The sequence below is a fragment of the Streptomyces sp. NPDC092369 genome (assembly GCF_044755245.1).
Taxonomy (GTDB): Bacteria; Actinomycetota; Actinomycetes; order Streptomycetales; family Streptomycetaceae; genus Streptomyces.
Genome location: NZ_JBIVQP010000001.1, coordinates 1393946 through 1451616, shown reverse-complemented (window position 1 = coordinate 1451616; position 57671 = coordinate 1393946). Strand labels below are relative to the sequence as shown.

Genomic DNA, 57671 nt, shown 5'->3' with positions numbered 1-57671 from the left:
GCACGAAGTGCGGCTCGTAGGAGCGGATGAGCCGGGCGGCGCCCTCCAGGCTCACGTACAGGCTGAACCAGTCCGGCAGCACGTCGTGGAAGCGTTGCCACCAGCCCGGCCGGTTCGCCTCCTCGGCCAGCGTGACGAACGCCGTCGCCTCTTCCTCCGCGACCCCGTACGTCTCCAGCAGCACCTGGACATACGGGATCTTCAACGCGACGTCGGCCATTTCCATCCGCCGTACGGTCGCCGGAGCCACCCGCAGTACCCGGGCGGCCTCCTCACGCTTGAGGCCGGCCGCCTCCCGGAGTTCCTGCAGGCGCTTGCCGAGCACCACCTGGCCCACGGTGGGCGCGGGACGCCGCTCACTCACGTCACGCCTCCCCTACGCGCCGAAGTATGCGCGAAGCAGTGTTTCATGTTCCGCCGACAGTCTCATGGGATCCGGGTGAGGCATATGCCTCACCGGTAATCTCCCTCCTCATTACCCCAGACGTAATCGACTCGCCGCGCGACGCGCGGGACCGTGAGGACATCGGGTTCCGGGCCGGCGCACTCCGGTCCGGAACCCGGCCTGGCGCCGGGTCGTCAGGACAGCAGCGACCGAAGGTACTTCGCGGTCGCCGGGTCGGCCGGGAGCAGCGTCTCGATGGCCAGCTCGGCGACCGTCACGTCCATCGGGGTGTTGAACGTGGAGATCGACGAGATGAACGACAGCGTCCGGCCCTCGTGCTCAAGCCGCATCGGCAGCGCGAAGTACGGTACGGGCTCGGCCGGTTCGGCCGCCGGATCGGCCTCCGGCACCGGGTAGGCGGCGACCTCCTCGTACAGGTCCCGCAGTTGCTCCGAGCGGTGCAGGGCGATCTGGCGCCGCATCTGCTCCAGGAGGTGCCCGCGCCATTCGCGCAGGTTGCGGATGCGCGGTGCCAGGCCCTGTGGGTGCAGGGTCAACCGCATGGCGTTGAGGGGCGGTTGGAGGAGGTGGGCCGGGATGCCGTCGAGCAGGATCGCGACGCCCCGGTTCGCGGCCAGCACTTGATAGGTCGCGTCCACCACCAGCGCCGGATACGGCTCGTAGCACTGGATCAGCCGCTCCACGCCCTCGCGCAGGGCGTCCAGCGCCGGGGAGTCCAGCGGGGTCTCCGGGTAGTGCGGGGCGTAACCGGCCGCCAGCAGAAGGGCGTTGCGCTCGCGTACGGGCACGTCCAGGTGCTCGGCGAGCCGCAGCACCATCTCCTCGCTGGGCCGGGAGCGGCCCGTCTCGATGAAACTGATGTGCCGCGCGGAGGAGTCGGCACGCAGCGCCAGTTCCAGCTGACTCACCCGCCGCTGCTCCCGCCAGGCCCGCAGCAGGGGGCCGACGCCCTTGTCGACGGTGGATGCGGTGGTGGCGGTGGTGGAGTTCCCGTGCGCGGCGGCGGTCATACGACGACCGTAGTCGACGGCCGGTCGCGGGAGCCGGGCGCGGAAACCCCGCACGCTCGGGGCGACCCCCTCTGACCAGCGCGGCGACGCCCCGGACTGTGGCACGCTGAAGAGGTGTCCGGCGTTCACGAAGGAGCGATGCCATGCCCGTGGAACCGCTGTCGCAGCAGCAGATCGAGGAGGGGCTGGCCGAGCTGCCGGGGTGGTCGCTCGACGGCGACCTGCTCACCCGCTCCTACCGGCTCGGCACGCACTTCGGGGCGACGGCGATGGTCGTCCACATCGCCCAGGTCCAGGAGGAGCTCGACCACCACTCCGACCTCACCCTCGGCTACAACACCGTGTCGCTGTCGGTGAACACGCACAGCGTCGGCGGCAGGGTCACCGAGCTGGACTTCGCGCTCGCGCGCCGGGTCGAGGAGTTGGCACGGAGCCACGGGGCACACTGACGTCCGTGCTCGACTACGACAAGGAAGCCGACGCCTACGACGCGAGTCGCGGCGGTGAGCCCCGGGCCGCCGCCGCGGCGGACGCCGTACTGGGCCTGGTACCCGCCTCGGTCGACCGACTGCTCGACATCGCCTGCGGTACCGGCATCGTCACCAGGCGGCTCGCGGCGGCGCGGCCCGCCACCCGGGTGACGGGCGCGGATCTGACGTACGCCATGGCCAGGATGGCCGCGAGGCGGCTGCCCGGCGCGATCGTCCTCGCCGACAGCCGCACCCTGCCCTTCCCCGATGCCACCTTCGACGCGGTCACCAGCGTGTGGCTGCTGCACCTGCTCGACGAACCCGAGCAGGTCAGGGCCGTCGTCGCCGAGTGCGCGCGGGTGCTGAAGCCGGGCGGGGTGTATGTCACCACGGTCGACAAGGCCGCCGCGCACGACGTGGGCAGCGACATCGACGCGGTGCTCGCCCCGCGCCCGCGCCGCCCGGCCCCCGACGCCGCCCTGCTGGTGGAGGCGTACGCCGCCGCGCTCGGCCTGCGTCCGGCGGGGCAGGCCCGCTTCAGGGGCCGAGGCCAGGGGCGCAGTCCCCGCCGTACCGCCGCCGACCTGCGCCGCGGCTGGTTCACGCAGTTGCCGCCCGGCGACCCGCTCACCGAACGGTTCGCCGAGCGTCTTGAGGCGCTGCCCGACCAGGAACGGCCGCGCGCCGACCCGGAGTTCACGCTGCGGGCCTTCAGGAAGCCGACGGCCGACTGAAGTCCATGGTCCAGTTGGTCAGCCAGGTCTGTCCGTCGTCGAGGGAGAAGGCCTGCTCCCAGCGAGGGCGCTCCGGTGCCGCGACCGTCCAGACGTACCGCACCCGTACGTCCTTGCCTTGGTGTGTGTCGTCGCCGTGGAACTCACCCCGGTCTCCGTCGAATTGACCGGTCACCGGCGGGAAGAGAGTGCCGCTGCGGCTCGATGCCCAGTACAGCGTCCACCGCTCGGTCCCCCGGTCGAAGAGCCGCAGGGTCGCGCCCTTGGCCCCGAGGTGGGGCAGGTCGATCTCGTCGACGTTCGCGGCCCCGTCGAACAGCGGCCGGCAGCGGCTCGTGGCCGGGAACTCCTCCCACCCGCTCTCCGGGTCGAGGAAGTCGGTGCGGCGACGGTTGACCACCTGCCACTCGCCGTGGAAGAAGTCGAAGTCGTGCGGGCTGCTGCTCATGAACGGTCTCCCGTCGTTCCCTCGGGCAGGGAGTCGGCCAAGTAGGCGTCGAGATCCGGGACGTCGGGCGCGAGCAGGTGCCGTACCCAGGCGTCCCGTTCGTGCAGGATCGGCGGCAGTTCCCAGACGCACCCGATCCACGGCAGGTCGGGCCGGATGAAGTGGGTGGGGTCGTCGTCCGGGCAGCCGAGCACCGGCTGGCCCGCCGAGGCGCCCCGGAAGTGCAGCACGTTGTCCCACACCCAGCTGTAGGCGTTGAGATAGGCGCCGGTGTCGCCGCCCTTGTGCAGCACCACGAAGGTGGCCGGCGGAGTGCCGTCCGGCTCCGGCAGCAGCTCCGGCAGGATCGCGTACGCCGCCTTCTCGATGTCGGGAGCGATGCCCGCCGGGTCGGAGGTGACGTGGTAGCGCTTGATGTGCCGGCCGGCCAGTTCGATCGGGGGTGGCACGGTGAGCAGTTTCTCGGTGAAGGCCATGGCGGCACGCTAGGACGCCTTCACTGACACCATGTGTCAGTGAAGTCTGGGATTCTGGCACCGTGAAGTCCAGCCGACTCGTCTCGATCCTCCTGCTGCTCCAGACCCGGGGCCGGATGACCGCCGCCCAGCTCGCCGAGGAGCTGGAGGTCTCGGTGCGCACGGTCTACCGGGACGTCGAGGCGCTCGGCGCGGCGGGCGTCCCGCTGTACGGCGACGCGGGCCACGCCGGCGGCTACCGCCTGCTCGACGGCTACCGCACCCGCCTGACCGGCCTCACCGCAGGCGAAGCCGAGGCCCTCTTCCTGGCCGGCGCCCCCGGCCCGGCCGCCGAGCTGGGCCTCGGTTCGGTCCTCGCCGCCGCTCAGCTCAAGGTGCGCGCGGCCCTGCCGCCCGAGCTGCGCGCCCACGCCGACCGGATCAGCGGCCGCTTCCACCTGGACGCGCCCGGCTGGTACGCGGACGCCGACGACGCGCCGTACCTCCCCGCGGTGGCCGAGGCGGTCTGGAACAGCCGTGTGCTGCGTGTCCGTTACCGCCGCTGGGCCGAACCGACCGATGTGGAGCGATGGTTGGAGCCGTACGGGCTGGTGCTGAAGGCGGGGCGTTGGTATGTCATTGCGGGAGTCGCCGGAGTTGGGGGAGCGGCGAGAGCCGCGGGATCCGGGCCGCGCACCTTCCGGGTCGATCAGATCCTCGAACTGGTCACGTCCGACGAGGAGTTCACGCGTCCCGAAGCCTTCGATCTGGCGGCCTACTGGACGGCGTACCAGCGCGACTTCCACGACCGGCTGTACCGGGCGGAGGCGGTGGTGCGGATCGCTCCCGGCGTGACGCTGCCCAGGGCGGTGAACGTCCGCACGGATGCGGCCGGTTGGACCCTCGTCCGAGTCCCCGTCGAGTCCGTCGAGCGGGCGCATGGCGAGTTCCTGCGCCTGGGCACGGACATCGAGGTCCTCGAACCGCCCGAGCTGCGTGAACGCATCGCCCGAACGATCGCGGAACTGGCCGGAAGGTACGGCAACGCGGCGATCGAAAGGGACGCGTGAGAACCGGGCGGCCCCCACTGCGAGGGAGGGCCGCCCGGTCGGTCGGCCCCGTCGTCCGGTGACGAGGCCTCGTACACGGAGCCTTGACAAGCGCTTCCTGGAAGGACGGTGCGTCTCCCATGCCCTTTCAAGGGGCGCGGGGAACTGCGCGACCAGCCACAAGGGACCGCGGTCGACCACCGCCCTTCGCGCGGAGCGCCTGGCGGGGCGGTTATTCAAGAAGCTCCGCATACGAACCCATGGCCATGGCGATGTCCGCCTGGGCCCAGAACCGGTGATACGTGAACGACGGAGCCGCGCCACCCGCGAGATACGCCTCGATCTTCGACCACGCAGGGTCGTTCTTGTAGAAGGACCGCAGCGAGGCGAACGTCGACGAGGAGTTGATGACATCCCCGTTCGGCATCTTCCCGCTCCACCCGCTCGGCACGTACACCGAGTCGTCGAACCGGTTGTAGTCCGCCCGCGTCTCCGGCACGGCCACACCGAGCCCGTCCTGGTAGTTGGCCCACATGCCGTCCAGCAGCGCCTTCGCCACCGACTTGGCCTCCGTGTCACCGGACTTCGCGCCGTAGTACGTCAACGTCTTGGCATAGGCCGCGGCCACCCCGACGTCATCCGTGTAATCGGCGACGGTGACATGAAGTCCACTGTTGGCACCGGGACTTGACGCGTTCCACGTGTCCGGTTGCCCCGACCACTGCAGCGTGGACGGAATCCGATACGTCCCGTCCGGATTGATCGTGGTCTTGGACAGCGCCCAGTCGACCCACTTGTCGAGAACCGCTTTCGCGCTCGCGTTCCCCGTCTGCTGGTAGTACTCGGCGACCCGCTCCATCGACCACGCCTGGAAACCGAACCACTGGTTGGACGGCGGATCGTGATAGACGGGCTGCTGGTCGTAGTACATGCCGTAGAAGGTCGACGTCCCGGCCGGCGGAGTCGCGTACCGCCCCGCCCAACTGTTGGTCGCCCCACCCGCGATGGCCCCTTCGTTCGACTGCAGCCAGCGGTAGAACTCCAGTTGCCGGGTGAGTGAGGTACTCCAATCGGCGGCACCCGTCGACGACTTGGGCTTCAGATCCGCGTACGAGCTGAGCGCGTATGCCGCGAGTGGGTTCTGATAGCCACCGTGCACATGGCTCGACCCGATCCGCCAGGCCCACCCCGCACTCGTGTCCGTCGCGCCGCCCCACGCGTAGTACCAGGACAGCAGGTACGACGAGGAGTTCTTGCCGGTTCCGGCCGGGCAGGTGGACGGTCCGACGCAGTTGCCGATTTTCTTGAAGTACTTGTCGTACATGGCATAGCGCAGGTAGTCGCCCATCTTCGCGGCCTTGCCGACGGTCGCGGAGACGTCACCGCCCTTGCCCTGCGCCTTGGCCCACACGTCCGCCCAGTACGCGGCCTGCACGGCACGCGCGTCGGCGTCCGGGGCGTCGGTGTACTTCCACTGCCTGGAGTACGACGAGTCGCCCGTGAACAGGTCCAAGTACCCGTTCGTTCCGCCGTACTTGAACGCGTCGCAGGTCGGCTGCGGCACCGTCTCCCACACCGACTCCTGCGCGCCGCGCTGGAAGGTGTTGATGTACGACGGGCCGTCGGCCGTCGGTCCGGCCTCGCAACCGCCGCCCGGTGTGTCCCCGTACCCGTAGACGTTGTCGACGTCCTGCAGCCAGTGCATGCCGTACACGTCGTCCGTGCCGTACGCGCTCTTCAACTCGCCCGCGATCGGGTCCGAGCCGACCGGGACGCCGGTGTCGAGCTTGGCCGGGTACTCGTTCGGAGTGTCCAGCTCGGGCGCGTAGGTCGCCGGTTTCGACGCGTTGTAGAAGGAGTTGGTGGGCTGGTCGGCGTGGGTGGGGATCATGTACTTCTCCATGAGCGCCCACGCGCCGTTGAACTTGGACCAGTCACCGGTGACCTTGCCGTACATGGCCTGCAACCACAGCAGGTAGCTGTACGCCTCCGACGTGGTCTCATGGCCCTGGTCCGGCGCCTCGACGATCAGCGTCTCCACCGAGTGGTACGGGACGCCCTCGGGCGAGAAGTAGCCGTTCGCCGGGTTGGTGATCTTCCCGTAGAGATCCAGGAAGCGGGCGTCGTACGCCTTGGAGGCCGCCAGCTCCGTCACCGTGACCGTCGCCTTGGTGTGGCCGGTCGCCGACGACTCGAAGGACGCCGAACCCGTGCCGGAGGCGTCCGCGGTGATCGTCACCGTCTGCGCCGTGCTCCAGTTGGCGGGCGTGAAGGTGAGCGTCGCGCCGCCGGTGACGGACAGACCGGTGTTGCCGCTCGCGCGGGCCGTCGTGACGGTGACGTTGGCGGTCGGCTGCGTCGACAGCTTCACCGCGAACGTGCCCGACTTGCCCTGCTGGACGCCCAGTTGGGTGGGTGAGGCGACCACGGCGGGGCCCGAGGCGACCGTGATGCCGACCGGTGTCGACGACGCGGACGCGCCCAGACTGTCGTACGCCTTCGCCACCAGGGAATGGCTGCCGACGGCAAGTCCGGTGGCCGAGAACGTGAACGGCGCGCTGGTGTCCGTGCCGAGCAGCGTCGTGTCGTCGTAGAACTCGACCTTGCTGATCGTCGCGCTGTCCGCGGCGGCGGCCGTCGCCGCGAGCGGGACCGCGGTGCCCTGCGTGTAGACCGCGCCGGCCGTGGGGCTGGTCAGCACGGTGACCGGCAGCTGGTGCGCGCCGACACAACTCGTGCCGTTGATCGCGAAGTTGCTCGGCGCGGTGTTGGTGCCGGAGTACGAGAACTGCGCACCTGTCGAGACGGCCGCGCCCGCCGCGATCGTCCCGTTGTAGGAGGCGTTCTGCACGGTGATCGACTGGCCGGACTGCGACCAGGTGCCGTTCCAGCCGTTCGAGAGCTTCTGGTTGCCGGCGTAGGCGTACGTCAGCGTCCAGCCGCTGATGGCGTCCGTGCCGCGGTTGGTGAGCGTGAGGTCCGCGGTGAAGCCGGAGCCCCAGTCGTTCGCCTTGTAGTCGACGCTGCACTGAAGTGCCGCTGCCTGAGCGGGTGTTGTGCCGGTACCGGGCATCGTGAGGGGAAGTGCGAGGGCGGCCACGACGGCGGTCCACAGGCGCCGCGCGCGGCGGCGTCTCCTGCTGGGGTGCATGTGCTGGTCCTCCTTGCGGCTCTGAGGGGGGAGCTCTGAGAGGCGGCTCTGAAGGGGGTGGGGGGTCGAGCAGCAACAAGCCTTGAACCAGTGGGAGCGCTCCCATAGTGGGGACGGGGGTGAGGGCGGTCAAGGTGCTTGAAGAGTCGAAAAAATTCGACAGGGGTGAACTGATGGAAAGTCAGGGAAAGTGTGAGGCCCCCCTGTCCTTTGCCGTCACTTGGCGCTAGCTTCGTTGACACCAGTGGGAGCGACTCCATCAGTCGACGCGTCCGTCACGACGCGCCCGAGCTGCAAGGACTCGCTCATGCGACACCCTCCGCGTTCAGTACTTTTACGTAAGTCCGCCGCGCGACCTCGGCGCCGGTTGCCCCTGCTGACCTGCTTTTCTGCTGGGGGTCCGGGGGTTATCCCCCGGAATGTTGCAGCAGCCGCCGCCGGAGCGGTCGCCCTTGTCGGGGCCATGACCATTCCGGTCGTCACGGCGCACGGAGCAACACCCGCCTGCACGGTGCAGTACACCGTCACCAGCCAGTGGGACACCGGCTTCCAGGGCTCGGTGACGATCACCAACAACACGGCGGCCGTGAGCAGTTGGAGCCTCGCCTTCGACTTCGCGAGCGGCCAGAAGGTCACCCAGGGCTGGAACGCCAAGTGGTCCCAGTCCGGCACGACGGTGACCGCCGCCAACGAGAGCTGGAACGGCGCGCTCGGCACCGGCGCGAGCGTGAGCGCCGGGTTCCTCGGCTCCCGGTCGGGGACCAACGCCGTACCGACGTCGTTCAAGCTCAACGGGACCGTGTGCAACGTCGATTCACAGCCGCCGACCGATCCGACGGATCCCACCGATCCACCGGATCCGGGTGACGGCACCGCACCCGCCCTGCACGTCTCCGGGAACAAGCTCGTGGACGCAGGCGGGGCCACTCGACGCCTCCTCGGCGTCAACCGGTCCGGCGGCGAGTTCATGTGCGTCCAGGGCTACGGGATCTGGGATGGTCCCGTGGACGACGCGGCGGTCAAGGCGATCGCCGACTGGAAGGCCAACACCGTCCGCATTCCGCTCAACGAGGAGTGCTGGCTGGGCCTTTCCAACATCAAGCCCGAGTACGGCGGCGCCAACTACATCGCCGCCGTCAAGGACCTGGTGGCCCGCGTCGAGGCGCACGGCATGACGCCGGTCGTCGAACTGCACTGGACCTACGGGCAGTACACCGGCAACTCGGCCGGCTGCTCCGACGTGCACGCCACCTGCCAGAAGCCGATGCCGGACATGCAGTACACGCCGTCCTTCTGGTCCTCGGTCGCGAGCACCTTCAAGAACGACCAGGCGGTCGCCTTCGACCTGTTCAACGAGCCCTACCCGGACCGTGCCACCTCCACGACCACCCAGGCGTGGCAGTGCTGGCGCGACGGCGGCACCTGCCCCGGCATCTCCTACGAGGTGGCCGGTATGCAGGACCTGGTCGACGCGATCCGCGGCACGGGCGCCGCGAACGTCATCATGGCCGGTGGGCTGGCCTATTCGAACGACCTCAGCCAGTGGCTGACGTACAGGCCCACCGATCCCAAGGGCAATCTCGTCGCCGCCTACCACGTCTACAACTTCAACACCTGCGCGAGCGAGAGCTGCTGGAACTCCACGCTCGCCCCGGTGGCGGCCCAAGTGCCGCTGATGGCAGGGGAGATCGGCGAGAACACCTGCTCCCACGCCTTCGTCGACCGGGTCATGAAGTGGTTCGACGACCGGAATCTCTCCTATCTGGGCTGGACCTGGAACACCTGGGACTGCTCCTCGGGTCCGTCCCTGATCTCCAACTACGACGGCACACCCACGTCGTACGGCATCGGACTGCGCGATCACCTGCGCGCCCTCAACGGATAGGAAACCCGCACTCATGAGCCGTACCAGAACAGCGATACTCGCCGCCCTGGCGCTGGTCGCCGGGGCCACCGGGACGGCGGCCGCCGTCGTGCCCGGCGACGCCGGGATCGCCGCGATCCCGTGCAGCGTCGACTACAAGGTGCAGAGCCAGTGGGACGCCGGCTTCACCGCCGCCGTGACGGTGACCAACAACGGCGCCGCCAAGAGCAGTTGGGCGGTGAAGTGGTCGTACGCCGGAAACCAGAAGGTCACCCAGGGCTGGAACGCGAAGATCAGCCAGAGCGGAGCGGGCGTCACCGCCGCCAACGAGACGTACAACGGGAGCCTGCCGAGCGGCGGTTCGGTCAGCTTCGGGTTCAACGCCTCCTACAGCGGGACGAACGCGCTGCCGACCACGTTCACGCTCGACGGGGTGACCTGCAACGTCGACGACGGGGGCGGGGGACCCACGGATCCGGGCGACCCCGGTGATCCGTCCACCAAGGTCGACAACCCGTACGCCGGCGCCAAGGTGTACGTGAACCCGGAGTGGTCGGCGAAAGCAGCGGCCGAGACCGGTGGCAGCCGGATCTCCAACCAGCCCACCGGCGTCTGGCTCGACCGTATCGCCGCGATCAACGGCGTGAACGGCGGCATGGGTCTGCGCGCCCACCTCGACGCGGCCCTCGCCCAGAAGGGCAGCGGCGAGGAAGTCGTCCAACTCGTCGTCTACGACCTGCCCGGACGGGACTGCGCGGCCCTCGCCTCCAACGGCGAACTCGGCCCGACGGAGATCGACAAGTACAAGACGCAGTTCATCGACCCGATCGCGGCGATCCTCGCCGACAGCAAGTACGCGGGCCTGCGGATCGTCACCACCATCGAGATCGACTCGCTGCCCAACCTGGTGACCAACACCGGCAGTCGGGCCACCGCCACGCCGGCCTGCGACACCATGCTGGCCAACGGCAACTACGTGAAGGGCGTCGGCTACGCGCTGGCCAAGCTCGGCGCGATCCCCAACGTCTACAACTACATCGACGCGGGACACCACGGCTGGCTCGGCTGGGACGACAACTTCGCCCCCTCCGCCACCCTGTTCAAGCAGGCGGCGACCAGTGAGGGCGCGACCGTCGACGACGTGCACGGCTTCATCACCAACACGGCCAACTACAGCGCCCTGAAGGAGAACAACTTCACCGTCAACGACACCGTGAACGGCACGTCCGTGCGTCAGTCCAAGTGGGTCGACTGGAACCGGTACGTGGACGAGCTGTCGTACGCCCAGGCCTTCCGTACGCAGTTGGTGTCGGTGGGCTTCAACTCCGGTATCGGCATGCTGATCGACACCTCCAGGAACGGCTGGGGCGGCACGGCGCGGCCCACCGGGCCGGGCGCGACGACCAGCGTGGACACGTATGTCGACGGCGGGCGCTATGACCGCCGGATCCATGTCGGGAACTGGTGCAACCAGTCCGGGGCGGGTCTCGGTGAGCGGCCGAAGGCGGCTCCGGCGGCCGGGATCGACGCGTATGTGTGGATGAAGCCGCCGGGGGAGTCGGACGGGTCCAGCACCGCGATCCCGAACGACGAGGGCAAGGGCTTCGACCGGATGTGCGACCCGACGTACACCGGTAACGCGCGGAACGGGAACAGCATGTCTGGGGCACTGGCGAACGCGCCGTTGTCCGGGCACTGGTTCTCGGCGCAGTTCCAGCAGCTGATGCAGAATGCGTACCCGCCGCTCTAGGCTTTGGCGGGTGGGTTGAGTTTTGGCTGCGGGCCGGTTGTGGCTGGTCGCGCAGTTCCCCGCGCCCCTTCGGGGGCGTGGGGGTCAGCCCTCTTTTGGCATAGGACCCGGCGACTTTGTTGCCGACACGGCAATCGTCGTTGCCGTTTCTTGGTGAGCCGGAGCAGTCTGGAGCCGTATCCGGACGAGAGGCTTCCTTCCATGGCGCACGACCACGGTCACGATCATCACCACCACACCGACCTCGACTGGGCCGCGATGGCGCCGCGGCTCGAAGCGCAGGCCGAGCTGTTCACGTCGTTGTACGAACGGGCCCTGGCCTGGCTCGCCGACAAGCAGACGGAACCCGGGCTGATCGTGGACGCGGGCAGTGGCCCGGGTGTCGTCGCCTGTCTGCTGGCCGAGGCCTTTCCGGGCGCCCGGGTCGTCGCGGTCGACGGTGCCGAGCCGCTCCTCGACCGGGCCCGGTCCCGCGCCGACCGGCTCGGCGTCGGCGACCGCTTCGGCACGCTCGCCGGTGAACTGCCCGGTGTTCTGGACGAGTTGGACTACCCGGCCGATCTGTTGTGGGCCAGCCGCAGCCTGCACCACCTCGGTGACCAGCGGGCCGCGCTCGCCGCCTTCGCCGCCCGGCTCGCGCCCGGCGGCACGCTGGCCCTGATGGAAGGCGGCCTGCCCGCGCGTTTCCTGCCGCGTGACCTCGGCTTCGGACGCCCCGGGCTGCAGGCGCGGCTCGACGCGCTGGAGGAGGAGTGGTTCGCCGAGATGAGGGCGAACCTGCCCGGTGCCGTCGCGGAGGCGGAGGACTGGCCGGCGCTCATGGCCTCGGCGGGCCTGCGCCCGACCGGCACCCGTACCTTCCTCCTCGACCTGCCCGCCCCGGCCAAGGACCGCGCCCGCGCCTACATCGCCGACACCCTCACCCGCCTCCGCGACGGCTTCGGCGACCACCTCGCCCCGGACGACCGCACGACCCTCGACCGCCTTCTGGACCCGGACGACAAGGCGAGCGTCCACCACCGCCCGGATGTGTTCGTGCTGGCCGCGCACACCGTGCACACGGCGGCACGGGCCGCGTGAGGCCTACGGTCCTCAGCAACCGCCCGGCCGTGCGTACACCGTGATCCGCGCGCCCCGCAGCCGTCGGGTACCGCACTCCACGAAGTCCTCGGCCAGCACCTCCCGCTTGGTGGCCTCCTGCGCCGTTCGGTCGACAGGCCGGCCCGCCGGATCACGCAGCGCGACGATCCGGGTCGCGGCGCGCATGCGGGCGCGGATGTCCGATGCCGGCAGCTCCGTGCCGTACAGGGTGTGGGAGGCGGCCGGGGGGCCGGACAGGGCCAGGTCGGGCAGCGGGCGGAAGGGGCCGGGGTCGGGCAGTGACCAGACCCGGCGCCGGGACGGCAGATAGACGATGCCGTCTGCGCCTCGGCCCGCGTCGCGGACCGCCTCGGCGATCGCGGTGACATCGTCGGTACGGCTGTGCGGGGTGCGCAGGTCCAGGGTCACCGGCAGCAGGACGAGGACCGCGGTGCCGGCCGCGAGGAACGCGCCGGCGCGGATGCGGCCCCGCGCGCGGATCAGCCGGTCGAGGGCCGCGCCGACCAGCAGGGCCGTCCCGGCGTGCGCGTAGAGGACGTAACGGTCCACGTACAGCGGCTTGACCAGCGAGAACAGGAGAAGCAGCAGGGGCGGGAGCACGAGGAGGGACAGCGCCGGCGCGATCGGGTCCCGGCGGCCCGCGCGGCGCAGCACCCCTGCGCAGGCCAGCCCGAGCGCCGCCACCCCGGCGAAGCCCAGGATCGCGCCCGCCCCGATCCCGCCGATCCACGCCACCTGCTCGGTCTGGCGGGTGCTCAGTACCACCAGTGGGGCGAGGCAGACACAGACGCCGGCCATCACGCGTGCTCCGGTCGCGCGGGCGCCTCTCGGCAGCGCCGACAGGTGCGCGGGCAGGGCGAGTACGGCGAACTCGTGCACCGCGCACGCGGCGAGCGCGACGGCGCCGTAGGCGAGCCAGGCGCGGCCGGTGCCCGTTCGCACGGCTCGTAGCAGCAGATACGTCGCCCAGACGACCAACGCGCAGACCAGCGCGTACGAACGGCCCTCCTGCGCGTAGCGCTGCACCGGCGGCAGGAGGACGAAGACGACTCCGGACAGCAGGCCCGCGCGCGGACCGGCGAGGCGGTGTCCCAGCAGCGCCACCGTCCCGGCCGCCGCCGTGAGCGCCAGCAGCGAGGGCAGCCGGAGCACGAGCAGCGGATCCGCTCCGCCGGACAGCGCGAACAGGCCGTGCATCAGCAGGTAGTACAGCCCGTGCACGGCGTCCGCGTGACCCAGCGTCGCCCCCAGGTCGGGCAGCGAGCGCCGTGCCATGTCGTACGTCACCGCCTCGTCCCGCCACATGCTGCCGCCGCGCCGCAGGCCCCACAGCCCGAGGGCGAGGGAGAGGGCGACGGGGGCCAGGACCACGGTCGCGGGAGTGCGGGCGGGGCGGGCGACGCGGGTGGTGTGGGTGTCCCGCGGCCGGACGGGTGGGGCGAGTTGCTCGGGTGCGTGGGTCGTGGCGATGGTCGGCTCCGGTGCGTGGCAGTGGTCGCGAACAGGCATGCGGGATCGCGAGAAGGCATGCGAGGGTTCGCGAAGCGGCGCGTGTCACCGACGAGTTCAGAGGTCGGGGGATTGTTGGGCAGCCCCCGTCCGGCGCGCCGAACAATTCGACAAGCGGGTTGTTAGCGTGTGGAGCGACCGTGGCGAAGGGGGAACGCACATGGGACGCAAGGAGAAACCGCTTGATCCGGGGGACGGCGTCGTCCAGCGGTTCGCCTACGAACTGCGCAAGCTGCGCGACGAGGCGAACAGTCCGACGTACCGCGAGATGGCGCGCCGCGCGGGCTACTCGGCCCCGACCCTGTCCGCGGCGGCGGGCGGTGAACGGCTGCCCAGCCTGCCGGTACTGCTCGCCTACGTCAGCGCGTGCGACGGGGATCCGGCGGAGTGGGAGCGGCGCCTGCGCGAGGCCGTCGCCGAGGCCGCCGACGCCCGCGCGAGCGACGACACGGAGTCGGCGGACAGCCCCTATCCCGGACTCGCCCGCTTCGAGACCGGTGACGGCGAGCACTTCCATGGTCGTGACGACCTGACCGCCGAGCTGCTGCGGCTCACCGGCCGTTCGCGGTTCGCGGCCGTTGTCGGCGCGTCGGGCAGCGGCAAGTCGTCGTTGCTGCGGGCGGGGTTGATACCGCGGCTGCGGGAGCCGGGGGCAGCCCACTCCCGGCAGTCGGAGGGAGTCGGCTTCCGGCCTGCCGCCATCCGGCTTCTCACGCCGGGCCCGCATCCGGCCCGCACCCACGAAGCCCTCTTCGCGCCCCATGACTCGCCCGGCGACACCCTGTTGGTCGTCGACCAGTTCGAGGAGGTCTTCACCCTCTGCGCCGACCCGGCCGAACGCACGCGATTCCTCGGCCAGTTGCTGCGCGCGTGCGACCCGACGTCACGCCTGCGCGTCCTGCTCGCCGTGCGTGCCGACTTCTACGGCCGCTGTGCCGAACACGGGCCACTGGCCGAGGCGTTGCGGGACGCCACGCTGCTGGCCGGGCCGATGACGGCGAGCGGGCTGCGGGAGGCGGTGGTACGGCCGGCCGCGGCCCGTCGGCTCGTCGTCGAGCGGGCGCTCACCGCCCGGATCGTCGCGGACGTCGCCGACGAGCCCGGCGGACTGCCCCTCATGGCCCACGCCCTGCGCGAGGTCTGGCGCCGGCGCACCGGCAAGACGCTCACCCTCGCCGCTTACGAGGCCGTCGGTGGCATCCACGGCGCCGTCGCGCACACCGCGGAAGAGACCTACGCACGGTGTACGCCCGCCGAGGCCGCCGCCGTCCGTGCCCTGCTGCTGCGTCTGGTGAACCCCGGCGAGGGCACCGAGGACACCCGACGACCGGCGAAGCGGGCGGAGCTCGACGCCGACGGCACCACCGCTCATGTCCTCGAACGTCTTGTCCGCGCGCGACTGTTGACGGTCGACGGCGACACGGTCGACCTCGCCCACGAGGCGTTGATCGGTGCCTGGCCAAGACTGCGCGCCTGGATCGACGAGGACCGCGAGCGGCTGCGCCTGCACCGCCGGCTCACCGAAGCGGCCGGTGCCTGGGCCGAGTTGGGCCGGGACGCGGGGGCGCTGTACCGGGGGATACGGCTGTCCGAGGCCCGGGAGGCGTTCGGGGACGGAGCTGAGGAACAAGACGGCGGCCGGGCGCGGGAGTTGAACCCCCTCGAACGCGACTTCCTCGCCGCCGGCGTCGCCGCGTACGAGCAGGGCGTACGGTCCGCCGTCCGCGCCGCCCGCCGGCTGCGCACCCTCACCGGCGCCCTCGCGGTACTGCTCTGTCTGGCCGTCGTCGCGGGCGTGTCCGCGTGGCGGCAGGGCGGGGTCAGCGCCCGGCAGCGCGACGAGGCCGAGGCCCGGCGGGTCGCCGCGCAGGCGGACACCCTGCGCGCCACCGAGCCGCGCACCGCGATGCGCCTCGCGCTCGCCGCGTGGCGCACCGCCGATCTGCCCGAGACCCGCCAGGCGCTCAGGACGGCCGCCGCGCAGAGCGAACAGGACGAGTTCACCCAGCCCGAGGAGGGCGGCCGGGCCCTCAACGCCCCCTCCTGGCTCAGCCGGGACGGACGGATCCTCTCAACGGTGGTGCACGACAAGGTCCTTCAGTGGGAGGTGCCGAGCCACCGGCAACTGCGCTCGGTGCCGCGCCACGCGCTGTCCGCGAACGTGATCGACGTCAGCCCGGACGGTCGCCTGGTCGCGTACCGGGACCCGCGCGGCCACGGCGTGCTCATCGGCGGACTCACCGACGGCAGCACACGTCGGCTCGGCACCACCGCGTGGGACAGCTCCGACGGTGGATTCGGGCCGAGCGGGCACACATTCTTCCAGCGCAGTCCCGGGCGCGGTTCGGCACAAGGGCGCGCGACGCTGGAGATGTGGGACGTGCGCACCGGGCGGGTGCTGCTGCGGTACGAACGGGGCGACGACGACGGCGGGTTGCCGGCGCTGAGCCCCGACGAGCGCTACATCGCGTGGTGCACGGACGTCGACGGGGAGCTGCAGGTCCTGGACGCCGTGCGCCGCCGTCCGGTGACGACTCCGGTGCCGGCGTCGACCGAACGGGCCCTGTGCCGGGGCGACGAACTCGTCTTCACCCCGGACAGCCGGGGCCTGGCGACTGCCGCCTCCGACGGGATCGTGACCTGGGACCTCCGCACGGGCCGGGAACGAGCCCGACTGCCGCTGGGCGGCGGCGGAACCGCCGTGGAGTTCGCCGGTCCCTACGCCCTGACATGGAGTTCGGGCGGCCTCGCCCTGTGGCGCACCGACCTGCCGGAGCCGACGGACGACAGCCTGCGCGAACCGCTGCTCACCTTCCCCGTCGCCTCCTCGTCCGTCGGCAACATCCGGCTCGACATCGCGGCCGGGGTGCTGCGCTACGAGGAACGCGGCCGGACCAGCGTCGTACGGACCTTCTCGGTGCAGGGGCTGATCGATGGGGCCTGGCGCGGGAAGGCGGCGACCGTCGCCGCGTTCGACCGGCGGGGACGGCCGGTACCGCATGTGGCCGTCAAGGACTCCGGACCCGTCGCCGTCGACCCGACCGGGCGCACCGCGCTGACCGACGAGGGCACGCTCGTCGACGCCGCAACCGGCAAGCGGCGCACGGGAGACGGGGGAGTCAAGGGCGAGGACCTGCTGACCGCCGCCGCCTTCAGCCCGGACGGGCGGTACGTCGCCGTGGCCGACTTCCAGGACCGCGTCACCCTGTGGGACGCGCACGACTGGCGCAGGATCGCCGTGCTGAAGGCGCTCGGCACCGCGCGGCACAGGGCGGCGCTGGCGTTCTCCGCCGACGGTTCGCTCGTGGTGGCCGGGGCGCCGGACGGCTCCGTCACGGTGTGGGAGACGGCGACGCCCACCCTGCCCGCGGCGACGCTGCCGGCGGGGGACGGGCCGATCCTCGCCGTGGGCCTCGCGTCGGACGGCTCCCAGGTACGTGTCGCCACGCCTCATCTGGCCGACCGGGCCCGCCCGTTGGCGCCGGAGCGAGCAGCGGCCACGGTGTGCGAGCGGGCGGAGGGAGGACTGAGCAGGGTGGAGTGGGACCGGTTCTTCCCGTCCGCGGGATACAAGGACACGTGCGGGGCCTGACGCGGGACGTCTGTGGCGCCCGGGGCCGGAGCGGTGCGCGGTCCGATGCAGGGACGGCTGCCGTCCTTGACATCGAGCGCGCTCCAACTGATCTACTCCCACCGTCACTGGGACACAGGGGGTACTCACATGACCGACTCTCCGGTCGCACTCATCACCGGCGGCGGCAGCGGCATCGGTGCCGCCGTCGCGCGCCGACTGCTCGACCTGGGGCACCGGGTGGCCGTCACCGGTCGCGGCGAGGCACGGCTGCGCGGTTTCGCCGCCGAACTCGGCGACCCGGACGGCCTGTTGACGCTCGTCGGCAACGCGGCCGACTACGACGACGTCCAGGCGGCCGTCGCGACCACGATCAAGGAGTTCGGGCGGCTGGACACGGTCGTCGCCAACGCCGGTTTCGCCTCCCACGACACGGTGGCGGAGGGCGACCCGGCCGGCTGGACCGACATGGTGCTGACCAACGTGCTCGGCCCCGCGCTCCTCGTCCGGGCGTCCATCGACGCCCTCAAGGAGACCCGGGGCCGGATCGTGCTGGTGGGCAGTGTCGCCGGGTTCGTGAACGGCCCTGGCAACATCTACGGGGCGACGAAGTGGGCGGTGACCGGTCTCGCCGAGAACACCCGGCGGCAGGTCACCGACTGGGGCGTGGGCGTGACCCTGGTCGCCCCGGGCCGCGTGGAGACGCCGTTCTGGGACGGCAACGGACTCCCGCCCGGGCACCTGCTCACCGCCGACCAGATCGCGGAGACGGTCGTGTGGGCCGTCCGGCAGCCCGAGGGTGTCGACATCAACACCGTCGTCGTACGGCCGCTCGGACAGCCCAACTGACCGCCGGTCCTCTCTCGTTCCCGGCTAGTTGTTCGCCAGGAACTGTTTCGCCAGGCTGTCCCCCAGCGTCACCGCCGCGCCGTGGTTCTCGATGGGGGACACCTTGGAGTTCTTGAACAGGATGTAGGTGACGCCGGAGTCGGTGCCGCCGGTCTCGGGGTTGGGGTCGATGCCGAGCGCCGAGGCGGTGGCGTAGGAGGCCTCGCCGATGATGTTCGTGGGGCCGGTGTCACCCACGACGGCGTACTCGACCTTGTTGTTGTAGATCACGGCGACCACGCCGCCGCCCTTGATGCCCGCGCTGGAGTAGTTCCAGATGCTGCTGGTGCTGGGCACGACGACGTAGGGCAGCGAATCGGCCCGCAGGGGCTGGCCGTTGGACTGGTGGAACGCCGTGTCGTCCTGGTACCACGGGTCGGTGGACTCGCTGCACTTCGCGGTGCGCTGGCCGTCGCAGTCGATGTCCATGTCGGCCTTCCAGAACACGGCGCCGTTCTTGCCGCACACCGGAATGGTGGCCGAAGTCTCGTCGTCGGTGCGGTACTTGCCGTTGGAGATCTGCTGACACGACGTCACCTTGGCCAGCAGGGAGGCCGCGCTGACCGAGCCCTCCTGGGTGGACGCCGGGCCTGCGGAACCGTTCGCCTGGGCCGGGAGCACACCGGCCGCGAGAAGTGCGGCACCGGAGGCCGCGGCGAGGGTCAGTGTTCGTATGCGCACTGGTGGGGGACCCTTCTGTTAGGAAAGTTTCCTTACCGGGTGCGGTACAAGGTGGCCCCATCGACGTGTCCGCGTCAACCCCTGTGGCGTTCTTTTGGTACGGACCTGGTCTGCCGTACGGGTGAGGGTGCTGCCGGTGAGCGGACGCGGGTACACCAAAGGGCCGCCCGTCCTGGGTGGACGGGCGGCCCTGAAGGGGTCGGGTGCGGTCAGCCGGCGTTGAACGTCGACGGGTCCGGGCCGAGGCGACGGTCCTCGTTCAGTGCGCTGATCGCCGCCAGGTCCTCGGTGTCCAGGCTGAAGTCGAAAACCTCGATGTTCTCCTTGATCCGGGACGGCGTCACGGACTTCGGGATCACGACGTTGCCGAGCTGGAGGTGCCAGCGCAGCACGACCTGGGCCGGGGTGCGGTTGTGCTTCTGGGCGATGGCGATGATCGCCGGGACCTCCAGGAGGCCCCTGCCCGAGCCGAGCGGCGACCAGGCCTCGGTCGCGATGCCCTGCTCCGCGTGGTACTCGCGCGCCGCGTGCTGCTGGAGCTGCGGGTGCAGCTCGATCTGGTCGACCGCCGGGATGACCGACGTCTCCTCGATGAGCCGCCTGAGGTGCTCCGGCTCGAAGTTGGAGACACCGATCGCCCGGACCCGGCCGTCGGCGAGGAGCTTCTCGAACGCCTTGTACGTGTCGACGTAGTTGTCCTTGGCCGGGGTCGGCCAGTGGATCAGGTACAGGTCGAGGTGGTCCAGGCCGAGCTTCTCCAGCGAGGTGTCGAAGGCGCGCAGCGTGGCGTCGTACCCGTGGTCGGCGTTCCAGAGCTTGGTGGTGACGAACACGTCCTCGCGAGGGACGCCGGAGGCGGCGATGGCCCTGCCGGTGCCCTCTTCGTTGCCGTAGATCGCCGCTGTGTCGATGCTGCGGTACCCGGCCTCGAGCGCGGTGGCGACCGCCCGCTCCGCCTCGTCGTCCGGCACCTGCCAGACGCCGAAGCCCAGCTGGGGCATCTCGACGCCGTTGTTGAGGATGATCGGGGGGACCTTGCTGCTCACGAGCTCTCGATCCTTACGGTTGTGGTCAGGTGGCACTCCCATGGTCAACGATTACGGGCCGTGATGCATTCCTGACCCCGAAATCCGCGCAGAATCCGCTCGAACTGACCGGCGGTTCAGTTCGGGGCGTCGAGATTGGCCGGAAACCATCCGACCTCCTGGGCTCGAACCATTGACCGTGCCCCGTCATGCCGGGACTCTGGATCGCGCTGTCGGACGTATCGATGAACCCGGTGCATGCATGTGAACAGCGCCTGTACTTGGGTTTTGCACGCTCCCAGACCCCCCACTCCCCTGAAGAGCAGGTATGCGCACATGAACGAGTACGTGCTCGCGGTCTCCCGAACGGAGCCGTCGGCCCGCAGAACATCGGATGAAAGCGCCCGTCGACGTTTGCGTCTGCGGGCGGGGCTCACGGCACTCGCGCTCACCACTGCCACCCTGATCGCCCTGCCGGCCGCCGTACCGGCGTCGGCCGTGGCCGCTTCCGCGCCCTCCGTGATGCCCGCCGCCGCCCCCGACTGGTCCACGGCCGTCGTCGACTCCACGACCGCCCGCTACACGCCGAGCACCATCGGCGGCTGGTCCTACCCGGTCGGCCTCTACCTCTACGGCCAGTACCTCACCTACAAGCGCACCCACGAGCCGCGCTATCTGACCTACATCAAGAGCTACGTCGACCGCTTCGTGAAGAGCGACGGCTCCATCGGCCAGTCGTTCAACAGCCTGGACAGCATGCAGGCCGGACGGCTGCTGGTGATCCTGCACCACGAGACCGGCCAGGACCGCTACCGCAAGGCGGCCAAGAAGATCCGCGACCGCCTCACCACCTATCCGCGCACGAGCGACGGTGGTTTCTGGCACGCCGACACCAGCAGTCGGGCGCACCAACTGTGGGCGGACGGCGTCTACATGGTGAACCCGTTCCTCGTCGAGTACGGCAAGGAGTTCGGCGACCGCGCGTACACCGACGACGAGGCCGCCAGGCAACTCGCCGTCTACGGCGCCCACCTCCAGGTGGCGAACGGCCTGCTCAAGCACGCCTACGACGAGTCGAGGACCGCGGGCTGGGCGGATCCGCAGACCGGTCTCGCTCCCGAACACTGGTGCCGGGCGGTCGGCTGGTACTCCATGGCGATCGTCAACGTCCTCGACGCGATCCCCTCGAACCAGTCGCGCAGGCCTCAACTCCTCGGCATCCTCCAACGGTTGGCGGCCGGACTGGAGAGGTACCAGGACCCGGCGAGCGGACGCTGGTTCCAGGTCATGGACAAGGGCGACCGGGCCGACAACTGGACCGAGACGTCCTGCTCCAGCATGTTCACCTACGCCCTCTCGCGCGGCGCCCAACAGGGCTATCTGGAACCGCACTTCGCCGCCGTCGCCCGGCGCGGCTACGAGGGCGTGCTGGCGAGGCTGTCGGTGGGCGCGGACGGCCGCACGAACCTGGCCGACATCACCATCGGCACGAACGTCGGCGACTACGCGTACTACATCGCCCGCACCCGGGCCACCAACGACTTCCACGGCCTCGGTGCCTTCCTGATCATGAACGAGCAACTGCGGGGTGATTAGTGTCATGAGCACGTCCAGAAGGACTCTTCTCGGGGCCGCCGTCGGCGGTGCGGCCGGCGCCGCCGTCGGACTGCCCGCACCGTCGGCCTCGGCCGCCTCCTGGCAGCAGAAATGGGCCCCCTCGGCGAGCGCCGACGGCCTCGGCGCCTTCGAGACGATCGAGGACGACCGCGCCGACTCGCACCCGGCCGGACAGCCGCACATCTACGCGACGGGCGCCAACTGGCGCTTCACCATGCACACCGTCGACCGCGACACGTCGACCGACCGGCAGCGTCAGGAGGTCACCGGCCTGCGCAACGGGGGCGGCTCGAACTACCTCAAATGGACCGCGGGCCAGACCTGGCGGCTCACGTACTCGATGTACATCCCGAGCTCACTGAAGGCGACCACCACCTTCACCCACATCATGCAGATGAAGCAGCCCGGCAGCGGCACCTCGCCGATCGTCGTGCAGTCGCTGCGCCGGGTGAACGGGGTGCAGACCATTGAACTGAAGCTGGCCATCGACGACATCCTCGTCGGCCGCACCGACCTTGCCCCGCTGCACGACAAGTGGACCGACGTCGACTTCCAGATCAAGGTCGGCAACGGCACGGCGGGCTCGGTCCGCTGGATCCTCACGTCCGGCTCCACGACCGTCATCGACAGGTCCAGGACCGGAGTCGACACCTTCCTCGCCGACCGGGTCCGCCCCAAGTGGGGCATCTACCGCTCCCTCGGCGACACCTCCGGCTCGTTGCAGGACACCTACCTGCTGCTCACCAACCTCCGCGGCTACCAACTCGTCTGAGGAGCCGTCATATGCGACCCCCCACCCCCCGCACCCGTGGCGCGGCGACGATCGTCCTCCTGGTCCTCGCCGTCGTCCTCGGTCTCACCCACCCCACGACCGCTCTCGCGGCCCCCCGACAGCCCGCCGCCACCTACGACGTACGCGACTACGGCGCCAAGGGCGACGGCTCGGCCAACGACACCCCGGCCATCAACAAGGCCATCGACGCGGCGAGTTCGGCGACGGGCGGCGGCACGGTCCGCTTCCCGGCCGGCGCCTACAAGTCCAAGAACACCATCCACATGAAGAGCCATGTGACGCTCCAGGTCGACCGGGGCGCCACGATCCAGGGCTCCAGCGCCGACACCTACGACAAGGCCGAGGCCAACCCGTACGACGACTACCAGGACTACGGGCACAGCCACTTCCACGACGCCATGATCTACGGTGACCGGCTGACCGACATCGGCTTCGTCGGCGAAGGCGTCATCGACGGCATGGGCAACCTGATCACCGGCAACCCCAAGTCCGGCGAGGCCGACAAGATCATCTCACTGACCCGGTGCGACGGGCTGAGGATCGGCGACGGACTCACCCTGCGCCGGGGCGGCCACTTCGCCGCCCTCATCAACGGCTGCAAGGACGTCACCTCGGACCGGCTGACCATCGACACCGCGAGCGACCGCGACGGCTGGAACATCATCTCCACGACGAACGTCACGGTGACGAACGCCGACATCAGGGCCAACGACGACGCCCTGGTCTTCAAGAGCGACTACGCCCTCGGCGCCAAGCTCCCCAACGGCCATGTCCGGGTGAGCGATGCGTATCTCTCGGCCAGGTGCTGCAACGCCCTGATGTTCGGCTCCGAGACCTGCGGCGACTTCTCGGACTACCAGTTCGAGAAGATCCGCATCGAGGGCGCCGACAAGTCGGGCCTCGGCATGGTCTCGATGGACGGCGCGAAGATCTCCGACGTGCACTACCGCGACATCACCATGACCGGCGTCCACTCACCGATCATGCAGAAGATCGGCACCCGGAAGCGATGCGGGAACAGCCCCGGCATCGGCTCCATCAGCGACATCACGTACGACAACATCACGGCCACCGGCAACTCCCCGTCCTTCAGCCCGACTCTGTGGGGCGAGACCGGCCACCGCATCCACGGCGTCACGTTCGACCACGTCGACATCACCGTCCCCGGCGGCAGCGGCACCATGTCGACCGGCGTGCCGAGCAACGACCCCAAGGACTACAACCCCAAGGCCATCGGTACCCGGCCGGCCTACGGCTGGTACCTGCACAACGCCGACGACATCCGATTCACCGACAGCTCGGTGAAGTTCGCGGCGAACGACGGCCGTCCCGCCGTCATCGCCAACGCGGCGAGCGGCCTCCGCTTCACCGGCTTCACCGCGCAGCGCGGCACCGGCTCGCCCTACGACCTGGGCTTCCAGGACGTGGACGGCTACTGCGTGAGCGGCGCCGGTGCGCCGCGTGTGTCCAGCACCGGCTCGACCGAGAACTGCGCGCCCCCGAACGCCCGCCCGCTCGACCTCGAGAACCCCCGCCAGGACTTCCTGCGCTCCTCCGTCGGCGGCCTCTTCCTGCACTGGGGCCTGCGCACCGCCCCCGCCCACACCAGCTGCACCGGGTGGGAGAGCGATGTCACAGGCGGCGGCTGGACGCCCGACTACTGGGTGAACGAGGCGCGGAAGCTGCACACCCAGTACCTCGTCCTCGCCACCTTCCACAGCCGCCTCGGCTACGCCCGCCCCTGGCCCTCGAAGATCCCGGGTTCCTGCGCCACCAAGCGCGACTTCCTCGGTGAACTCATCACCGCCGCCAAGGCCAAGGGGATGAAGGTCGTCCTCTACATGACCGACGACCCCCAGTGGCACGACGAGGGCGGCCACGACTGGCTCGACTCGGCCGCCTACTCCGCCTACAAGGGCGAGAACGTCGACCTGACCACCCGTGACGGCTTCGGGCGGTTCAGCTACGACAACTTCTTCGAGGTCATGAACCGTTACCCCGACCTCGGCGGATTCTGGATCGACAACGACAACGCGTACTGGGAGAGCCACGACCTCTACCAGCAGATTTACGACAAGCGCCCGAACTACACGATCAGCAACAACAACGAAGACACGCCGATCATGGACATGATCAGCAACGAGCAGAAGACGGGGATGACCCCGGCCTACGACTACCCGCAGGCCGTCTACACCGCCCAACCCCGCCTGACCGAGGCCGACTTCAAGCTGCCCTCGTCCGGCGCGTGGTGGTACGACGGCTCCGATCCGGCCGTCGACAAGAAGCTCACCCTCGGCCGTCTGATCACCAACGCGGGCTCGTCCGTGAAGGCGCTGATGGCCGAGACCGCCCAGGTCAACGGCAAGTTCCCGGCCAACCAGGCCGCCTTCAACACCTTCGCCGACTCCTATCTCGACCCGGTCTGGGAGTCGCTGCACGGCACTGAGGGCGGCGGGTACATGTACGGCGGCCTCAAGCCCGGCTTCTGGAACGACGGCGCGCACGGCGTGACGACCATCAGCAGGACGGATCCGGACCTGGAGTACGTCCACGTCCTGACCCCGCCGTCCACCGGCACCCTGCGCATCCGCGACAACGGGTACCGCATCGCCTCCGTCACCAACCTCCGTACGGGAGTGCCGGTTTCGTGGTCGCAGTCCGGCGGCGTGCTCTCCCTCACCGGCCTCGGCTCCTGGGACCCGTACGACACCGTCTTCAAGGTCACGACCGCCGGGCGGCAGGGCATCCTCGGCGGGGTCAAGGTGAGCGCGAGCGCCTCGGCGAGCGGGCATGCGGCGACGGCCGCCGGGGACGGCAGCTACCTCACGTACTGGGACAACAACAAGACCCTGCCCGTCAACCTCACCTTCGACCTCGGCGCGGCCAGGAAGGTGCAGTACATCGGGCTCAACCAGCGCGAGGACTCCGTCGCCTACGCCCGCTCCGCGACCGAGCAGTCCGCCCGTATCAAGGACTACAAGGTGTTCCTGAGCAATGACGGGACCACCTGGGGGAGCGCGGTCAAGACGGGCCAACTCCCCAGCCGGCGGGGCATCCAGGGCATCGACCTCACGGCCGCGAACGCCCGTTACGTACGGCTGGAGGTCGACACCACCTGGGCCGAGTCCACCGACACCACCCGCTACAAGCGGCTGCGGATCGACGAGGCCTGGATCGGCACGTCGTACGCCGCCCCGGCGGCCTTCGGGCCGATGTCGGACAACGGTCAGTCCCTGCGGCCCGCGATGGGCTGGAGCAGCTGGAGCTTCGTGCGGCGCACGCCCACCGAGGCGAAGATCAAGGCGCAGGCGGACGCGATCGTGGCGAGCGGCCTCAAGGACCACGGCTTCGTGTACGTCAACCTCGACGACTTCTGGCAGAAGTGCGACTCAGGCGGCTTCACCGTCGACTCCTACGGCCGCTGGACCGTCGACACCGCCAAATTCCCGTCCGGCATCAAGGCGTTGGCCGACTACATCCACGGCAAGGGGCTGAAGTTCGGCTTCTACGTCACCCCGGGCATCGCCAAGAACGCGGTCACCGCCAACACACCGATCGAGGGGACCTCGTACCACGCGAAGGACATCGCGGACACGTCGAAGACGGAGAAGAACTACAACTGCAAGAACATGTACTACATCGACTACGGGAAGCCGGGCGCGCAGGAGTTCGTGAACTCGTGGGCGAAGCAGTTCGCCTCATGGGGCGTCGACTACCTGAAGATCGACGGCGTGGGCAGCGCCGACATCCCGGACGTCCAGGCCTGGGACAAGGCGCTGCGGGCGAGCGGACGGCCCATCAACTTCGCGCTGTCCAACAACCTTCCGATCGCCGAGGGCGCCACCTGGCGGCAGCTCGCGAACAGTTGGCGCACCCAGGGCGACGTCGAGTGCTACTGCGGGCCGGGTTCCAACGGCAGCGGCTATCCGCTGACCGACTGGTCCCATGTGTCCGCCCGCTTCAACTCGGCCGCCTCCTGGCAGCCGTACGCCGGTCCCGGCGGCTGGAACGACCTCGACTCGCTGGAGCTCGGCAACGGCGATCAGGTGGGCCTCACCGCCGACCAGCGCCGCGCGCACTTCACGCTCTGGGCGATGGCGGCCTCGCCGCTGCTGCTCGGCACCGACCTCACCCACCTGGACTCGGTCGACAAGGCGATGCTGACCAACGATCGGCTGATCGGGGTCGACCAGGACGGGGTGGCCGCGAAACGGGTGGTGAACAGTGGTGTCAAGCAGGTCTTCAGCAAACGGGAGAACAGCGGTGCCTACGTGGTCGCGCTGTTCAACACCGGGACGTCCGGCAACTCGACGGTTTCCGTGAACTGGTCGCAGGTGGGATTCACCGGCTCCGGTGATGTCACCGACCTCTGGTCGGGCTCCCACAAGGGCGTGATCGCCGATTCGTACAGCGCGACGCTACGGCCGGGCGAAACACGGCTGATCCGTGTGAACCCGGTCAACAGCGAGCTGAGGGAACTGAGGGGACAATCATGAAACGCGACAGAGTTCTCGCCCGGGCCGTCCCGCTGGCCCTCTCCTTCGCCCTCGCCGTGCCCCTCGTCGGCCTGAGCCAGGGCACCGCGAGCGCGGCCACCGACTACCAGGCCGAGGACGCGGCCATCTCGCAGGGTACGGTCGCCACCAACCACACCGGCTACACGGGCACCGGCTTCGTCGACTACACCAACATCAAGGGCTCCTATGTGGAGTTCACGGTGAGCGCGACCGCCGCCGGCAGCTCCGCGCTCACCCTCCGTTTCGCCAACGGCACCGCCGTCGACCGGCCGATGGACATCTCCGTCAATGGAACGGTCGTCCAGTCCGCCGTCTCCTTCCCGGCCACCGCCGACTGGAACACCTGGACCACCAAGACCCTCAACGTCCCGCTGACCGCGGGCGCCAACAAGATCCGCGCCACCGCCACCACGGACAACGGCGGCCCCAACCTCGACCGCGTCAGCCTCGCCGCCGCGGCCGACACCCAGGCCCCGACCCGTCCCGGGCAGCCCAGTTGCTCGGACGTCGGCGAGGACGGGCTCACCCTGGCGTGGGGCGCGGCCACCGACAACGTGGCGGTCACGGCGTACGACCTCTACGAGCACGGCAACAAGATCGGGGAGGCACCCGGGAGTTCGACGTCGAAGGCGCTGACCGGACTCACGCCGAACACCCCCTACAACCTGACGGTCATCGCCCGCGACGCGGCCGGGAACACGTCCCCGGCCAGTCCGGTCGTCGACTGCACCACCGCGCCCAGCTCCGACACCACCCCGCCGACCAAGCCGGGCACGCTGTCCGCGACCGATGTGACGGCGAACAGCGCCGCGCTCGGCTGGGGCGCCTCGACGGACGAGCGCGCGGTCATCGCGTACGACGTTCGCAGTGACACCACGGTCTACAAGACCGTCACCGGCGGTACGACGACCACGCTGACCGGGCTCGCCTGCAACAGCCCGTACAGCCTGAACGTCGTCGCCCGGGACGCGGCCGGCAATGTCTCCGCGGCGAGCAACACCGTCACCTTCACCACGAAGGCCTGCGCGACGGACGGCGGGGTGCCGTCCTCGGTCGCGTCCCTCTCCACCGGCTGGACCATCCCGTGGGGCACCTACTGGATGCCCGACGGGAAGACCGCGCTGGTCACCGAGCGGGACGACTTCCGGGTCTGGAAGGTCACCAAGGACGGCGCGCGGACCCAGGTCGGGACCGTGCCCGAGGCGGTGACCACGAACGGCGAGGGCGGACTGCTCGGCGTCGCCGTCGACCCCAAGTGGGAGACGAACCACTACGTCTACTTCATGCACACCGCGTCCGAGGGCAACCGGGTCGTCCGCATGACCTACGACGGCACGAACCTGACCGGCTACAAGATCCTGCTCCAGGGCATCAAGAAGAACCGCTACCACAACGGCGGACGCCTCGCCTTCGGCCCCGACGGCTATCTCTACGTCTCCACCGGCGAGGCCCAGACACCCGATCTCGCGCAGGACAAGAACTCCCTCAACGGCAAGATCCTGCGCATGGCGACGGACGGCAAGGCGGCCCCGGGCAACCCGTTCGGCAACTACGTCTACAGCCTGGGCCACCGCAACCCGCAGGGCCTCGCCTTCGACCGCAACGGCCGGCTGTGGGAAGCGGAGTTCGGCAACAGCTCCAAGGACGAGCTGAACCTGATCAAGCCCGGCGCCAACTACGGCTGGCCCACCTGCGAAGGGACGTGCAGTGTCTCGGGCATGACCAACCCCAAGGCCACCTGGAACGTCAACGAGGCGTCCCCGAGCGGCATCGCCATCGTCCGCAACGTCGTCTACATGGCGTCCCTGCGCGGCGAGCGGCTGTGGCGCATCCCGATCAACGGCGACAACGAGAGCGTCGGCACGCCGACCGCGTACTACGTGGGGACCTACGGGCGGCTGCGCACGGTCACCAAGGTGCCGGGCGCGGACCAGTTGTGGCTGTCGACCACCAACTGCGACAACAACGGAGGTGCGGCGGACGGCGCGGACAAGATCTTCCGCGTGAACATCAGCTGAGTGCGCACCGGCTGACGGAGTGTCAGGCCTGGTAGAGCGCGTCGACCTCGTTGGCGTAGGCGTTCTCGATGGCCTTGCGTTTCAGCTTCAACGACGGTGTCAGCAGGCCGTGTTCCTCGGTGAACGGCTGCGCCAGTATGCGGAAGGTACGGATCGACTCGGCCTGCGAGACGAGGGTGTTGGCGGCCACCACCGCGCGCCGCACCTCCGTCTCCAGGTCGTTGTCGCGCACCAGCTCGCCCGGGGACATCCGTGGTTTGCCGCGCATCGTCAGCCAGTGCTCGACGGCCTCCTGGTCGAGGGTGACCAGGGCCGCGATGTACGGGCGGTCGTTGCCGACGACGATGCACTGGTTGACGAGGGGGTGGTCGCGGACGCGCTCCTCCAGCAGCCCCGGCGAGACGCTCTTGCCGCCGGAGGTCACCAGGATCTCCTTCTTGCGGCCGGTGATGGTGAGGTAGCCGTCCTCGTCGAGCGCGCCGAGGTCGCCGGTGGCGAGCCAACCGTCGTGCAGGGTCTCGTCGGTGGCCTTCTGGTTGTTGAGGTAGGCCTGGAAGACGTTCGGGCCGTGCAGCCAGATCTCGCTGTCGTCCGCGATGTGCACGGTGACACCCGGGATGGGCCGGCCGACCGTGCCGTAGCGGGTGCGGTCGGGCGGGTTGGCGGTCGCCGCGGCCGTCGTCTCGGTGAGCCCGTACCCCTCGTAGATCTGCACCCCGGCGCCCGCGAAGAAGAGTCCGAGCCGTCGGTCCATGGCCGACCCGCCGGACATGGCATTGCGGATACGGCCGCCCATGGCGGCCCGCACCTTGGAGTAGACGAGTTTGTCGAAGAGCTGGTGCTGCATGCGCAGCCCGGCCGAGGGGCCGGGCCCGATGCCCCAGGCCTTCGCCTCCACCGCGTCCGCGTACTTCACCGCGACCTCGACGGCCTTCTCGAACGGCCCGGCCTTGCCCTCCTTCTCGGCCTTGCGGCGGGAGGCGTTGAAGACCTTCTCGAAGATGTAGGGCACCGCGAGGATGAAGGTCGGCTTGAACGCCTGCAGATCCGGCAGCAGAGCGGCGGCGTTCAGCTGCGGCTGATGCCCGAAGCGGACCCCGCCGCGGATCGCGGCGACCTCCACCATCCGCCCGAAGACGTGCGCGAGCGGCAGGAACAGCAGGGTCGCCGCCTCGTCGCCCTTCTTCGAGTGGAACACCGGCTCCCAGCCCTCGATGACGGTGTCGGCCTCCCACATGAAACTGCCGTGCGTGATCACACAGCCCTTGGGGCGGCCGGTCGTGCCCGAGGTGTAGATGATCGTGGCGGTCGAGTCCGGGGTGACCGCCTGTCTGTGCCGGTGCACCACGTCGTCGTCGATGGCGGCACCCGCGTCGTACAGCTCCTGCACCGCGCCCGAGTCCAGCTGCCACAGCTGGTGCAGCTGCGGCAGCCGGCCGATGACGGTGGCGATGGTCATCGCGTGGTCCTCGTGCTCCACGATCGCGGCCGTGCACTCCGCGTCGTAGAGCATCCAGAAACACTGCTCGGCGGACGACGTCGGATAGATGGGCACCACCTGGGCACCGATCGTCCACAGTGCGTAGTCGAACAGGGTCCACTCGTAGCGGGTGCGGGACATGATCGCGACGCGGTCGCCGAACCGGATGCCCTGGGCGAGCAGCCCCTTGGCGAGGGCCAGCACCTCGTCCCGGAACTCCGCGGAGGTCACGTCACGCCACTGACCTGCTTCGTCCTTGCGACCGAGGGCGATGTGCAGCGGGTCTTCCTGGGCACGTTCGAAGACGACATCGGCCAGACCGCCCACCGGCGGTGCCGACGCCAACGGAGGATTGGTGAACTCGCGCAAACCCCGCTCCCCGCCTCTGGTGACGCTCCGCAGCGCCGTGAAAGCTACCCCACCCGGGGGCAGGGCGGGAGGGGGTGAGAAGCCGAGCGGTGTTCAGGTACCGGCTGGTCAGTGCCGGAAAATGCGCCCACATGGGGAAGGGTCGGACACAAAGCTGACGGTTGAGTAAGTTTCGGCACCGTAATCTCCACCGAATCTGTACGACCGGGCTACGGCCCTCCCGGACCGGTCACAGAGGCTGCTCGACTCGGGTCCTTTCGGCCTCGCGCGCGGCCGTGCGAGGGGCTTTGACCAAGGTCAGGACCAGGACGCCCGCGACCGTCGCCGTCACTCCCGCGAGCACCGCCGCCGTGTTCAGCCCCGAGGCGAACGCCGTGCGCAGCGCGTGCTCGGAGAAGGCCCCACGCAGCGCCCCGGCCGCGCCGCCCGCCAGCGCGTGGGCCGCGTCGTGCGGCAGCGTGTCCTGCATGCGGGAGGTCAGCACCGTGCCGTACCCGGCGATACCGAGCGCGTACCCCAGCTGCCGGAAGGTGTTGACCGCGCCGCCCGCCATGCCCGCCCGCTCCTGCGGTACGGCGGCCAGCGCCGCGCCCGCGATCCCGGGTGCCACCAGACCCGTACCGACCCCCACCAGGACCAGACCCGGCACCAGTGCGGACGCCGTCGAGGCCGCGCCCAGGAACGCCATGCAGAACTGTCCCGCGCCGATCACGAGCAGCCCGCCCCCGACGGTGAACCGCGCGGGCACCCCGTGCAGCAGCCGCCCGCCGGCCGCCGCCACCACGAAGGACGCCAGCGACAGCCACAGGAAGACGAGCCCGCCGCGCACGGGACTCATCCCGAGCAGTGTCTGCAGCCAGATCGAGTCGTACGCCAGGAGACTGAACGCCGCCGCGTTGAAGGCGAGAGCGCCCACCATCACGCCCGAGAACGCCGGCTTCAGGAACAGCCGAGGGTCCAACAGCGGGTCGGCGCCGCGCAGTTCGACCGCGAGGAAGCCCGCCAGCGCCACGACGGCCGCCCCGAGGACGGCCAGGGTGCCCGTCTCGCTCCAGCCCTGCTGTCCGGCGCGCACGGCCCCGTAGGTCAGCGCGGCGGCGAAGGCGGCGAACGTCACCGTGCCCGCCCAGTCGACCTTCCGCTCGCGCGAACCGTGCGACTCCGGCACCACCCGCAGGGTCAGCCACACCGCGACCACGCTCACCGGCAAATTGACGTAGAAGATCCACCGCCAGCCAGGACCGTCGGTCAGCAGCCCGCCGAGCACCGGTCCCACCGCGGCCGCGGCCCCGCTGACCGCGCCCCACACACCGAGCGCCACCGACCGCTGCTTCCCCCGGTAGATGGAGCCCAGCAGCGGCAGTGTGGTCGCGAACATCGCCGCCGCGCCCAGTCCCTGCACGCCGCGCGCGGCGATCAGCATCCCGGGCCCGGTCGCCAGCCCGCACAGCAGTGACGCGATCGCGAACACCACCACGCCCACCACCTGCACCCGCCGCCGCCCCAGAATGTCCGCCGCGGCCCCCACCCCGAGCAGCAGCGCGGCCAGCGCCAGCGCGTACCCGTCCATCACCCACTGCAGATCGCTCAGCGACGCGTGCAGCGACCGCGCCATGTCCGGCAGCGCGACCACCGCGATCGTGACGTCCAGCAACAACATGAACGTGCCCAGGCACACAGCCGTGAGCGGCCCCCATGTACGCATGTCCTCAACTCCCTGTTCGACGGATGCGTCTCGGTTCGTACGATGAGCGGTGGGCGGCCGATCGGAGGGGTGAGCGGTGGCCGGGCGACGGAATCCGACGGGAGCTACCGGTATGCAGATGGAATCCCACACCCTTGACGAGCTCGACCTGCGGCTGCTCAGCGCGCTGGAGGCCAACGGCCGGGCGTCCTTCAGCCGGATCGGCGCGGTGCTCGGTGTCTCCGACCAGACCGTCGCCCGCCGCTACCGACGGCTCCGCGCCGAAGCGGGACTGCGGATCGTGGCCGTCCGGGACGGCGCGGCACTGGGCCAGGACGACTGGACGCTGCGCCTGCGCTGCGTGCCCGACAGCGCGCTGGCCATCGCGGACGCGCTCGCCAAACGGCCCGACACGAGCTGGATCGCGATCGCCTCCGGCGGCACCGAGATCATCTGCGGCACCCGGCCGCGCAGCGTCGGCGACCGGGACGACCTGCTCCTGGGCAAGCTGCCGCGCACCCCGCGGCTGATGGAGATCCGCGCACACCAGCTGCTGCACCGCTTCCAGGGCGGCCCGGTGGGCTGGCTGCGCAATTTCGGGGCGCTCACCGAGGAGGAGCGGGCGGCCCTGCGGCCCGAGCGACTGCCCGACCCCGGACCGGCCCGCATCGACCCGGAGGACGAGCCCCTGCTCGCCGTCCTGGAGCGCGACGGCCGCGCCACCCACCCCGAACTCCAGCGCGCCACCGGCCGCTCCGAGTCCGCCGTCAAACGCCGCCTGGCCACCCTGCTCGCCTCCGGCGCGATCTACATCGACGTCGAGATCCGCCCCGAGGCCCTCGGCTACCCGGTCTCCGCCGTCCTGTGGCTCACCGCGACCCCGGCCGCCCTCCACTCCGTCGGCGAGGCCCTCGCCACCCACGACCCCATCGCCCACGCGGCCGCCACGGCCGGCCCCAGCAATCTGATCGCCTCGGTGGTCGTACGGACCACGGCGGACCTCTACGCCTACATCAGCGGCCCGCTCGGCCGGCTGCCGGGGCTCCAGCACGTGGAGGCGACGCCGTATCTGCGCCGGATCAAACAGCTGACGTACGCGCAGTCCCCGCGCTGAGGGCGTGTGATCCGACGATCGCCCGGAGTCAACGCCGGTGCAGCCGGTCCCCGCCGCCCAGGATCGACTGGGCCAGGGCCTCCGCAGCGCCCGCCGCGGACGTGCGGCGGTGGCCGTGGACCAGGACGAAGTCGACGCGGCCGAGTTCGGGCAGGGCGAAGCGGTCGGGGACGCGGACCAGGCCCGGCGGGACGAGGCCGCGGGAGTGGGCCATGACACCGAGGCCGGCCCGGGCGGCGGCGATGAGGCCGTTGAGGCTGCCGCTGGTGCAGGCGATGCGCCAGGAACGGCCCTGGCGTTCCAGGGACTCCAGGGCCAGGGCGCGGGTGATGCCGGGCGCCGGGTAGACGATCAGCGGCACCGGGCGGTCCGGGTCCAGGCGCAGCCGCTCCGCGCCGATCCACACCAGCTCGTCGTGCCAGACCAGTTCGCCCCGCGGATCCTCCGGGCGCCGCTTGGCCAGTACCAAGTCCAGCTTTCCGGCGGCCAGTTGCTCGTGCAGCGTGCCCGACAGCTCGACCGTCAGCTCCAGATCGACCTCGGGGTGGTCGTGCCGGAAGCCCTCCAGGATCTCCGGCAGCCGGGTCAGCACGAAGTCCTCGGAGGCGCCGAAGCGCAATCGGCCGCGCAGCCGGGTACCCGTGAAGAACGACGTCGCCTGCTCGTGCACCTCCAGGATCCGGCGCGCGAACCCGAGCATCGCCTCGCCGTCCTCCGTCAGCTCCACGGAGTGCGTGTCCCGGGTGAACAACTGCCGCCCGGTCACCTCCTCCAGGCGCCGCACGTGCTGGCTGACGGTGGACTGGCGCAGCCCGAGCCGCCGGGCGGCCTGCGTGAAGCTCAGGGTCTGGGCGACCGCCAGGAAGGTGCGCAGGTGAGAGGGGTCGTACACAGGGAGAGGATAGCTCGTTATCGTGAAACGTGATGACAGTCAGAGCGGTATGACGGATTCCCGATCAAGCTCCGGAGGAGGACGATGGGCGGGGGACTCCCCGTCCCCGGAACGTCCCCGCACCGCCGACGGCAATGCGCACGCAACGAGCAAGTGGAGCACCGTGAAACGCCTGCAATGGCCGAGTTGGATGCCGATCGACCCGTACATCCTGCTGCTGCTGGGGACGGTGGGCCTCGCGGCCCTGCTGCCGGCACGCGGGACCGGCGCCGACGTGGCCTCCGGCGCCTCCACCGCGGCGATCGCCTTCCTCTTCTTCCTGTACGGCGCCCGCCTGTCCACCCGCGAGGCGATGGACGGACTGCGCCACTGGCGCCTCCACGTCACGGTCCTCGCCTGTACGTTCCTCGTCTTCCCGCTGCTCGGCCTGGCCGCCCGCGGACTCGTCCCGGTCCTGCTGACCCACCCCCTCTACCAGGGCCTGCTCTTCCTCACCCTGGTCCCCTCGACCATCCAGTCCTCCATCGCCTTCACCTCGATGGCCCGCGGCAATGTCCCCGCCGCGATCTGCGCCGGCTCCTTCTCCTCCCTCGTCGGCATCGTCATCACCCCGCTGCTCGCCGCCGCCCTGCTCGGCAGCAGCGCGGGCGGGTTCTCGCCCGACTCGCTCGTCGAGATCGTGCTGCAACTGCTGGTGCCGTTCCTCGCCGGACAGGTGCTGCGCCGCTGGATCGGCCACTTCGTCGCCCGGCACAAGAAGGTCCTCGGCCTGGTCGACCGCGGCTCGATCCTGCTCGTCGTCTACACCGCGTTCAGCGAGGGCATGGTCCAGGGCATCTGGCACCAGGTGAGCGCGATCCGGCTCGGCGGCCTGCTCGTCGTCGAGGCCGTCCTGCTCGCGGTGATGCTCACCCTGACCTGGTACGGCGGCAAGGCGCTGCGCTTCAACCGCGAGGACCGGATCGCCATCCAGTTCGCCGGCTCCAAGAAGTCCCTGGCCTCCGGACTGCCCATGGCCAGCGTCCTGTTCGGCGCGCACGCCTCCCTCGCGGTGCTCCCGCTGATGCTCTTCCACCAGATGCAGTTGATGGTCTGCGCGGTGATCGCCAAACGCCGCTCGCACGACCCGGTGGAGGACCTCACCCCGGCTCCGCCAGCCGCAACGTCACGAACCGCGGTCGGTACAGGGTCACGTTCGCGTTGATGCTCGCCGAAGCCCCCACCGTCTCCAGCCAGTTGACGTCGTAACTCAGCACCAGCCGCCCGTCGCCGCTCAGTTCGGGATGGACCTGCGGGTTGTACGCGGCCACCCCGCCGTGCGGCAGCGCCGGGCTGAAGTCCTTCGTCGGACCGTGCCAGGGCCCGGTGGGGGAGCAGGCCCAGTACGACGTCACGGTCGTCAGCCCCGCGGTACCCGCGGCCATCGTGAACAGCACGTACGTCCCCTCCGTGCGCACCACCGAGAACGCGCTGCCCACCTTCGCCCCGCGCACCGGCCGCGGTGCGCCGCCCCATCCCGAGCCGTTCCAGTACTTCCAGGCGCCCGGCTCGCCGAGCCGTCCCTCCGGCACCCGCGCCGCATACGCCGACGAGGCCGGCCGGGACGCGGCCTGTCCGTCGTCGCCGCCGAACACGTACGTCCAGCCGTCCTCCTCGACCAACGTCGTGCCGAACAGCACGCGTTGGGAGGGATCCGGCACCAGTGACTGGTCGAGCACCTTCACGACCGACTCGACCCGCAGGTCGGGCAGGGAGAGCGTGGCGACCTCGGTGGCGGTGGGCACCCCGTAGATCCACGGCGACTGCCCGGCCGTCCGCACCCACAGCAGCACCCGGACGACCGACTCCGCGGAACCCGGCGAGCGCGGCTCGACGCGGGCGGCCACCGGCCAACGCCACTGGTCCGGCGCGGGATCGGCGAAGAGGGGAGCGGGCAGCGTGCTCTCCAACCGGCCCTCGCCGTCCATCACGACGGCCGAGTTGCGCACCAGCGGGGCGCTCGTGTCCCGCCACGCGTACGACTCGCCGACCGGGTTGGGCGGCCCGTGCACCTGACCCAGATAGGTGTCCGAGAACAGCCACAGCACCCGCCCGTCCGGCAGCCGCACCGAGTGCGTGCCGTCGCCCCCGGTCCAGTCGTCACTGCGGCTCGCGTCGTCGCCGTACCGGGCGAACTCCTCGGTCAGCCCCGAGTCGGCCGCCCAGGACCGGATCGCCCGCGCCGCGCACCCGGCCCCGCCCTTCGGTCCGTCATCGTCCGGCAGGGCGGTGAGCAGCACGGCTCCGAGAACCAGCGCCAGCAACACACCGAACCCGGCTCCCGCTCGCTGTCGTGCTCGTACGTCGTCGGGCACCCAGGGGACGTTAGTGGTTGTCGCTCGCGGGGTCCATGGGGCGATGTCCGCACGCGTGGTCCGTGGAGCGATGTCCCTACGCGCCCGGACCGTCCCCCGCGTCGGTCGGCCAAGTCAGCGGTGCCGCGCCGGTGTTCGCGAGGACCGGCGTCTCCGAGGGCGCCCCGGTGGACTGCTGTCCCGCCCACCCCGCCGACGACCGTGTCCTGTACGACGCATCCGCCGACGCAGGACCGGCAGCACCGGAAGCAGCGCCGCGGGTCCGGGGCTCGGTGCCGGCGCGACGGCACCGGCCCTGCGGCAGACCAGGGCGTCGGGATCGTTCGCCGGGACCTGGAGGGAGTAGCCGTCGGGACAGTCGGGTCCCGGCCGGCCGCGCGCTCCGGGTTCGCCCTGGTCTCCTTTGGGACCCTGGACGCCCGGGGCTCCTTGACTGCCGCCGCCGCCCGCGGGACCGGCCGGACCGGTGACGCCGTCGGTCCCCGCGGGGCCCGGGTCGCCGGTCGGTCCCGACGGCCCCGGCGAGCCCTCCGGACCCAACGGTCCCGTCGGCCCGGAGGGTCCGGGTTCGCCGCGCGGCCCCTGGCCACCGGCGGCACCGGGCGTCCCGCCCGCGCCCCGATCGCCCTTCTCCCCTTTCTCACCCCGCTCGCCGGGCAGCGCGGCGGGCACCCGGATCCGGTCGAAGAGGTCGTCGACCGCGTCGGAGGGATCGGGGGCAGCCGGGGTGCCGCCGTGCGCCCTGACCTGGGCGCGCAGCGCGCGCACGTCCCGGGCGAGCGTGGACACGGCCCGGCCCCGGCGGTCGGCCTCGGTCTGCATCTGGTCGGCGCGACGGTCCCCGGCGTCGATGCGGGCCCACAGGATCACGGCGACGCCGCAGAGGGCGATCAGCACACAGACGAGGAACACGCTGCGCCAGCGCGACGCGAGCAGTCGCTCGAAACGGGACCTCACCGCGCACCTCCGAGCCGGTCGATGTCGATCCTGAGCCGTGCGATCTCCGACTGGTCGGCGGCGTGCAGAGTGGCCAACTCCGTGATCCGCGTGTCCCGTTCGGCCACCTGCCGCTCCAGGCGGTCCCGCTCGGACTGCAGCTTCTCGGTCAGGCTGGAGTAGCCGCTGAGAGCGTTCTCGCCGCGCTTGCCCAGATACGCCACCACGGCCGCCCCCAGCACGCCCGTGGCCGCCAGCAGCGAGCCGAGCAGGGTGGTGCCGGCATCCAAGTGACTGCCTCCTACTCGTACGACGGGTCGCACACGAAGCGGCCCGTTGAACTCACCAGAGGTAACGAGCCGTGTGCCGGACGGGTGTGCCGGGGGTACGGACTACGCCGGATGGGTGGTGAAGGGGTGTCAGAGGTGACGCATAGATGCAGATTTCAGCCGCCGGGACGCGAGAGGACACGGTTCACCTCAACCCGGTTGATCAACTGAAGGATCCGTCAGATCGGTCGATACCCACCAATCCGTGCGGGCGGCCGTTCCGAATCCTCCAGCGTCAGGGAAGTTGGCATGGAGGACGGACGGAATGACACCTAACTCAAGGAGCGGGGCGGGGCGCAGGGGCCTCGCGACCCTCGTAGCGGGTGCGCTGGCCGCCGGGGGACTCGCAGCCGCCGGTGTGGCCACGCTGGAACCGGGGGCGGCTTCCGCCTCCAGTCACCGGGAGGCCCCGCTGATCTCGGGACAGCCCCGCTACGACAACACGGACGTGTACGCGTTCGTGAGTCCGGACAGCCCGCAGACGACGACGATCATCGCGAACTGGATCCCGTTCGAGGACCCCTCGGGCGGCCCGAACTTCTACACGTTCGCGGACGACGCCCAGTACGACATCCACATCGACAACAACGGTGACGCGCAGGGCGAACTCCTGCTGCGCTACACCTTCAAGACCCACACGAAGAACAAGAAGACGTTCCTGTACAACACCGGCCCGGTCACCGGCCTGGACGACCCGGACCTGAACGTCACGCAGACCTACGACATCGAGCTGCTCAAGCTGCACAACCAGCAGGTCGTGTCGGAGACGAAGCTCGCCGACGACATACCGGTCGCCCCGTCGAACGTCGGCAAGGCGTCGATGCCGGACTACGGCAGGCTGCGCGGGCAGGCCGTCCGCCAACTCGCAGGCGGCGCGCGGACGTTCGCGGGCCAGGCGGACGACCCGTTCTTCCTGGACCTGCGCGTCTTCGACCTGCTGTACGGCGGGAACCTCTCGGAGGTCGGCAACAACACCCTCAAGGGCTACAACGTCAACTCGATCGCTCTGCAACTGCCCACCGACATGATCACCGAGTCGAGGAAGCAGCCGATCGTGGGCATCTGGTCGACCACCCAGCGCAAGAACGCCGAGGGCTCCTACGAGCAGGTCTCGCGGCTGGGCAACCCGCTGGTCAACGAGGTCGTCAACCCGCTGAAGGACAAGGACAGGTTCAACGCGGACTCGCCGTGGAACGACGGCCAGTTCCTGAAGAACGTGACCGATCCGGAGCTGCCGAAGCTCCTGGAGGCCATCTACAAGATCAAGGCGCCCGCGGAACCGCGCAACGATCTCGTCGACGTCTTCCTCAAGGGCGTCAAGGGCCTCAACCAGCCGCCGAACGTGCGACCGGCGGAGATGCTGCGCCTGAACACCTCGATCAAGCCGACCGCGAACCCGAAGCGGCTCGGTGTGCTCGACGGCGACAACGCGGGCTTCCCGAACGGGCGCCGGCTCACCGACGACGTCGTGGACATCTCGCTCCAGACCGTCGAGGGTGAACTCGTCGGTGCCAAGAACGACTTGGGGGACGCGGTCGACGCCGACGACCAGAAGTTCGGCGACTCCTTCCCCTACCTGGCCCAGCCCGTCGCCGGTTCGCGAGGACCGCTCGCGAAGGGCGCGACCGGTGGCAACGACGTCCGCAACCAGCTGGGCGACAGCCTTGAGCCGGCCGGCTCGGCGGACGGCACGCGCAACACCGGCCTGATCGCCGCGTCGGCGGGCGCGGGCGCGGTGGGGATCCTGCTGATCGGCCTGGGCCTGGCGTGGTGGCGCCGGCGCACACAGCGCCTGAACTGACCGGCTGACCGGCAGGGACAGCGAAACAGGGGAGGGCGGGAGTCGGCGAGTCCGACGCCCGCCCTCTTCCGCGCCCAGTCGGCGTCTTCCGCGCTATGTACGCAGCACGACCTTCCCCAGATTCCCCCGCGACTCGATCACCGCATGCGCCTGAGCCGCGTCCTCCAGCGCGAACTCCCCGTGCACGGCGGGCCGTAGCGCCCCCTCCGCGAACAGCGCCCACAGCTCCCGCCGCCACCGCTCGTACAACTCCGGCCGCCCGCGCGCGATGTGCGCCATCTGGAAGCCGATCACGGACTTGGCGCCCACGAGCAGGTCGTACGCCTGGATCGTGCCGCCGCCCGAGCTGTACGCCACCAGTCGCCCGCCCGGGGCCAGGGCGCCGATCGCCGGGGTGAGGAGTTCGCCGCCGACCGCGTCGAGGGCGTAGTCGACGGGCTCGCCCCAGTGTTCGTCGGCGTAGGCGATCACCTCGTCCGCGCCGAGGGAGCGCACGAAGGGGGCTTTCGCGGGGTCGGAGACGGCGGCCACCACCCGGGTCGCGCCCCGGGCCCGCGCGAGCTGTACGGCGAGGTGGCCGACCCCGCTCGCCGCGGCCGTGACCAGGGCCGACTCGCCCGGCTCCGGGTGCGCGGCGGCGAGGGCGCCGAGAGCGACCAGGCCGCTGCGGACGAGGGCCACCGCTTCGACGGCGGTGGCGGTCTCGGGGACGGGGGAGGCCATGGCCTCGTTCAGGAGCGCGAAGTCGGCGTAGCCGTGCCCGAAGCACAGGCCCGTGACCCGGTCGCCGGCGCCGAAGCGGGTGACTCCGGCGCCCACCGCCACGACCTCGCCCGCGATCTCGCCGCCCAGCGGGTTCGGTTCGGCGGCCTCGGTGACCTTGCGGACGACCGGGAGGGTGACGCCGATCGCCTCGCAGCGGACGAGGACTTCACCGGGGCCGGGCTCGGGTACGGGGACGTCCTCCAGGAACAGGGGGCCGCCGGCGGACTCGTAGCGGACGCGGCGCATCACACCTCCGGGTGTCGCGGGTGTCGATGGGGTCCAACAGCTTCGTCGGAGCTTCTGACAATTTTGTTGGAGGTCCCATGATTTCGTTGGGAGTCCCAACGGTAGACATGATTCATTGGGAAGTCCAACGACTTCTCGCTACGCTGTCCCCATGCCCGAAGCGCCCCTCGTCGCCATCCGCTCCCTGCCCAGCTGGCTGCTCGGCCGCGCGGCCGCCCGCGGGCGGACCCTGGTGGCCCGGGCGCTGGCCGCCGAGGGGCTGAAGATGTGGCACCACGTCGTGCTCTCCGCCGTCCGCGACCTCGCCCCCGTGGCCCAGGCCGACCTCGGCCGAGGTGTGGGCCTCGACCCGAAGGACCTGGTCGGCGTCCTCAACGACCTCCAGGCCGCGGGTCACATCGTGCGCGAGCCCGATCCCAAGGACCGGCGCAAGAACGCGGTGTCCCTCACCGCGCAGGGCGCCTGGCTCCTGGAGCGCTGCGAGCGGGCCGCCCGCGCGGCCAACGAGGAGCTGCTCGCCCCGCTCTCCGCCGCCGAACGCGACCAGTTCATGGACCTGTTGATCCGGATTTCCGGTACGGACGGCTGACGACGGATAACGTTCCGTCATGACCGCACCCCTCGCGCTCGACCCCGCGCGCAGCGCCCTCGTGCTCGTCGATCTGATGGACCGGATCGTCGCGCTGCCCCTGGAACCCCGCAAAGGCACCGAAGTCCTGCATGCCGCCGGGGAGTTGACGACCGCCTTCCGCGCGGCCGGCGCGCCCGTCGTGCTGATCCGGGTCGAGCGGGACGGCGTCGCCGAACAGCCGGCCGGCAGCGAGCTGGTCGCGGGCCTCGCCCGGGACGGCGACATCGAGGTCGTGAAGCGGACGATCGGCGGCTTCCAGGGCACCAACCTGCACGACCGCCTCCACGAACGCGGCGTCACCACGCTGGTGTTCGGCGGTATCGCCACGAACCTCGGCGTCGAGTCCACCGCCCGCGCCGCCGGGGACCTCGGCTACGACCTCGTGTTCGTCGAGGACGCCATGGCCGCGCTGACCGGTCCCGAGCACGACGCGTCCGTGCGGCTGGACTTCCCGCGGCTGGGGACCGTGGTCACGGCGGCGGAGGTGCGGTTCGTGGCCTGAGCCGCCCGCGTGTCCTGACGGTCCCAGGGGCGTGGCGCGGTCCTCAGACCAGCGCCCCGCCGCCGTCCACGGTGACGACCGAGCCGGTGCTGTAGCCGCCGCGCATCAGGTACAGGTACGCCTCGGCGATGTCCGCCGGCTCGCCCACCCGGCCGACCGGGAGCGACGCGGCGGTGGACGCGTACAGCCCCTCGCGGTCCTCCTGGGCCAGGTCCCGCCACAGCTCGGTGCGGACCACGCCGGGGGAGACCACGTTGACCCGGACGGGGGCGAGTTCCAGGGCCAGGGCCCGGGTGAGCGACTCCATCGCCCCGCACAGGCTCGCCGCGACGGTCGTGCCCGGCATCGGACGCTGCCCGGCCGTACCCGTCGTCAGGACGACGGATCCGCCGGGGCGGATCGACGGGGCGCCGTGCTTGACGGCCGTGTACGCGCCCCACAGCCGCGTGTCCAGAAAGCGCCGGGCCTGTCCGAGGTCCGACTCGGCGAGACTCCCCATCAGGAGGGACTCGCCGGCCGTGTAGACGAGGTGGTCGAAGGCGCCGACCCGCGCGAAGAAGCCGCGTACGGACTCCTCGTCGGTCGCGTCCAGGACGTGTCCCTCGGCACCGCCCGGCAGCCGCTTCAGCGCCGCGTCCACGCTCTCCTGCCGGCGCGAGGCGACGACCACGTCCGCGCCCTCCTGGGCGGCTGCCTCCGCGACCGCCCGTCCGATACCCCCGGTGCCGCCGATGACGACGATCCGCTGTCCCTGCAGGCTCATGACGTGTTCCTTCCGTGGTTTCGCTACGGAATCAACCCTGCGGCCGCCCGCGTCCCGCCGTCCAAGACCTCTTTCAGCTGTGGCGATACCCTGGAGGCATCGCCGACGGAAAGGGCGGGCGGCATGGACCTCGACCTGCGCAAGGTCCGCTACTTCGTGGCGGTGGCCGAGCAGCTGCACTTCGGGCGGGCCGCCGACGCGCTGCACATCGCGCAGCCGGTGCTGAGCCGTCAGATCCGGGCGCTGGAGAAGGACTTGGACGCCATCCTCTTCGAACGCGACAGCCACGGCGTCACGTTGACCGGAGCCGGACGCCAACTCCTCGACGACGCCCGCCCGTTGCTCGCCGCCGCCGAGGCCGCCCGAGGCCGGACGCACCGGGCCGCCCGCGGACCGCGCCGGTTCGTCGTCGGCTTCCGGGCGGGCGTCGTCGTATCGCACGCCGTGCGTGCCCTCTCCGCCGCGCACCCCGATGTCGCCGTCGAGGCCCGCCGGGTCGAGTGGGACGACCAGGAGGAACGGATCCTCGACGGGACGGTCGACATCGCGTATCTGCGCCGGCCGATCCGGGAGCGGGGGCTGAAGCTGCTGCCGCTGTTCACGGAGGCGCGGGTGGCGATGCTCCCCGCCGATCACCGGCTGGCCGGCAAGCAGGAGCTGCTCATGGCCGACCTCGCGGACGAGCCCCGGCTGCGTTACGTCGACGCCGGTCCCGACCAGGTGCCGATCCGCACGATCGAGGAGAAGTTCGAGCGCGTGGTCGCGGGCCGGGGCATCACGCTGGTCCCGGTGTCGGTCGCCGAGCAGTACTCACGGCCCGACATCACCTATGTGACCGTCGCGGACGCGGAGCCCGACGAGGTGGTCCTCGCCTGGGACGCGTCCCGCCGGTCACCGCTGATCTCGGCGTTCGCGCGGATCGCGAACGTCTGAGACGGGGCCCCTGCGGCGCAGGGGGCGCTCCCCGCCGGTCGGGGCCCCGCCGCCGTGTCGCGGAGAGCCCCTCACGCCTGGGCGGCCGCGGTCCGCAGGGCGATGCGGTGCTCGCCCGCGTACACGTTCATGGAGCTGCCCCGCAGGAAGCCCACCAGGGTCAGACCGGTCTCCGCCGCCAGATCCACCGCCAGCGAGGACGGCGCCGAGACCGCCGCCAGGACCGGGATGCCGGCCATGACCGCCTTCTGCGCCAGCTCGAAGGAGGCCCGCCCCGACACCAGCAGGAGCGTCCGCGACAGCGGCAGGTTCCCCTGCTGCAGGGCGCGGCCGACCAGCTTGTCGACCGCGTTGTGCCGGCCCACGTCCTCCCGGATGTCGACCAGTTCGCCGTCCTCGGTGAACAGGGCCGCCGCGTGCAGACCCCCGGTCCGGTCGAAGACCCGTTGGGCCGCGCGGAGCCGGTCGGGGAGGCTCGCGAGCAGTTCGGGCTCCACCCGGACCGGGGGAGTGTCGGCGATCGGCCAGCGGGCCGTCGTCCGCACCGCGTCGAGGCTCGCCTTGCCGCACAGGCCGCACGACGAGGTCGTGTAGACGTTCCGTTCGAGCGTGATGTCCGGGATCCGCACACCGGGGGACGTCCGCACGTCCACCACGTTGTACGTGTTCGAGCCGTCGACCGTGGCGCCCGCGCAGTACACGATGTTCTGCAGGTCGCTCTGCTCGGCGAGCACGCCCTCGCTGACCAGGAAGCCCGCGGCCAGCGCGAAGTCGTCGCCCGGGGTGCGCATGGTGATCGCGAGCGGCTTGCCGTTCAGCCGGATCTCCAGCGGCTCCTCCGCGACCAGCGTGTCCGGGCGGGTGGAGACCGCCCCGTCCCGGATGCGGATGACCTTGCGTCGTTCCGTGACTCGTCCCATGTCGTGCCTCAGTCCCGGTTCTGTACGTGCTGGTAGCCGAAACGGCCCTTGATGCAGAGGTTGCCGTGGGTCACCGGGTTGTCGTGCGGCGAGGTGACCTTCACGATCTCATTGTCCTGCACATGGAGCGTGAGGTTGCAGCCCACTCCGCAGTACGCGCACACGGTGGTCGTCTCGGTCTGTTCGGACTCGTTCCAGGTACCCGCCGCCCGCATGTCGAACTCCGACTTGAACGACAGCGCGCCCGTCGGGCACACCTCGATGCAGTTGCCGCAGTACACGCACGCGGAGTCGGTCAGCGGGGCGTCGTGCTCGACCGCGATCCGGGCGTCGAAACCGCGCCCGGCGACGGAGATCGCGAAGGTGTTCTGCCACTGGTCGCCGCACGCGTCCACGCACTTGTAGCAGAGGATGCACTTGTCGTAGTCGCGCACGTACAGATCGTTGTCGACCCTCGGCTCCTCGTCGAGACGGGCCGCGTCCGGGCCGAAGCGGTCCGGTTTCGCCTCGTACTCCTTGATCCAGCCGGCGACCTGCGGGGTCGTCGACAGGTCGACCGAGGAGGCCAGCAGCTCCAGGACGATCTTGCGGCTGTGCCGGGCGCGTTCGGTGTCGGTCCTGACCTCCATGCCGGGCTCGGCCTTGCGGGAGCACGCCGGGACCAGGGTCCGGGAGCCCTCGACCTCGACGACACAGACCCGGCAGGCGTTCTTCGGGGTGAGCGTGTCGCCCTGGCAGAGGGTCGGCACGTCCTTGCCCGCGGCCCGGCAGGCGTCGAGGATCGTCGCACCCTCGGGCGCCCGGACACTCTCCCCGTCGATCGTGAACTCCAGCAGCCGGCGCGGGATCCCCAGCGATGTCACGGTCATTCGTACGCCCCCAGTCGGTCGATGGCGGATTCCACGGCGTTCCACGCGGTCTGTCCCAGACCGCAGATCGAGGCGTCCCGCATCGCGCGGCCGACCTCGCGCAGCAGGGCGATGTCATCGGCGGCGGCAGCGCCCGTGCGCTCCGCGATCCGGTGCAGCGCCTCCTCCTGCCGCACGGTCCCGACCCGGCACGGCACGCACTGCCCGCACGACTCGTCCCGGAAGAACTCGGCGATCCGCAGGAGCAGTCGGGGCAGCGGGACCGTGTCGTCGAAGGCCATGACGACCCCCGAGCCGAGCGTCGTGCCCGCCTCCCGGGTGCCTTCGAAGGTGAGCGGGATGTCGAGTTCGTCCGCCCGTACGAAGCCGCCGGCCGCGCCGCCCAGCAGCACCGCCCGCAGCCCCTCCCGCACGCCCGCCTTCGCCAGCAGCTCACCGAGCGTGGCGCCGAAGGGGAGTTCGTAGACGCCGGGCCGGTCCACGCTCCCGGAGACGCAGAACAGCTTGGGCCCGGTGGACCGTTCGGTGCCGATCGCCGCGTACGCCGGTGCGCCCATGGTCAGGATCGGCAGTACGTTGACCAGGGTCTCGACGTTGTTCTCGACCGTCGGCTTGCCGAACAGGCCCTTCTCCACCGGGAAGGGCGGCTTGGCGCGCGGCTCGCCCCGGTAGCCCTCGATGGAGTTGAACAGTGCGGTCTCCTCGCCGCAGATGTAGGCGCCCGCACCGCGCCGGATCTCGATGTCGAAGGCGTAGCCCTGACCGAGGACGTCCTCGCCGAGGAAGCCACGCGCGCGTGCCTGCGTGATCGCGTGCTCCAGGCGGCGCAGGGCACGCGGGTACTCGCCGCGCAGATAGAGGAAGCCCCGGTGGGCGCCGGTCGCGTACGCGGCGATCGTCATCGCCTCGACCAGCGCGTACGGGTCGCCCTCCATGAGGACGCGGTCCTTGAAGGTGCCCGGCTCGGATTCGTCCGCGTTGCACACCAGGTAGTGGGGGTGGTCGGGCTGCGACGCCGTGGCCTGCCATTTGCGGCCGGTGGGGAAGGCGGCGCCGCCCCGCCCGACCAGGCCGGAGTCGGTGACCTCGCGGATGACCCCGGCCGGCCCCAGCTCGAAGGCGCGGCGCAGGGCGGTGTAGCCGCCGTGGGCGCGGTAGTCGTCGAGGCTCGACGGGTCCACCACACCGATGCGGCGCAGCAGGATCAGTTCCTCTTCAGGAGCCGAGGCCTGGGGCACCGCCAGCTGGGCCGACGGCTCCTCGCGCGCCGAGTCCGGAGCGCTCGCGGCGAGCACGGCCTCGTGGACGGTCGCCGGTGCCGAGACCGCCGTACGCACCGGGTCGCCCGCCTTGATCGCGAGCGCGGCCGGGGCTCGCTCGCACAGGCCGAGGCACGGGCTGCGCTCCACGTGGACGCCGCTGCCGGGGCCGAGGCGGGACTCGATCCCCGCGCACAGGTCCGCGGCCCCGGCCGCCGCGCAGGCGAGGTCCGTGCAGACGTGCAGGACGGTGGCGGGGCGGGGCTTGACGGAGAACATGGCGTAGAAGGTGGCGACCCCGTACGCCTCCGCCGGCGGCACGGTGAGCCGGCGGCAGAGGTAGTCGAGGGCGCCGTCGCTGATCCAGCCGATCCGGTCGTTGATCGCGTGCAGCCCCGGCAGCAGCAGGTCGCGGCGGTCCCGGGCGGCACGTCCGCCGCGTGCCCACCTGAGATCGGCGTCGGAGCGGTCCGCGCCCTCCCAGGAGGACTCGGGCGGGCCCAACAGGGCGTCCACGGCCGCCCGTTCGTCGTCCGTCGGTTTGCTGTCGCCGAAGTGCAGGTCCACTTACGTCACCTCACGATCGTCGCCACGGGAAGCTTCTCGATCCGGATCGCCGAGGCCTTGAACTCCGCCGTCCCCGCGATCGGGCAATTGGCCTCGATCGTCAGCTGGTTGGTGTCCACCTCGTCGGGAAAGTGCATGGTCATGAAGGCGAGCCCCGGCCGCAGCGCGGTGTCGACCCACACGGGCGCCCGCACCGAACCCCGCCGCGAGGACACCTGGACCTCCTCGCCGACCACGACCCCGTAGCGCTCGGCGTCCTCCGGGCACAGCTCGATGTACTCGCCGCGCCGCAGCGGTGAGGCGAAACTGCCGCTCTGCACACCGGTGTTGTAGGAGTCCAGGCGCCGCCCGGTGGTCAGCCGGATCGGGTACCGCTCGTCGGTGAGGTCGACCGGCGGATCGTGCAGCACGATCCCGAAGGGCGCGAGCCGGCCCCGCGCGGCCGGGTCGGATTCCCACAACCGGCCGTGCAGATAGGTCGGTTCGAGTTCCTCGGTGCTCGGGCAGGGCCACTGGATGCCCTGCTGCTCGGCGAGCCGCTCGTACGTCATCCCGTAGTGGTCCGGGGACACCGAACGCAGCTCGTTCCAGACGGCCTCGGCGTCGGCGTACTTCCAGTCGTGGCCCAGCCGCCCCGCCAGCTCGCAGATGATGTCGATGTCCTCGCGGGCCTCGCCGGGCGGGGTGACCGCACGCCGGACCCGCTGAACCCGCCGCTCACTGTTGGTCGTCGTACCGTCGGTCTCCGCCCAGCCGGCGGTGGCGGGCAGGACCACGTCCGCCAGCTCGGCCGTCTTGGTGAGGAAGATGTCCTGCACGACGAGGAAGTCCAGCTCCCACATCCGCCGTACCGCCTGCTCGCTGTCGGCCTCCGACTGCGCCGGGTTCTCGCCGATGCAGTAGACGGCCTTGAGGGTGCCCTCCTCCATCGCCTCGAACATCTCGGTGAGGTTCAGGCCGTAGTGCGGCTGGATGACGGTGTCCCAGGCCGACTCGAACTTGAGCCGTGAGTCGGGGTCGAGGATGTCCTGGAAGCCGGGCAGACGGTTGGGGATCGCGCCCATGTCGCCGCCACCCTGCACGTTGTTCTGCCCGCGCAGGGGCTGCAACCCGCTGCCGTACCGGCCCACATGGCCGGTCAACAGGGAGAGGTTGATGAGCGCGCGGACGTTGTCCGTGCCGTTGTGGTGCTCGGTGATGCCGAGGGTCCAGCACAGCTGGGCGCGCTCGGCACGGGCGTAGGCGTGCGCCAACTCCCTTATGGCGGCGGCCGGTACGCCCGTCACCTTCTCGGCGAGCGACAGCGTCCACGGCTCGACGAGCGCCTTGTACTCCTCGAAGCCGGAGGTCGCCCGCTCGATGAACGCCTCGTTGGCCAGGCCCGCGTGGATGATCTCGCGGCCGATCGCGTGCGCCATCGGGATGTCCGTGCCGACGTTGAGACCGAGCCAGCTCTCCGCCCACTCGGCGGTGGAGGTGCGGCGCGGGTCGACGGCGTACATCCGGGCGCCGTTCCTGATCCCCTTCAGGACGTGCTGGAAGAAGATCGGGTGCGCGAAGCGGGCGTTGGAGCCCCACATCACGATGACGTCGGTGTGCTCGATCTCCTCGTACGACGAGGTCCCGCCGCCGGAGCCGAACGCGGCCGTCAGGCCCGCCACGCTGGGCGCGTGACACGTCCGGTTGCAGGAGTCGACGTTGTTGGTGCCCATGACCACGCGGGCGAACTTCTGGGCCACGTAGTTCATCTCGTTGGTCGCGCGGGCGCAGGAGAACATGCCGAACGCGTCACGGTTGCGGGCGAGTCCCTGGGCGGCCCGGTCCAGGGCCTCCTCCCAACTCGCCTGGCGGAAGGGCTCGTCGCGGGAGTCGCGCACGAGCGGGTGGGTGAGGCGGGTGTAGGTCTTCGGGGTCCGGTCGCGTTTCCTCATGCGGCGCTCCTCAGCGCGAGCAGGTCCGAGATGGCGTGCACGGTGCGCAGGGTGGGCACCTCCACGCCGGTGATCTCCGCCAGCTCGACGACGGCCGCGAGCAGCACGTCGAGTTCGAGCGGCTTGCCGCGCTCCAGGTCCTGGAGCGTGGAGGTGCGGTGGTCGCCGACCTTCTCGGCGCCCGCGAGCCGGCGTTCGATGGAGACGCCGACCTCGCAGCCGAGCGCCTCGGCGACGGCCAGCGTCTCGGCCATCATGGTCTCGATGACCTTGCGGGTGCCGCCGTGCAGGCACATCTGCCGCATGGTGGCGCGGGACAGCGCGCTGATCGGGTTGAAGGAGATGTTGCCGAGCAGCTTGAGCCAGATGTCGTTGCGCAGGTCCGGCTCCACCGGGCACTTCAGACCGCCGGCCACCATCGCCTCGCCGAACGCCGTGCAGCGCGTCGAGACGCTGCGGTCGGGCTCGCCGACGGAGAACCGGGTGCCTTCCAAGTGCCGTACGACTCCCGGCCCTTCGAGTTCGGTGGCCGCGTACACCACGCAGCCGATGGCCCGCTCGGGCGCGAGCACCGCACTGACCGCGCCGGCCGGGTCCACGCTCTCGACGCGGTGGCCGTCGTAGGGGCCGCCGTGTCGGTGGAAGTACCACCAGGGAATGCCGTTCTGGGCGGCGATCACCGCCGTGGTGTCGTGCAGCAGTGGCTCGATCAGCGGCCCGCACGCCGCGTACGAGTTGGCCTTCAGGCCCAGGAAGACGTAGTCGACCGGGCCGATCTCGGCCGGGTCGTCGGTGGCGTGCGCGTGCGCGGTGAAGTCGCCGCGCGGGCTGAGCACCCGTACTCCGTGCTGCCTCATGGCCGCCAAGTGCGGTCCACGGGCGACGAGATGGACGTCGGCACCGGCGCGGTGGAGCGCGGCACCGACGTAGGCGCCGATCGCACCGGCGCCGAGAACTGCGACTTTCATGGCGGGGAAGCTCCGTTCGGTCGAGGGATACCGCGGAGATGGCCGAACTGCCGAACCTTGTCGACGGAATATTGTCTACAGTATGGGACTTGGGGCAGCAAGGGTTCGCGCACGACCTGACCAAGCCTTGGACGCGAGCCGGTCGACCGGCCGGACACCGGCCGCCGCTACGACCGTTCGTCGCGTGTCGCATACCGCTCACCGCATACGGTCGACGCGCGGCTTCTCAACCACCGTCGCACTGCTTACCGTCCGGGATCATGAGTCCCCCCGTCGCACCCGCCGGCTGGAGCCGGTGGCTCGTTCCCCCCGCCGCTCTCTCCGTCCATCTCTCCATCGGCCAGGCCTACGCCTGGAGCGTCTTCAAGCCGCCGCTCGAATCCTCGCTCGACCTCAGCGGCACACAGAGCGCGCTGCCCTTCCAGCTCGCCATCGTCATGCTGGGTCTGTCGGCCGCGTTCGGCGGCACGTTCGTGGAGCGCAACGGGCCGCGCTGGGCCATGACCGTCGCGCTGGTCTGCTTCTCGTCCGGCTTCCTGATCTCCGCCCTCGGCGCGGCCACGGAGCAGTACTGGCTGATCGTCCTCGGCTACGGCTTCGTCGGCGGCATCGGCCTCGGCATCGGCTACATCTCGCCCGTCTCCACCCTGATCAAGTGGTTCCCGGACCGGCCGGGCATGGCCACCGGCATCGCGATCATGGGCTTCGGCGGCGGCGCGCTGATCGCCTCGCCGTGGTCCACCCAGATGCTGGAGTCGTTCGGCAGCGACAGCTCCGGGATCGCGCAGGCGTTCCTCGTGCACGGCCTGGTGTACGCCGTGTTCATGTCGCTCGGCGTGTTCCTGGTGCGGGTCCCGCGCACCGAGAAGCCCGTCGAAGGCGCGCCGAGCGCCCTCCAGGGGCCGCAGGTCTCCGCCCGCAACGCCGTACGCACCCCGCAGTTCTGGTGCCTGTGGGTGGTGCTCTGCATGAACGTGACCGCGGGCATCGGCATCCTGGAGAAGGCCGCCCCGATGATCACGGACTTCTTCGCGGACACCTCCACCCCGGTCTCGGTGTCGGCCGCCGCCGGCTTCGTCGCGCTGCTGTCCGCCGCCAACATGGCGGGCCGCATCGGCTGGTCGTCGACCTCCGACCTGATCGGACGCAAGAACATCTACCGCGTCTACCTGGGCGTCGGCGCCGTGATGTACGCGCTGATCGCACTTTTCGGCGACTCCTCGAAGCCGCTGTTCATCCTGTGCGCCCTGGTGATCCTGTCCTTCTACGGCGGCGGCTTCGCGACCATCCCCGCCTACCTCAAGGATCTCTTCGGCGCCTACCAGGTCGGCGCGATCCACGGGCGGCTGCTCACCGCCTGGTCCCTGGCCGGCGTCCTCGGACCGCTGATCGTGAACTGGATCGCCGACCGCCAGGAGGACGCCGGCAAGCACGGCTCCGCCCTGTACGGGCTGTCCTTCATCATCATGATCGGCCTGCTGGTCGTCGGTTTCGTCGCCAACGAACTCGTCCGGCCCGTCGACGCCCGCCACCACATCCCCGCCCCGAGGGAGGAGACCGCCGATGTCGAACGACAGCAGTCAGAGTCCGCCTGACCGGCGCCCGCTGATCGCCTTCGCCTGGCTCTGGGTGGGGGCGCCGCTCGTGTACGGACTGTACGAACTCGTACAGAAAGCGACGCAATTGTTCACCAAGTGAGTGCCCCGCTCACCGGGTGATTGTTCGGGAGGGGTTCGGGCGTCCGGCCGTAGGCCATGCGGCTGACAGAAGCCGACAACAGGGGCGCCCGAATCCTGTCGCCTTGGCTGCCGTCGTACCGGTGAGTCACTCCCCAGACTGGAGGATCCCGCAACTCAAGGCGACAACGAGGGGGACCACCCAGATGAACGGCACGCGCATCGCCGCCGTCGGTCACTACCAGCCCGCGAAGGTACTCACCAACGAGGACCTGGCGGCCATGGTGGACACCAGCGACGAGTGGATCACGTCCCGGGTGGGCATCCGTACACGCCACATCGCCGGTCCCGACGAGCCCGTCGACGAGCTGGCCGCGCACGCCGCCGCCAAGGCGCTCGCCGGCGCCGGGCTCTCGCCCGCCGACATCGACCTCGTCCTGGTCGCCACCTCCACCGCCGTGGACCGCTCGCCCAACATGGCCGCGCGCGTCGCCGCCCGGCTCGGCATCCCCTCGCCGGCCGCGATGGACGTCAACGTCGTGTGCGCGGGATTCACCCACGCCCTCGCCACCGCCGACCACGCGGTCCGCGCGGGCGCCGCGACGCGGGCCCTGGTCATCGGCGCCGACAAGATGTCCGAGGTCACCGACTGGACCGACCGCACCACCTGCGTGCTCGTCGGCGACGGCGCGGGGGCCGCCGTGGTCGAGGCGTGCGGGCCGGGCGAGGAGGCCGCCATCGGGCCGGTGCTGTGGGGCTCGGTGCCCGAGATGGGGCACGCCGTACGGATCGAGGGCCAGCCCCCCCGGTTCGCCCAGGAGGGCCAGAGCGTCTACCGCTGGGCCACCACCCAGCTGCCCGCGATCGCCCGCAAGGCCTGCGAGAAGGCCGGGCTCGCGCCCGAGGAACTGGCCGGAGTCGTCCTGCACCAGGCCAACCTGCGGATCATCGAACCGCTGGCCGAGAAGATCGGCGCGGTGAACGCCGTCGTCGCCCGGGACGTAACGGAGTCCGGGAACACCTCGGCGGCCAGCATCCCGCTCGCCTTCTCGAAACTGGTCGAACAGGGCGCGCTCACCACCGGCGACCCGGTCTTGCTGTTCGGCTTCGGCGGAAACCTGTCGTACGCCGGTCAGGTCGTCCGCTGTCCCTGACCTGGGAGTTCTCGGGGATGTGACGCAGTCGACGCCCGAACTCCCTGGCTGTTGCCCGCCGTAGACTGTAGACGAAAGACAATTCATACTGGCTTTCCGGCTGCAGTTGCCCCGCGCTGCCCAGGAGGGGGACGGACCGATGTTGTCGACAGGACTGCCGCAAGGCGCGGTGCCCAAGCTCGAACGGCCCGGCCCGCTGCGCGACCGCGTCTACGAGGCGCTGCTCGAACTGATCACCACCCGCGCCCTCCAGCCCGGCCAGCACCTGGTCGAGAGCGAGCTCGCCGGGCACCTCGGCGTCTCGCGGCAGCCGGTGCGGGAGGCGCTGCAGCGGCTGAACACCGAGGGGTGGGTCGATCTGCGACCCGCCCAGGGCGCGTTCGTGCACGAGCCGACGGAGGAGGAGGCCGACCAACTCCTCACCGTCCGCACCCTGTTGGAGGCGGAGGCCGCCCGCCTGGCCGCCGCCAACGCGGGCAGCTCCGGCATCCAGGTCCTCGAGGAACTGTGCGCCGAGGGCGAGAAGGCCGTCGCCGCGGACGACGTGGACGGCGCCGTCGCGATGAACGCCCGCTTCCACGCGAAGGTGATGGAGCTGGCCGGCAACACGGTCCTCGCCGAACTGGCCGCCCAGGTCGACCGCCGGGTCCGCTGGTACTACACCCCGATCGCCCGCCAGCGCGGCCACGAGTCGTGGATCGAGCACCGGGCACTGATCGCGGCGATCTCGGCGCGCGACGAACAGCGGGCGACGGCGCTGATGCGGGAGCACACGGAGCACACGCGGCGGTCGTATCACGCACGGTCCAAGTAGGCGGTGCCTGACGGGACTTGTCCCGCTTGTCCCCTGAACCGGTCCCTCTCCTCCCCTGCGTCGGCTTCTTCTTTGTCCTCTCAGTGGAGAAAGTGGGCTCCAATTCGTGCACAGCTTCTTCCCAGGTTCGGCGCTCGCTGCTACGTTCCCCTCGAAAGCCCGAACAGAGGCGGCCGATTGAGGCGGGGAGGGGCCAGTGAGACGCATGACGGCACGACCCGCCAATTCCCATCAGGCCAGGCTGCTCAAGCTGTTGCGCGACGGTGGTCCCAACTCCCGTGCGCAGTTGGGTGATCAGATCGATCTGTCACGGTCGAAGCTGGCCGTGGAGGTGGACCGGCTGCTGGAGACGGGCCTGATCGTGGCCGACGGACTCGCCGCCTCGCGCGGTGGCCGGCGTTCCCACAACATCCGGTTGGCCCCGAACCTGCGGTTCCTCGGCGTGGACATCGGCGCGACCTCGGTCGACGTCGCCGTCACCAACGCGGAACTGGAAGTCCTCGGCCATCTCAACCAGCCCATGGACGTACGCGAGGGCCCGGTCGCGGTCTTCGAGCAAGTCCTGTCCATGGCAGCGAAGTTGCGGGCCTCGGGGCTCGCGGAGGGGTTCGACGGCGCCGGCATCGGCGTCCCAGGACCGGTCCGCTTCCCCGAGGGCGTCCCGGTGGCTCCGCCGATCATGCCGGGCTGGGACGGCTTCCCCGTGCGGGAGGCGCTCAGCCAGGAACTCGGCTGTCCGGTCATGGTCGACAACGACGTGAACCTGATGGCCATGGGGGAGCAGCACGCGGGCGTCGCCCGTTCCGTGGGCGACTTCCTCTGCGTCAAGATCGGTACCGGCATCGGCTGCGGCATCGTCGCCGGCGGTGAGGTCCACCGCGGGGTGACGGGCAGCGCGGGCGACATCGGGCACATCCAGGCCGTGCCCGACGGACGTCCGTGCGCCTGCGGCAACCGGGGTTGTCTGGAAGCCCACTTCAGCGGCGCGGCCCTGGCCAGGGACGCGCTGGAGGCGGCCCAGCAAGGGCGGTCGGTGGAGCTCGCGACCAGGCTGGAGGCGACCGGCACCCTGACCGCCGCGGACGTCGCCGCCGCGGCCGCGGCCGGCGACGCCACCTCCCTCGATCTGATCCGCGAGGGCGGCAACCGCACCGGCGAGGTCATCGCCTCTCTCGTCTCCTTCTTCAACCCCGGCATGGTGGTGATCGGCGGCGGGGTGACCGGCCTCGGCCACACCCTGCTCGCCGCGATCCGCACCCAGGTCTACCGCCAGTCGCTGCCGTTGGCGACCGGCAACCTGCCCATCGTTCTGGGTGAGTTGGGCCCCACCGCCGGAGTCATCGGCGCGGCCCGACTGATCAGCGACCACCTGTTCTCACCCGCGTAGTCACCGTCCGCGCCGCGTGGACGCGCGGCCTGGAACGTCCCACCCGTACAGCGCCCTGCTTCGCCCTGCCCAGAAGCTTCGCCCCGCGCGGACTCTCCTGCCCGCGCCGAATCTTCGCCCTGCCCTGAAACCGGCCCGCACGCCAGCCAAGGGGAACACCGATGGCACCAGAACCACCGCTGCTCAGCATGTCCGGCATCACCAAGTCGTTCCCCGGAGTCCGGGCCCTCGACGGCGTCGACCTCGACGTCCAGGCCGGCGAGGTGCACTGTCTGCTCGGCCAGAACGGGGCCGGCAAGTCCACCCTCATCAAGGTCCTGTCCGGCGCCCACCAGCCCGACACGGGCACCATCCACTGGCGCGGCGAGCCGGTCACGCTGCGCTCACCGATCGCCGCCATGCGCCTCGGCATCGCCACCATCTACCAGGAACTCGACCTGGTGGAGCACCTGTCGGTCGCCGAGAACGTCCACCTGGGCCATGAACCCACGGCCGCCGGGTTCGTCGTACGGGGGAAGGCGGCCAAGGCGTCGACCGCCGCTCTGCTCAAGCGACTCGGGCATCCGGAGATCGACCCGGCGCGGCTCGTCGGGGCGTTGTCCGCGGCCCAGCAGCAGATCGTCTCCATGGCGCGGGCGCTCTCCCACGACGTCCGCCTCATCGTGATGGACGAGCCGTCCGCCGCCCTCGACCCGGACGAGGTCGACAACCTCTTCCGGATCGTCGGCGACCTGACCGCCGACGGGGTCGCGGTCGTCTACATCTCGCACCGCCTGGAGGAGATCCGCCGGATCGGCGACCGCGTGACCGTGCTGAAGGACGGGCGCGCGGTGGCGGTCGGACTGCCCGCCGAGTCGACGCCGACGCGCGAGGTGGTCGCGCTGATGACCGGCCGCAACGTCGAGTACGTCTTCCCCGAGCGACCCGCGCAGCCGCCGCAGGGCACGCCCGTCCTGGAGGTCCAAGGGCTGGCAAGGGAGGGGGAGTTCGAGTCGCTCGACCTGAGCATCCAGCCGGGCGAGATCGTCGGACTCGCCGGGCTCGTCGGCTCGGGACGGTCGGAGATCCTGGAGACGATCTACGGCGCCCGCAAGCCCTCGGCTGGTCAAGTCCGCGTCGACGGGCGAGCGTTGCGGCCCGGCAGCGTGCGCGCGGCCGTCCGGGCCGGGGTCGGGCTCGCCCCCGAGGAGCGCAAGGCGCAGGCGCTGCTGATGCTGGAGTCCGTGACCCGCAATGTCTCGGTCTCCTCCATGTCCCGCTTCTCACGGGCGGGTTGGATCGACCGGGGAGCCGAGACGGGCGCGGCCCGCGCCGCCACGCGTGAGCTGTCGCTGCGGCCGGACAACCCGTCCGTCCCGATCCGCACCCTGTCCGGCGGCAACCAGCAGAAGGCCGTCCTGGCCCGCTGGCTGCTGCGGGGCTGCCGGGTGCTGCTGCTCGACGAACCGACCCGGGGCGTCGACGTCGGCGCCCGCGCCGAGCTGTACGCGGTGATCCGCCGGCTCGCCGACGAGGGTCTCGCCGTGCTCCTGGTCTCCAGCGAGGTGCCCGAGGTGCTCGGCCTCGCCGACCGCGTACTGGTGCTCCGCGAGGGCCGCGTCGTCCACACGGCGCCCGCCCGGGAGCTGGACGAACACCGCGTACTCGACCTGGTCATGGAAGGAAGCCCGGCGTCATGACGCAGCATGCCTCCCCGCCGCGGGACAACACCGACAAGGTGCCGACGGTCGGCCAACCCCCTGTGTGGCGGGGCGTGTTCGCCCGCGCCGACGTCCGCACCCTGTCCCTCCTCGGCGTCCTGGCCGTCCTGGTCCTGATCGGCGGGATCACCAAGCCCGACGAGTTCCTGGACACCCGCAACCTCCAACTCGTCCTCACCCAGGCCTCGGTGATCGGCGTGGTCACCGTCGGGATGACCTTCGTCATCACCTCCGGCGGCATCGACCTGTCGGTCGGCGCGATCGTCGCCCTGTCCTCGGTGTGGGCGACGACGGTGGCCACGCAGGACTACGGCTTCGCCGGCGTCCTGTTCACCGCGGTGCTCGTCGGTGTCGGCTGCGGCCTGGTCAACGGACTGCTCATCGCCTACGGCGGGATGGTCCCGTTCATCGCCACCCTCGCCATGCTGGCCTCGGCGCGCGGACTCGCGCTGCAGATCACCGACGGCAAGACGCAGATCGTCACCATCAACAGCATCCTCGACCTCGGCGAACGCGACGCCTACGTGCTCGGCATCCCGCCGCTGGTCATGGTCTTCGCCGTCGTCACGA

General features: G+C 70.6%; 45 protein-coding genes (2 of these 45 running past the window's edge). 24 read left to right on the top strand and 21 right to left on the bottom strand.

Going from position 1 to position 57671, the window contains the following annotated elements; genetic code table 11:
• Positions 1-364, bottom strand: partial view of a helix-turn-helix domain-containing protein gene (locus tag ACIQI8_RS06375; RefSeq protein ID WP_402345472.1) — the beginning only. It extends 500 nt beyond the left edge of the window; only the first 364 of its 864 coding nucleotides appear in the window; it begins with the start codon at positions 362-364; its stop codon lies beyond the left edge, outside the window.
• 215 nt (positions 365-579) lie between these two features.
• Positions 580-1416, bottom strand: a complete 837-nt coding sequence (locus ACIQI8_RS06370) for a helix-turn-helix domain-containing protein (RefSeq protein ID WP_402345470.1) — start codon at positions 1414-1416, stop codon at positions 580-582.
• A gap of 143 nt (positions 1417-1559) precedes the next feature.
• On the opposite strand from ACIQI8_RS06370, the gene ACIQI8_RS06365 reads away from it, so the two are divergent.
• Together ACIQI8_RS06365 and ACIQI8_RS06360 are read left to right on the top strand one after the other, a co-directional pair.
• Entirely contained in the window at positions 1560-1865 is a 306-nt protein-coding gene (locus tag ACIQI8_RS06365) for a 4a-hydroxytetrahydrobiopterin dehydratase (protein WP_402345469.1), read from the top strand.
• A gap of 5 nt (positions 1866-1870) precedes the next feature.
• Positions 1871-2620: a class I SAM-dependent methyltransferase gene (locus tag ACIQI8_RS06360; RefSeq protein ID WP_402345467.1), complete on the top strand. Its 750-nt coding sequence runs from the start codon at positions 1871-1873 to the stop codon at positions 2618-2620.
• On the opposite strand, the gene ACIQI8_RS06355 is transcribed toward ACIQI8_RS06360, so the two are convergent.
• Together ACIQI8_RS06355 and ACIQI8_RS06350 are read right to left on the bottom strand one after the other, a co-directional pair.
• Positions 2598-3068 (bottom strand): hypothetical protein, encoded by a 471-nt coding sequence (locus tag ACIQI8_RS06355; RefSeq protein ID WP_402345465.1) that lies wholly within the window; start codon positions 3066-3068, stop codon positions 2598-2600. The two genes, ACIQI8_RS06360 and ACIQI8_RS06355, sit on opposite strands and share 23 nt — an antisense overlap.
• Positions 3065-3544: a hypothetical protein gene (locus ACIQI8_RS06350; protein WP_402345463.1), complete on the bottom strand. Its 480-nt coding sequence runs from the start codon at positions 3542-3544 to the stop codon at positions 3065-3067. Before ACIQI8_RS06350 ends, ACIQI8_RS06355 begins: the two co-directional genes overlap by 4 nt.
• 62 nt (positions 3545-3606) lie before the next feature.
• Here ACIQI8_RS06350 and ACIQI8_RS06345 point away from each other — a divergent pair, with 62 nt between their 5' ends.
• Complete coding sequence (locus ACIQI8_RS06345) at positions 3607-4593, top strand: helix-turn-helix transcriptional regulator (protein WP_402345461.1); 987 nt, start codon at positions 3607-3609, stop codon at positions 4591-4593.
• Between the two features lie 211 nt (positions 4594-4804).
• Here the strand turns inward: ACIQI8_RS06345 and ACIQI8_RS06340 are convergent, their stop codons facing one another.
• Positions 4805-7723, bottom strand: a complete 2919-nt coding sequence (locus tag ACIQI8_RS06340; RefSeq protein WP_402345460.1) for a glycoside hydrolase family 48 protein — start codon at positions 7721-7723, stop codon at positions 4805-4807.
• Between the two features lie 463 nt (positions 7724-8186).
• On the opposite strand from ACIQI8_RS06340, the gene ACIQI8_RS06335 reads away from it, so the two are divergent.
• The 3 genes from ACIQI8_RS06335 (at position 8187) to ACIQI8_RS06325 (ending at position 12417) form a co-directional block, all read left to right on the top strand.
• Entirely contained in the window at positions 8187-9608 is a 1422-nt protein-coding gene (locus ACIQI8_RS06335; RefSeq protein WP_402345458.1) for a cellulose binding domain-containing protein, read from the top strand.
• A 13-nt stretch (positions 9609-9621) separates the two neighbouring features.
• A complete protein-coding gene (locus tag ACIQI8_RS06330; RefSeq protein WP_402345456.1) occupies positions 9622-11337 on the top strand; it encodes a glycoside hydrolase family 6 protein in 1716 nt (571 codons plus the stop codon).
• A gap of 201 nt (positions 11338-11538) precedes the next feature.
• Positions 11539-12417, top strand: a complete 879-nt coding sequence (locus tag ACIQI8_RS06325) for a class I SAM-dependent methyltransferase (protein WP_402345454.1) — start codon at positions 11539-11541, stop codon at positions 12415-12417.
• Between the two features lie 12 nt (positions 12418-12429).
• On the opposite strand, the gene ACIQI8_RS06320 is transcribed toward ACIQI8_RS06325, so the two are convergent.
• The gene (locus ACIQI8_RS06320) at positions 12430-13947 is read right to left on the bottom strand and encodes a glycosyltransferase family 39 protein (protein ID WP_402345453.1); all 1518 of its coding nucleotides are present in this window, start codon (positions 13945-13947) and stop codon (positions 12430-12432) included.
• A gap of 160 nt (positions 13948-14107) precedes the next feature.
• Between ACIQI8_RS06320 and ACIQI8_RS06315 the strand changes: the two genes are divergently transcribed.
• Together ACIQI8_RS06315 and ACIQI8_RS06310 are read left to right on the top strand one after the other, a co-directional pair.
• Positions 14108-17539, top strand: coding sequence for a hypothetical protein (locus ACIQI8_RS06315; RefSeq protein WP_402345452.1), 3432 nt, complete (start codon positions 14108-14110; stop codon positions 17537-17539).
• A 129-nt stretch (positions 17540-17668) separates the two neighbouring features.
• Entirely contained in the window at positions 17669-18367 is a 699-nt protein-coding gene (locus ACIQI8_RS06310; RefSeq protein ID WP_402345450.1) for an SDR family oxidoreductase, read from the top strand.
• Between the two features lie 24 nt (positions 18368-18391).
• On the opposite strand, the gene ACIQI8_RS06305 is transcribed toward ACIQI8_RS06310, so the two are convergent.
• Together ACIQI8_RS06305 and ACIQI8_RS06300 are read right to left on the bottom strand one after the other, a co-directional pair.
• Positions 18392-19087, bottom strand: a complete 696-nt coding sequence (locus ACIQI8_RS06305) for a glycoside hydrolase family 75 protein (RefSeq protein ID WP_402345448.1) — start codon at positions 19085-19087, stop codon at positions 18392-18394.
• Positions 19088-19296: 209 nt separating this feature from the next.
• Positions 19297-20133, bottom strand: a complete 837-nt coding sequence (locus ACIQI8_RS06300) for an aldo/keto reductase (protein ID WP_402345447.1) — start codon at positions 20131-20133, stop codon at positions 19297-19299.
• A gap of 501 nt (positions 20134-20634) precedes the next feature.
• Between ACIQI8_RS06300 and ACIQI8_RS06295 the strand changes: the two genes are divergently transcribed.
• The 4 genes from ACIQI8_RS06295 to ACIQI8_RS06280 are packed head-to-tail and all read left to right on the top strand — an operon-like array spanning position 20635 to position 29057.
• Complete coding sequence (locus tag ACIQI8_RS06295; RefSeq protein WP_402346727.1) at positions 20635-21708, top strand: glycoside hydrolase family 105 protein; 1074 nt, start codon at positions 20635-20637, stop codon at positions 21706-21708.
• A 4-nt stretch (positions 21709-21712) separates the two neighbouring features.
• On the top strand, positions 21713-22501 hold the full coding sequence (locus tag ACIQI8_RS06290) for a Tat pathway signal sequence domain protein (protein WP_402345445.1): 789 nt from the start codon (positions 21713-21715) through the stop codon (positions 22499-22501).
• Positions 22502-22512: 11 nt separating this feature from the next.
• A complete protein-coding gene (locus tag ACIQI8_RS06285) occupies positions 22513-27018 on the top strand; it encodes a glycosyl hydrolase family 28 protein (RefSeq protein WP_402345443.1) in 4506 nt (1501 codons plus the stop codon).
• Positions 27015-29057, top strand: a complete 2043-nt coding sequence (locus tag ACIQI8_RS06280) for a PQQ-dependent sugar dehydrogenase (RefSeq protein ID WP_402345441.1) — start codon at positions 27015-27017, stop codon at positions 29055-29057. Before ACIQI8_RS06285 ends, ACIQI8_RS06280 begins: the two co-directional genes overlap by 4 nt.
• Before the next feature lie 22 nt (positions 29058-29079).
• Here ACIQI8_RS06280 and ACIQI8_RS06275 read toward each other — a convergent pair whose 3' ends face one another.
• Together ACIQI8_RS06275 and ACIQI8_RS06270 are read right to left on the bottom strand one after the other, a co-directional pair.
• Positions 29080-30906 carry an AMP-dependent synthetase/ligase gene (locus tag ACIQI8_RS06275; RefSeq protein ID WP_402345440.1) on the bottom strand — a complete coding sequence of 609 codons (1827 nt, stop codon included), beginning with the start codon at positions 30904-30906 and terminating at the stop codon, positions 29080-29082.
• A 229-nt stretch (positions 30907-31135) separates the two neighbouring features.
• Positions 31136-32611, bottom strand: a complete 1476-nt coding sequence (locus tag ACIQI8_RS06270) for an MFS transporter (protein ID WP_402345438.1) — start codon at positions 32609-32611, stop codon at positions 31136-31138.
• A 112-nt stretch (positions 32612-32723) separates the two neighbouring features.
• Between ACIQI8_RS06270 and ACIQI8_RS06265 the strand changes: the two genes are divergently transcribed.
• A complete protein-coding gene (locus tag ACIQI8_RS06265) occupies positions 32724-33704 on the top strand; it encodes an Lrp/AsnC family transcriptional regulator (RefSeq protein WP_402345436.1) in 981 nt (326 codons plus the stop codon).
• Positions 33705-33732: 28 nt separating this feature from the next.
• Here the strand turns inward: ACIQI8_RS06265 and ACIQI8_RS06260 are convergent, their stop codons facing one another.
• Positions 33733-34596, bottom strand: a complete 864-nt coding sequence (locus ACIQI8_RS06260; protein WP_402345434.1) for a LysR substrate-binding domain-containing protein — start codon at positions 34594-34596, stop codon at positions 33733-33735.
• 190 nt (positions 34597-34786) lie between these two features.
• Here ACIQI8_RS06260 and ACIQI8_RS06255 point away from each other — a divergent pair, with 190 nt between their 5' ends.
• Positions 34787-35800 carry a bile acid:sodium symporter family protein gene (locus ACIQI8_RS06255; RefSeq protein WP_402346725.1) on the top strand — a complete coding sequence of 338 codons (1014 nt, stop codon included), beginning with the start codon at positions 34787-34789 and terminating at the stop codon, positions 35798-35800.
• Here ACIQI8_RS06255 and ACIQI8_RS06250 read toward each other — a convergent pair.
• The 3 genes from ACIQI8_RS06250 to ACIQI8_RS06240 all read right to left on the bottom strand — a co-directional run bounded on the left by ACIQI8_RS06250 (position 35736) and on the right by ACIQI8_RS06240 (position 38176).
• Positions 35736-36950, bottom strand: coding sequence for a DUF4185 domain-containing protein (locus ACIQI8_RS06250; protein WP_402345432.1), 1215 nt, complete (start codon positions 36948-36950; stop codon positions 35736-35738). The two genes, ACIQI8_RS06255 and ACIQI8_RS06250, sit on opposite strands and share 65 nt — an antisense overlap.
• 114 nt (positions 36951-37064) lie before the next feature.
• Positions 37065-37907 carry a collagen-like protein gene (locus tag ACIQI8_RS06245; protein WP_402345431.1) on the bottom strand — a complete coding sequence of 281 codons (843 nt, stop codon included), beginning with the start codon at positions 37905-37907 and terminating at the stop codon, positions 37065-37067.
• On the bottom strand, positions 37904-38176 hold the full coding sequence (locus tag ACIQI8_RS06240) for a hypothetical protein (RefSeq protein WP_401728601.1): 273 nt from the start codon (positions 38174-38176) through the stop codon (positions 37904-37906). Before ACIQI8_RS06240 ends, ACIQI8_RS06245 begins: the two co-directional genes overlap by 4 nt.
• A gap of 304 nt (positions 38177-38480) precedes the next feature.
• Here ACIQI8_RS06240 and ACIQI8_RS06235 point away from each other — a divergent pair, with 304 nt between their 5' ends.
• The gene (locus ACIQI8_RS06235) at positions 38481-40016 is read left to right on the top strand and encodes a DUF4331 domain-containing protein (protein WP_402345429.1); all 1536 of its coding nucleotides are present in this window, start codon (positions 38481-38483) and stop codon (positions 40014-40016) included.
• 93 nt (positions 40017-40109) lie between these two features.
• Here ACIQI8_RS06235 and ACIQI8_RS06230 read toward each other — a convergent pair whose 3' ends face one another.
• Complete coding sequence (locus tag ACIQI8_RS06230; RefSeq protein WP_402345427.1) at positions 40110-41027, bottom strand: zinc-binding alcohol dehydrogenase family protein; 918 nt, start codon at positions 41025-41027, stop codon at positions 40110-40112.
• 151 nt (positions 41028-41178) lie between these two features.
• Between ACIQI8_RS06230 and ACIQI8_RS06225 the strand changes: the two genes are divergently transcribed.
• Both ACIQI8_RS06225 and ACIQI8_RS06220 read left to right on the top strand, forming a co-directional pair.
• Entirely contained in the window at positions 41179-41616 is a 438-nt protein-coding gene (locus ACIQI8_RS06225) for a MarR family winged helix-turn-helix transcriptional regulator (RefSeq protein ID WP_402345425.1), read from the top strand.
• 19 nt (positions 41617-41635) lie between these two features.
• Positions 41636-42160, top strand: coding sequence for an isochorismatase family protein (locus ACIQI8_RS06220; protein WP_402345423.1), 525 nt, complete (start codon positions 41636-41638; stop codon positions 42158-42160).
• A 43-nt stretch (positions 42161-42203) separates the two neighbouring features.
• On the opposite strand, the gene ACIQI8_RS06215 is transcribed toward ACIQI8_RS06220, so the two are convergent.
• Positions 42204-42923 carry an SDR family oxidoreductase gene (locus ACIQI8_RS06215; protein ID WP_402345422.1) on the bottom strand — a complete coding sequence of 240 codons (720 nt, stop codon included), beginning with the start codon at positions 42921-42923 and terminating at the stop codon, positions 42204-42206.
• Positions 42924-43046: 123 nt separating this feature from the next.
• Here ACIQI8_RS06215 and ACIQI8_RS06210 point away from each other — a divergent pair, with 123 nt between their 5' ends.
• The gene (locus ACIQI8_RS06210) at positions 43047-43856 is read left to right on the top strand and encodes a LysR family transcriptional regulator (protein WP_402345420.1); all 810 of its coding nucleotides are present in this window, start codon (positions 43047-43049) and stop codon (positions 43854-43856) included.
• 71 nt (positions 43857-43927) lie between these two features.
• Here ACIQI8_RS06210 and fdhD read toward each other — a convergent pair whose 3' ends face one another.
• Genes fdhD through ACIQI8_RS06185 form a run of 5 tightly spaced genes read right to left on the bottom strand, consistent with a single transcriptional unit; the run spans position 43928 to position 50370 of the window.
• Entirely contained in the window at positions 43928-44776 is an 849-nt protein-coding gene (fdhD, locus tag ACIQI8_RS06205) for a formate dehydrogenase accessory sulfurtransferase FdhD (RefSeq protein WP_402345418.1), read from the bottom strand.
• Between the two features lie 8 nt (positions 44777-44784).
• Positions 44785-45645: a 2Fe-2S iron-sulfur cluster-binding protein gene (locus tag ACIQI8_RS06200; RefSeq protein WP_402345416.1), complete on the bottom strand. Its 861-nt coding sequence runs from the start codon at positions 45643-45645 to the stop codon at positions 44785-44787.
• On the bottom strand, positions 45642-47471 hold the full coding sequence (locus ACIQI8_RS06195) for an NAD(P)H-dependent oxidoreductase subunit E (protein WP_402345414.1): 1830 nt from the start codon (positions 47469-47471) through the stop codon (positions 45642-45644). The genes ACIQI8_RS06200 and ACIQI8_RS06195 overlap by 4 nt, the downstream gene beginning before the upstream one ends.
• A 5-nt stretch (positions 47472-47476) precedes the next feature.
• Positions 47477-49402, bottom strand: coding sequence for a molybdopterin oxidoreductase family protein (locus ACIQI8_RS06190; protein WP_402345411.1), 1926 nt, complete (start codon positions 49400-49402; stop codon positions 47477-47479).
• The gene (locus ACIQI8_RS06185; RefSeq protein ID WP_124001813.1) at positions 49399-50370 is read right to left on the bottom strand and encodes a 2-dehydropantoate 2-reductase; all 972 of its coding nucleotides are present in this window, start codon (positions 50368-50370) and stop codon (positions 49399-49401) included. The genes ACIQI8_RS06190 and ACIQI8_RS06185 overlap by 4 nt, the downstream gene beginning before the upstream one ends.
• Before the next feature lie 260 nt (positions 50371-50630).
• Between ACIQI8_RS06185 and ACIQI8_RS06180 the strand changes: the two genes are divergently transcribed.
• The 6 genes from ACIQI8_RS06180 to ACIQI8_RS06155 form a co-directional block, all read left to right on the top strand.
• Positions 50631-51965, top strand: coding sequence for an OFA family MFS transporter (locus ACIQI8_RS06180; RefSeq protein ID WP_402345408.1), 1335 nt, complete (start codon positions 50631-50633; stop codon positions 51963-51965).
• A 287-nt stretch (positions 51966-52252) separates the two neighbouring features.
• Complete coding sequence (locus tag ACIQI8_RS06175) at positions 52253-53200, top strand: beta-ketoacyl-ACP synthase III (protein ID WP_402345407.1); 948 nt, start codon at positions 52253-52255, stop codon at positions 53198-53200.
• 139 nt (positions 53201-53339) lie between these two features.
• Entirely contained in the window at positions 53340-54014 is a 675-nt protein-coding gene (locus ACIQI8_RS06170; protein WP_402345405.1) for a GntR family transcriptional regulator, read from the top strand.
• Positions 54015-54219: 205 nt separating this feature from the next.
• Entirely contained in the window at positions 54220-55401 is a 1182-nt protein-coding gene (locus ACIQI8_RS06165) for an ROK family protein (protein ID WP_402345403.1), read from the top strand.
• A 161-nt stretch (positions 55402-55562) separates the two neighbouring features.
• Positions 55563-57080: a sugar ABC transporter ATP-binding protein gene (locus tag ACIQI8_RS06160; protein WP_402345401.1), complete on the top strand. Its 1518-nt coding sequence runs from the start codon at positions 55563-55565 to the stop codon at positions 57078-57080.
• A protein-coding gene (locus tag ACIQI8_RS06155; RefSeq protein WP_402345399.1) for an ABC transporter permease crosses the window boundary here: on the top strand, positions 57077-57671 show its 5' portion. 425 nt of this gene lie beyond the right edge of the window; the window shows 595 of its 1020 coding nt (coding positions 1-595); its start codon is at positions 57077-57079; its stop codon lies beyond the right edge, outside the window. Before ACIQI8_RS06160 ends, ACIQI8_RS06155 begins: the two co-directional genes overlap by 4 nt.

What these genes read in the sequence shown, in the direction of transcription:
- ACIQI8_RS06370 (WP_402345470.1), bottom strand. Translation starts at nt 1,416, where the DNA reads ATGACCGCCGCCGCGCACGGGAACTCCACCACCGCCACCACCGCATCC.
- ACIQI8_RS06365 (WP_402345469.1), top strand. Translation starts at nt 1,560, where the DNA reads ATGCCCGTGGAACCGCTGTCGCAGCAGCAGATCGAGGAGGGGCTGGCC.
- ACIQI8_RS06355 (WP_402345465.1), bottom strand. Translation starts at nt 3,068, where the DNA reads ATGAGCAGCAGCCCGCACGACTTCGACTTCTTCCACGGCGAGTGGCAG.
- ACIQI8_RS06350 (WP_402345463.1), bottom strand. Translation starts at nt 3,544, where the DNA reads ATGGCCTTCACCGAGAAACTGCTCACCGTGCCACCCCCGATCGAACTG.
- ACIQI8_RS06340 (WP_402345460.1), bottom strand. Translation starts at nt 7,723, where the DNA reads ATGCACCCCAGCAGGAGACGCCGCCGCGCGCGGCGCCTGTGGACCGCC.
- ACIQI8_RS06335 (WP_402345458.1), top strand. Translation starts at nt 8,187, where the DNA reads ATGACCATTCCGGTCGTCACGGCGCACGGAGCAACACCCGCCTGCACG.
- ACIQI8_RS06330 (WP_402345456.1), top strand. Translation starts at nt 9,622, where the DNA reads ATGAGCCGTACCAGAACAGCGATACTCGCCGCCCTGGCGCTGGTCGCC.
- ACIQI8_RS06325 (WP_402345454.1), top strand. Translation starts at nt 11,539, where the DNA reads ATGGCGCACGACCACGGTCACGATCATCACCACCACACCGACCTCGAC.
- ACIQI8_RS06320 (WP_402345453.1), bottom strand. Translation starts at nt 13,947, where the DNA reads ATGCCTGTTCGCGACCACTGCCACGCACCGGAGCCGACCATCGCCACG.
- ACIQI8_RS06315 (WP_402345452.1), top strand. Translation starts at nt 14,108, where the DNA reads ATGGGACGCAAGGAGAAACCGCTTGATCCGGGGGACGGCGTCGTCCAG.
- ACIQI8_RS06310 (WP_402345450.1), top strand. Translation starts at nt 17,669, where the DNA reads ATGACCGACTCTCCGGTCGCACTCATCACCGGCGGCGGCAGCGGCATC.
- ACIQI8_RS06295 (WP_402346727.1), top strand. Translation starts at nt 20,635, where the DNA reads ATGCCCGCCGCCGCCCCCGACTGGTCCACGGCCGTCGTCGACTCCACG.
- ACIQI8_RS06290 (WP_402345445.1), top strand. Translation starts at nt 21,713, where the DNA reads ATGAGCACGTCCAGAAGGACTCTTCTCGGGGCCGCCGTCGGCGGTGCG.
- ACIQI8_RS06285 (WP_402345443.1), top strand. Translation starts at nt 22,513, where the DNA reads ATGCGACCCCCCACCCCCCGCACCCGTGGCGCGGCGACGATCGTCCTC.
- ACIQI8_RS06280 (WP_402345441.1), top strand. Translation starts at nt 27,015, where the DNA reads ATGAAACGCGACAGAGTTCTCGCCCGGGCCGTCCCGCTGGCCCTCTCC.
- ACIQI8_RS06270 (WP_402345438.1), bottom strand. Translation starts at nt 32,611, where the DNA reads ATGCGTACATGGGGGCCGCTCACGGCTGTGTGCCTGGGCACGTTCATG.
- ACIQI8_RS06265 (WP_402345436.1), top strand. Translation starts at nt 32,724, where the DNA reads ATGCAGATGGAATCCCACACCCTTGACGAGCTCGACCTGCGGCTGCTC.
- ACIQI8_RS06255 (WP_402346725.1), top strand. Translation starts at nt 34,787, where the DNA reads ATGCCGATCGACCCGTACATCCTGCTGCTGCTGGGGACGGTGGGCCTC.
- ACIQI8_RS06235 (WP_402345429.1), top strand. Translation starts at nt 38,481, where the DNA reads ATGACACCTAACTCAAGGAGCGGGGCGGGGCGCAGGGGCCTCGCGACC.
- ACIQI8_RS06230 (WP_402345427.1), bottom strand. Translation starts at nt 41,027, where the DNA reads ATGCGCCGCGTCCGCTACGAGTCCGCCGGCGGCCCCCTGTTCCTGGAG.
- ACIQI8_RS06225 (WP_402345425.1), top strand. Translation starts at nt 41,179, where the DNA reads ATGCCCGAAGCGCCCCTCGTCGCCATCCGCTCCCTGCCCAGCTGGCTG.
- ACIQI8_RS06220 (WP_402345423.1), top strand. Translation starts at nt 41,636, where the DNA reads ATGACCGCACCCCTCGCGCTCGACCCCGCGCGCAGCGCCCTCGTGCTC.
- ACIQI8_RS06215 (WP_402345422.1), bottom strand. Translation starts at nt 42,923, where the DNA reads ATGAGCCTGCAGGGACAGCGGATCGTCGTCATCGGCGGCACCGGGGGT.
- ACIQI8_RS06210 (WP_402345420.1), top strand. Translation starts at nt 43,047, where the DNA reads ATGGACCTCGACCTGCGCAAGGTCCGCTACTTCGTGGCGGTGGCCGAG.
- fdhD (WP_402345418.1), bottom strand. Translation starts at nt 44,776, where the DNA reads ATGGGACGAGTCACGGAACGACGCAAGGTCATCCGCATCCGGGACGGG.
- ACIQI8_RS06200 (WP_402345416.1), bottom strand. Translation starts at nt 45,645, where the DNA reads ATGACCGTGACATCGCTGGGGATCCCGCGCCGGCTGCTGGAGTTCACG.
- ACIQI8_RS06190 (WP_402345411.1), bottom strand. Translation starts at nt 49,402, where the DNA reads ATGAGGAAACGCGACCGGACCCCGAAGACCTACACCCGCCTCACCCAC.
- ACIQI8_RS06185 (WP_124001813.1), bottom strand. Translation starts at nt 50,370, where the DNA reads ATGAAAGTCGCAGTTCTCGGCGCCGGTGCGATCGGCGCCTACGTCGGT.
- ACIQI8_RS06180 (WP_402345408.1), top strand. Translation starts at nt 50,631, where the DNA reads ATGAGTCCCCCCGTCGCACCCGCCGGCTGGAGCCGGTGGCTCGTTCCC.
- ACIQI8_RS06175 (WP_402345407.1), top strand. Translation starts at nt 52,253, where the DNA reads ATGAACGGCACGCGCATCGCCGCCGTCGGTCACTACCAGCCCGCGAAG.
- ACIQI8_RS06170 (WP_402345405.1), top strand. Translation starts at nt 53,340, where the DNA reads ATGTTGTCGACAGGACTGCCGCAAGGCGCGGTGCCCAAGCTCGAACGG.
- ACIQI8_RS06165 (WP_402345403.1), top strand. Translation starts at nt 54,220, where the DNA reads ATGACGGCACGACCCGCCAATTCCCATCAGGCCAGGCTGCTCAAGCTG.
- ACIQI8_RS06160 (WP_402345401.1), top strand. Translation starts at nt 55,563, where the DNA reads ATGGCACCAGAACCACCGCTGCTCAGCATGTCCGGCATCACCAAGTCG.